This is a genomic window from Pseudomonas sp. R4-39-08, from assembly GCF_003852275.1.
Lineage (GTDB): Bacteria > Pseudomonadota > Gammaproteobacteria > Pseudomonadales > Pseudomonadaceae > Aquipseudomonas.
The window spans coordinates 5827222-5882212 of sequence record NZ_CP027733.1; the positions used below are offsets into that span (position 1 = coordinate 5827222).

General features: G+C 60.3%; 54 protein-coding genes (1 of these 54 cut by a window edge). 19 read left to right on the forward strand and 35 right to left on the reverse strand.

Features of this window, described 5'->3' with window-relative positions; translation table 11 throughout:
* A protein-coding gene (gene zigA, locus C4J88_RS27055) for a zinc metallochaperone GTPase ZigA (RefSeq protein WP_124408544.1) crosses the window boundary here: on the reverse strand, window positions 1-903 show its 5' portion. It extends 306 nt beyond the left edge of the window; only the first 903 of its 1209 coding nucleotides appear in the window; the start codon lies at window positions 901-903; the stop codon falls past the left edge of the window.
* A 62-nt stretch (window positions 904-965) separates the two neighbouring features.
* On the opposite strand from zigA, the gene C4J88_RS27060 reads away from it, so the two are divergent.
* Window positions 966-1355 carry a glutamine synthetase gene (locus tag C4J88_RS27060; RefSeq protein WP_372237998.1) on the forward strand — a complete coding sequence of 130 codons (390 nt, stop codon included), beginning with the start codon at window positions 966-968 and terminating at the stop codon, window positions 1353-1355.
* On the opposite strand, the gene C4J88_RS27065 is transcribed toward C4J88_RS27060, so the two are convergent.
* Window positions 1352-2563, reverse strand: coding sequence for an N-acetylmuramoyl-L-alanine amidase (locus C4J88_RS27065; RefSeq protein ID WP_124408545.1), 1212 nt, complete (start codon window positions 2561-2563; stop codon window positions 1352-1354). The two genes, C4J88_RS27060 and C4J88_RS27065, sit on opposite strands and share 4 nt — an antisense overlap.
* A gap of 128 nt (window positions 2564-2691) precedes the next feature.
* On the opposite strand from C4J88_RS27065, the gene folE2 reads away from it, so the two are divergent.
* Genes folE2 through C4J88_RS27095 form a run of 6 tightly spaced genes read left to right on the forward strand, consistent with a single transcriptional unit; the run spans window position 2692 to window position 7901 of the window.
* Window positions 2692-3582 (forward strand): GTP cyclohydrolase FolE2, encoded by an 891-nt coding sequence (gene folE2, locus C4J88_RS27070; protein ID WP_124408546.1) that lies wholly within the window; start codon window positions 2692-2694, stop codon window positions 3580-3582.
* Window positions 3579-4247: a metal ABC transporter ATP-binding protein gene (locus tag C4J88_RS27075; RefSeq protein WP_124368885.1), complete on the forward strand. Its 669-nt coding sequence runs from the start codon at window positions 3579-3581 to the stop codon at window positions 4245-4247. Before folE2 ends, C4J88_RS27075 begins: the two co-directional genes overlap by 4 nt.
* Window positions 4247-5113 (forward strand): metal ABC transporter permease, encoded by an 867-nt coding sequence (locus tag C4J88_RS27080; RefSeq protein ID WP_124408547.1) that lies wholly within the window; start codon window positions 4247-4249, stop codon window positions 5111-5113. Before C4J88_RS27075 ends, C4J88_RS27080 begins: the two co-directional genes overlap by 1 nt.
* Before the next feature lie 11 nt (window positions 5114-5124).
* Complete coding sequence (locus C4J88_RS27085) at window positions 5125-6003, forward strand: metal ABC transporter substrate-binding protein (protein WP_124408548.1); 879 nt, start codon at window positions 5125-5127, stop codon at window positions 6001-6003.
* On the forward strand, window positions 6000-6560 hold the full coding sequence (locus tag C4J88_RS27090; RefSeq protein ID WP_124408549.1) for a DapH/DapD/GlmU-related protein: 561 nt from the start codon (window positions 6000-6002) through the stop codon (window positions 6558-6560). The genes C4J88_RS27085 and C4J88_RS27090 overlap by 4 nt, the downstream gene beginning before the upstream one ends.
* A gap of 3 nt (window positions 6561-6563) precedes the next feature.
* The gene (locus C4J88_RS27095; protein WP_124408550.1) at window positions 6564-7901 is read left to right on the forward strand and encodes a dihydroorotase; all 1338 of its coding nucleotides are present in this window, start codon (window positions 6564-6566) and stop codon (window positions 7899-7901) included.
* Here C4J88_RS27095 and C4J88_RS27100 read toward each other — a convergent pair.
* A complete protein-coding gene (locus C4J88_RS27100; protein ID WP_124368889.1) occupies window positions 7898-8419 on the reverse strand; it encodes a DUF3617 domain-containing protein in 522 nt (173 codons plus the stop codon). The genes C4J88_RS27095 and C4J88_RS27100 overlap by 4 nt on opposite strands.
* A gap of 130 nt (window positions 8420-8549) precedes the next feature.
* Here C4J88_RS27100 and cls point away from each other — a divergent pair, with 130 nt between their 5' ends.
* Window positions 8550-9989: a cardiolipin synthase gene (gene cls / locus C4J88_RS27105; RefSeq protein ID WP_124408551.1), complete on the forward strand. Its 1440-nt coding sequence runs from the start codon at window positions 8550-8552 to the stop codon at window positions 9987-9989.
* 137 nt (window positions 9990-10126) lie between these two features.
* On the opposite strand, the gene cfaB is transcribed toward cls, so the two are convergent.
* From cfaB to hflK (C4J88_RS27145), 8 genes are all read right to left on the reverse strand, one after another.
* A complete protein-coding gene (cfaB, locus tag C4J88_RS27110) occupies window positions 10127-11311 on the reverse strand; it encodes a C17 cyclopropane fatty acid synthase CfaB (protein WP_124408552.1) in 1185 nt (394 codons plus the stop codon).
* A gap of 89 nt (window positions 11312-11400) precedes the next feature.
* On the reverse strand, window positions 11401-12186 hold the full coding sequence (locus C4J88_RS27115; protein WP_124408553.1) for a DNA-binding domain-containing protein: 786 nt from the start codon (window positions 12184-12186) through the stop codon (window positions 11401-11403).
* Window positions 12177-13022, reverse strand: coding sequence for a DUF692 domain-containing protein (locus tag C4J88_RS27120; protein ID WP_124408554.1), 846 nt, complete (start codon window positions 13020-13022; stop codon window positions 12177-12179). The genes C4J88_RS27115 and C4J88_RS27120 overlap by 10 nt, the downstream gene beginning before the upstream one ends.
* Window positions 13023-13085: 63 nt before the next feature.
* Window positions 13086-13337 carry a hypothetical protein gene (locus C4J88_RS27125; protein WP_124408555.1) on the reverse strand — a complete coding sequence of 84 codons (252 nt, stop codon included), beginning with the start codon at window positions 13335-13337 and terminating at the stop codon, window positions 13086-13088.
* 116 nt (window positions 13338-13453) lie between these two features.
* Window positions 13454-15340 carry a cation-translocating P-type ATPase gene (locus C4J88_RS27130; RefSeq protein ID WP_124408556.1) on the reverse strand — a complete coding sequence of 629 codons (1887 nt, stop codon included), beginning with the start codon at window positions 15338-15340 and terminating at the stop codon, window positions 13454-13456.
* A complete protein-coding gene (hflK, locus tag C4J88_RS27135) occupies window positions 15337-16371 on the reverse strand; it encodes a protease modulator HflK (RefSeq protein ID WP_124408557.1) in 1035 nt (344 codons plus the stop codon). The genes C4J88_RS27130 and hflK (C4J88_RS27135) overlap by 4 nt, the downstream gene beginning before the upstream one ends.
* Entirely contained in the window at window positions 16368-17360 is a 993-nt protein-coding gene (gene hflC, locus C4J88_RS27140; RefSeq protein ID WP_164487755.1) for a protease modulator HflC, read from the reverse strand. Before hflC ends, hflK (C4J88_RS27135) begins: the two co-directional genes overlap by 4 nt.
* A 9-nt stretch (window positions 17361-17369) precedes the next feature.
* The gene (hflK, locus tag C4J88_RS27145; RefSeq protein ID WP_124408559.1) at window positions 17370-19274 is read right to left on the reverse strand and encodes a protease modulator HflK; all 1905 of its coding nucleotides are present in this window, start codon (window positions 19272-19274) and stop codon (window positions 17370-17372) included.
* A 311-nt stretch (window positions 19275-19585) separates the two neighbouring features.
* Here hflK (C4J88_RS27145) and C4J88_RS27150 point away from each other — a divergent pair, with 311 nt between their 5' ends.
* The 8 genes from C4J88_RS27150 to C4J88_RS27185 all read left to right on the forward strand — a co-directional run bounded on the left by C4J88_RS27150 (window position 19586) and on the right by C4J88_RS27185 (window position 27328).
* Window positions 19586-20209 (forward strand): CDP-alcohol phosphatidyltransferase family protein, encoded by a 624-nt coding sequence (locus tag C4J88_RS27150; RefSeq protein WP_124408560.1) that lies wholly within the window; start codon window positions 19586-19588, stop codon window positions 20207-20209.
* Window positions 20210-20220: 11 nt separating this feature from the next.
* Complete coding sequence (locus tag C4J88_RS27155) at window positions 20221-21969, forward strand: bifunctional alpha/beta hydrolase/class I SAM-dependent methyltransferase (RefSeq protein WP_124408561.1); 1749 nt, start codon at window positions 20221-20223, stop codon at window positions 21967-21969.
* Window positions 21970-21971: 2 nt separating this feature from the next.
* Window positions 21972-23270, forward strand: a complete 1299-nt coding sequence (locus tag C4J88_RS27160; protein WP_124408562.1) for a phosphatase PAP2/dual specificity phosphatase family protein — start codon at window positions 21972-21974, stop codon at window positions 23268-23270.
* Window positions 23260-23703: a hypothetical protein gene (locus tag C4J88_RS27165; protein ID WP_124368902.1), complete on the forward strand. Its 444-nt coding sequence runs from the start codon at window positions 23260-23262 to the stop codon at window positions 23701-23703. The genes C4J88_RS27160 and C4J88_RS27165 overlap by 11 nt, the downstream gene beginning before the upstream one ends.
* Window positions 23704-23712: 9 nt before the next feature.
* Window positions 23713-24333 (forward strand): 1-acyl-sn-glycerol-3-phosphate acyltransferase, encoded by a 621-nt coding sequence (locus C4J88_RS27170; protein WP_124368903.1) that lies wholly within the window; start codon window positions 23713-23715, stop codon window positions 24331-24333.
* A 1-nt stretch (window position 24334) separates the two neighbouring features.
* The gene (locus tag C4J88_RS27175) at window positions 24335-25267 is read left to right on the forward strand and encodes a phosphatidate cytidylyltransferase (RefSeq protein WP_124408563.1); all 933 of its coding nucleotides are present in this window, start codon (window positions 24335-24337) and stop codon (window positions 25265-25267) included.
* A 175-nt stretch (window positions 25268-25442) separates the two neighbouring features.
* Window positions 25443-26339 (forward strand): alpha/beta fold hydrolase, encoded by an 897-nt coding sequence (locus C4J88_RS27180; protein ID WP_124408564.1) that lies wholly within the window; start codon window positions 25443-25445, stop codon window positions 26337-26339.
* A 77-nt stretch (window positions 26340-26416) separates the two neighbouring features.
* Window positions 26417-27328 carry a LysR substrate-binding domain-containing protein gene (locus C4J88_RS27185; RefSeq protein ID WP_124408565.1) on the forward strand — a complete coding sequence of 304 codons (912 nt, stop codon included), beginning with the start codon at window positions 26417-26419 and terminating at the stop codon, window positions 27326-27328.
* Between the two features lie 13 nt (window positions 27329-27341).
* On the opposite strand, the gene leuD is transcribed toward C4J88_RS27185, so the two are convergent.
* The 19 genes from leuD to mnmG all read right to left on the reverse strand — a co-directional run bounded on the left by leuD (window position 27342) and on the right by mnmG (window position 45974).
* On the reverse strand, window positions 27342-27956 hold the full coding sequence (gene leuD, locus C4J88_RS27190; protein ID WP_124408566.1) for a 3-isopropylmalate dehydratase small subunit: 615 nt from the start codon (window positions 27954-27956) through the stop codon (window positions 27342-27344).
* Window positions 27953-29374, reverse strand: coding sequence for a 3-isopropylmalate dehydratase large subunit (gene leuC / locus C4J88_RS27195; RefSeq protein WP_124408567.1), 1422 nt, complete (start codon window positions 29372-29374; stop codon window positions 27953-27955). Before leuC ends, leuD begins: the two co-directional genes overlap by 4 nt.
* A 331-nt stretch (window positions 29375-29705) precedes the next feature.
* Complete coding sequence (locus C4J88_RS27200; protein WP_124365068.1) at window positions 29706-30065, reverse strand: hypothetical protein; 360 nt, start codon at window positions 30063-30065, stop codon at window positions 29706-29708.
* A gap of 85 nt (window positions 30066-30150) precedes the next feature.
* Entirely contained in the window at window positions 30151-31983 is a 1833-nt protein-coding gene (glmS, locus tag C4J88_RS27205) for a glutamine--fructose-6-phosphate transaminase (isomerizing) (RefSeq protein WP_124372354.1), read from the reverse strand.
* A 10-nt stretch (window positions 31984-31993) separates the two neighbouring features.
* Window positions 31994-32761, reverse strand: coding sequence for a DeoR/GlpR family DNA-binding transcription regulator (locus tag C4J88_RS27210; protein ID WP_124368911.1), 768 nt, complete (start codon window positions 32759-32761; stop codon window positions 31994-31996).
* 227 nt (window positions 32762-32988) lie between these two features.
* Entirely contained in the window at window positions 32989-34356 is a 1368-nt protein-coding gene (glmU, locus tag C4J88_RS27215; protein ID WP_124408568.1) for a bifunctional UDP-N-acetylglucosamine diphosphorylase/glucosamine-1-phosphate N-acetyltransferase GlmU, read from the reverse strand.
* 123 nt (window positions 34357-34479) lie between these two features.
* Window positions 34480-34896, reverse strand: coding sequence for a F0F1 ATP synthase subunit epsilon (locus tag C4J88_RS27225; RefSeq protein WP_015886644.1), 417 nt, complete (start codon window positions 34894-34896; stop codon window positions 34480-34482).
* Window positions 34897-34940: 44 nt separating this feature from the next.
* Entirely contained in the window at window positions 34941-36317 is a 1377-nt protein-coding gene (atpD, locus tag C4J88_RS27230) for a F0F1 ATP synthase subunit beta (RefSeq protein ID WP_017135118.1), read from the reverse strand.
* A 27-nt stretch (window positions 36318-36344) separates the two neighbouring features.
* Window positions 36345-37205: a F0F1 ATP synthase subunit gamma gene (gene atpG / locus C4J88_RS27235; protein WP_034139931.1), complete on the reverse strand. Its 861-nt coding sequence runs from the start codon at window positions 37203-37205 to the stop codon at window positions 36345-36347.
* Window positions 37206-37255: 50 nt separating this feature from the next.
* On the reverse strand, window positions 37256-38800 hold the full coding sequence (gene atpA, locus C4J88_RS27240; RefSeq protein ID WP_003177064.1) for a F0F1 ATP synthase subunit alpha: 1545 nt from the start codon (window positions 38798-38800) through the stop codon (window positions 37256-37258).
* Window positions 38801-38821: 21 nt separating this feature from the next.
* Window positions 38822-39358 (reverse strand): F0F1 ATP synthase subunit delta, encoded by a 537-nt coding sequence (locus C4J88_RS27245; protein WP_124368914.1) that lies wholly within the window; start codon window positions 39356-39358, stop codon window positions 38822-38824.
* Between the two features lie 12 nt (window positions 39359-39370).
* The gene (locus tag C4J88_RS27250; protein ID WP_010565867.1) at window positions 39371-39841 is read right to left on the reverse strand and encodes a F0F1 ATP synthase subunit B; all 471 of its coding nucleotides are present in this window, start codon (window positions 39839-39841) and stop codon (window positions 39371-39373) included.
* A 56-nt stretch (window positions 39842-39897) separates the two neighbouring features.
* Window positions 39898-40155, reverse strand: coding sequence for a F0F1 ATP synthase subunit C (gene atpE, locus C4J88_RS27255; RefSeq protein ID WP_002555987.1), 258 nt, complete (start codon window positions 40153-40155; stop codon window positions 39898-39900).
* 133 nt (window positions 40156-40288) lie between these two features.
* Entirely contained in the window at window positions 40289-41158 is an 870-nt protein-coding gene (gene atpB / locus C4J88_RS27260) for a F0F1 ATP synthase subunit A (RefSeq protein WP_057725770.1), read from the reverse strand.
* Between the two features lie 16 nt (window positions 41159-41174).
* Window positions 41175-41582, reverse strand: a complete 408-nt coding sequence (locus tag C4J88_RS27265) for a F0F1 ATP synthase subunit I (RefSeq protein ID WP_043048220.1) — start codon at window positions 41580-41582, stop codon at window positions 41175-41177.
* A 160-nt stretch (window positions 41583-41742) separates the two neighbouring features.
* The gene (locus C4J88_RS27270) at window positions 41743-42615 is read right to left on the reverse strand and encodes a ParB/RepB/Spo0J family partition protein (protein WP_124365074.1); all 873 of its coding nucleotides are present in this window, start codon (window positions 42613-42615) and stop codon (window positions 41743-41745) included.
* A 9-nt stretch (window positions 42616-42624) separates the two neighbouring features.
* Window positions 42625-43422 carry a ParA family protein gene (locus C4J88_RS27275; protein WP_057725767.1) on the reverse strand — a complete coding sequence of 266 codons (798 nt, stop codon included), beginning with the start codon at window positions 43420-43422 and terminating at the stop codon, window positions 42625-42627.
* 18 nt (window positions 43423-43440) lie between these two features.
* Window positions 43441-44085: a 16S rRNA (guanine(527)-N(7))-methyltransferase RsmG gene (rsmG, locus tag C4J88_RS27280; RefSeq protein WP_124408569.1), complete on the reverse strand. Its 645-nt coding sequence runs from the start codon at window positions 44083-44085 to the stop codon at window positions 43441-43443.
* Complete coding sequence (gene mnmG / locus C4J88_RS27285) at window positions 44082-45974, reverse strand: tRNA uridine-5-carboxymethylaminomethyl(34) synthesis enzyme MnmG (protein ID WP_124408570.1); 1893 nt, start codon at window positions 45972-45974, stop codon at window positions 44082-44084. The genes rsmG and mnmG overlap by 4 nt, the downstream gene beginning before the upstream one ends.
* A gap of 519 nt (window positions 45975-46493) precedes the next feature.
* On the opposite strand from mnmG, the gene C4J88_RS27290 reads away from it, so the two are divergent.
* The 3 genes from C4J88_RS27290 to C4J88_RS27300 all read left to right on the forward strand — a co-directional run bounded on the left by C4J88_RS27290 (window position 46494) and on the right by C4J88_RS27300 (window position 50469).
* The gene (locus C4J88_RS27290) at window positions 46494-47000 is read left to right on the forward strand and encodes a sigma-70 family RNA polymerase sigma factor (RefSeq protein ID WP_124368918.1); all 507 of its coding nucleotides are present in this window, start codon (window positions 46494-46496) and stop codon (window positions 46998-47000) included.
* Window positions 47000-47944: a FecR domain-containing protein gene (locus C4J88_RS27295; RefSeq protein ID WP_124408571.1), complete on the forward strand. Its 945-nt coding sequence runs from the start codon at window positions 47000-47002 to the stop codon at window positions 47942-47944. Before C4J88_RS27290 ends, C4J88_RS27295 begins: the two co-directional genes overlap by 1 nt.
* 92 nt (window positions 47945-48036) lie before the next feature.
* On the forward strand, window positions 48037-50469 hold the full coding sequence (locus C4J88_RS27300) for a TonB-dependent siderophore receptor (RefSeq protein WP_124408572.1): 2433 nt from the start codon (window positions 48037-48039) through the stop codon (window positions 50467-50469).
* A gap of 8 nt (window positions 50470-50477) precedes the next feature.
* On the opposite strand, the gene mnmE is transcribed toward C4J88_RS27300, so the two are convergent.
* From mnmE to rpmH, 5 genes are all read right to left on the reverse strand, one after another.
* Entirely contained in the window at window positions 50478-51848 is a 1371-nt protein-coding gene (mnmE, locus tag C4J88_RS27305; RefSeq protein WP_124408573.1) for a tRNA uridine-5-carboxymethylaminomethyl(34) synthesis GTPase MnmE, read from the reverse strand.
* Window positions 51849-51927: 79 nt separating this feature from the next.
* Window positions 51928-53610, reverse strand: a complete 1683-nt coding sequence (gene yidC, locus C4J88_RS27310; protein WP_124365081.1) for a membrane protein insertase YidC — start codon at window positions 53608-53610, stop codon at window positions 51928-51930.
* A 2-nt stretch (window positions 53611-53612) separates the two neighbouring features.
* On the reverse strand, window positions 53613-53858 hold the full coding sequence (yidD, locus tag C4J88_RS27315; protein WP_010207715.1) for a membrane protein insertion efficiency factor YidD: 246 nt from the start codon (window positions 53856-53858) through the stop codon (window positions 53613-53615).
* Window positions 53851-54258 carry a ribonuclease P protein component gene (gene rnpA / locus C4J88_RS27320; RefSeq protein ID WP_372238030.1) on the reverse strand — a complete coding sequence of 136 codons (408 nt, stop codon included), beginning with the start codon at window positions 54256-54258 and terminating at the stop codon, window positions 53851-53853. The genes yidD and rnpA overlap by 8 nt, the downstream gene beginning before the upstream one ends.
* Window positions 54259-54271: 13 nt before the next feature.
* On the reverse strand, window positions 54272-54406 hold the full coding sequence (gene rpmH, locus C4J88_RS27325) for a 50S ribosomal protein L34 (RefSeq protein WP_003213577.1): 135 nt from the start codon (window positions 54404-54406) through the stop codon (window positions 54272-54274).
* Window positions 54407-54991: the final 585 nt, after the last annotated feature.

Here is a 54991-nt window from a genome sequence, read left to right on the forward strand (position 1 = left end):
GGCGTCCTGGTGTTTGCTGGCCAGCCAGAAGAAGCCCTTCGAACGCAACAGTTTGCCGTTCTCCCAAGGGCGGTCGATAAAGTCGAAAAACCGCTGTGGATGAAACGGGCGGCGCGCACGGTAAGCGGTGGACGCAATGCCGTATTCGTCGGTTTCCGGCACGTGTTCACCGCGCAATTCCTGTAACCAGCCCGGTGCCAGGGCAGCCCGTTCGAAATCAAAGCGGCCGGTGCTGAGGATCTTGTTCAACGGCACTTGCCCCATGACCATCGCAATGATCTGCGCCTGGGCATTGAGCCGCTCAAGGATGGCCATCAGTTCTTCGCGCTCGCGGCTGCTGATCAGGTCGATCTTGCTGACCAGTATCACGTCGGCGAACTCGATCTGTTCGATCAGCAGGTCGGTGATCGAGCGCTCGTCCTCGTCGCCCAAGGTTTCCCCGCGTGAGGCCAGACTTTCTGCGGCCTGGTAGTCGAGCAGGAAATTCACCCCGTCGACCACTGTGACCATGGTGTCCAGGCGTGCGACATCCGCCAGGCTCTGCTGGTTTTCATCGCGAAACGTGAAGGTTTCGGCCACAGGCATGGGTTCGGAGATGCCGGTGGATTCGATCAGCAAGTAATCGAACCGACCTTCCCTGGCGAGCTTGCCGACTTCTTCGAGCAAGTCCTCGCGCAGGGTGCAGCAGATGCAGCCGTTGCTCATCTCCACCAGCTTTTCTTCAGCGCGATTAAGGGTGACGTCGCGCTGCACCTCACTGCCGTCGATGTTGATTTCGCTCATGTCGTTGACGATCACCGCCACCCGCAGGTTTTCGCGGTTGCGCAGTACATAGTTGAGCAGGGTGCTTTTGCCGGCGCCGAGAAAGCCGGACAACACGGTGACGGGTAGACGGTTGGGCATCGGTTCGCTCTCATCAGGTTGCCCGGTCGAGCCAGGCTTTGTTTTTATGTTATAGTATAACAATGCAAATAAGCCAACCCTCCTTGCTCTTCGCGATTTGCGCCCTGTTATCAGCAGTGGCAGGACCTGCCTGTGCCCAACCCCCAAGCCTGCTGGCCAACTGCACCCGCAGCGCCAACCTGCTGGCCTGTGTCGACCCGCTGGGCAATGCCTACAGTGTGGCGACCGTTGGCAGCACCACCTATCTGCGCGGGTTCGAAGTGATCGGCAAACGCTACTGGGCACAAACCAACAGCCGCTATGGGCAGCTGACGTTCTTTACCGGATTGGCATCGGACGGTGAGGCGTGGGTTGGCTACACGCGGCGCGTGGGCTGGACCACCCTTAACCGGTTCTCCAGTTCGGGCGGCGCCAGCGCCAGGTTCACCTGCAGCCGAATGACCGGCTGTTAGACCTGGCCCTTCTTCTGTTCCTGCACCCATGCCATATAGCTGTTCATCGGCGGGTTCTTTTCGAAATATTTTTTCAGCCCGTCGAACAAACCGTCTGCCACCGCCTGTTGATGGCGCGCGGTCACCAGCCGCTGGGCGTCCTGGGTGTTGGAGATAAACCCGGTCTCGACCAGGATCGACGGCACGTCCGGTGACTTGAGCACCGCGAACCCGGCCTGCTCCACGCGTTTCTGATGCAGGCTGGTGATGTTTTGCAGGCTGCCCAACACCGAGCTGCCCAGTTGCAGGCTGGAGGCGATAGTGGCGTTCATCGACATGTCGAGAATCACGCCCGCGAGCATCGGGTCCTTGTCCTTCAGGTTGAGTAACGTCGTGGCGCCCAGCAGATCCGCGCCGTTTTCGCGCTGCGCCATGAAACGCGCGGTTGCCGAGGTAGCACCGCCCTCGGACAACGCATACACCGAGGCCCCCGAGGCGGTGAGCCTGGGTGCCGCGTCGGCATGCACCGAGATGAACATATCGGCTTTGTGCTGGCGGGCTATGTCCACGCGCTTGCGTAAAGGCACGAAGAAGTCATCGTTGCGCACCAGCTTCACATCGAAACCCTTTTCGCGTTTCAAGCGTTTAGCCAGCAACTGGGCAATCGACAACACCACGTCTTTTTCCCGCTGGCCTTTGGAGCCGATGGCGCCGGGGTCTTTGCCGCCATGGCCAGGGTCGACCACCACGATGATGTCGCGCCTGGGATGAGCTTTATCCACCGGCGCGATCAATGGCGCAGGCTCAGCGGCGATTTGACGAGGCGCCGAGGTGGCGCGAGTCAGGTCGAGTACCAGGCGATGACCCTGACCTTCCTGGGGCGGCAATAAAAAACTGTTGAGCTGCATCGGTGCGGCCAGGTCCAGCACGATGCGGGTGTCGTCCTTGCCGAAATGCCCGGAGCGAATCGAGGTAATTCCACTGTTTTTCAGCACCAATTGCGAAAAGTCACCACTGAGCCCGGCGCCGCTCAGGTCGATGATCACGCGTTCCGGGGCGGCCAGGGAAAACGTCTTGTATTGCACCGGGCCGCTGAGGTCGAACACCAGCCGCAGCTTATCCTCCGAACGCCACAGGCGCGCATTGCGGATTTGCGTGGCGCAGGCCCCCAGCGGCAAGGCGAATAAGGGGCTGACCAGCAGCAGGTTGAGGAGCTGACGTCTGTGCATGACCTATACCGCAAATAAAGGAGCGTCCCTGCTCGACGTGACTGAAGAAAGGCTGGGGCAGAAATTTCATCGTCGAAGCGATTGTTATACTATAACATGTCGGATTATTTCCAACGATGGACCTGCTTATGAATGCGCTGACTCTGCCGGATATCGCTGCGCAGGCTTCACGCCAAGCCTTGCCACTCGACTGGGTCGGCATGTGCGGCATCGCCTTGCCGGTTCTGCTCGAGGACCAACGTCTGCCCGCCACCGCCGATGCAGGGGTGAGCCTGGACGATGGCCTGGCCCGTGGTATTCATATGTCACGCCTGTACTTGGCGCTGCAGGCGTTCGACCAGCAACCGCTTACCCCTGCACTTCTGCGTAATGTACTGCAGCGCTTTCTCGACACACATGAAGATTTATCTAACAACGCCTACCTGCGGATCCACACCCACTTACTGTTGAAACGCCCCGCCCTGGTCAGCCCACTGGACGGTTGGAAGCGCTACCCGGTAAGCATCGAGGCACGTCTGGAAAACCAGATGTTCCACGTGGAACTAAAAATTGACGTTGCTTATTCCTCAACCTGCCCGTGCTCCGCTGCCCTCGCCAGGCAATTGATTCAGCAGCAATTTCTCGAAGATTTCACCAACACCCCATTACGGCATGCAGACGTGTTGACCTGGCTCGGCAGCACCAATGGCATCGTCGCCACGCCCCACAGCCAGCGCAGCAGCGCACAGCTACAGGTGCATGTGCAAGGCGACCAATTGGCCATCGTCGATTTGATCAACGCCGCCGAAGCCGCGCTCGGCACCGCTGTGCAAACCGCAGTCAAGCGTGCCGACGAACAAGCCTTCGCGCTGGCCAACGGGCAGAACCTGATGTTCTGCGAAGACGCTGCCCGCCGCCTGAACCTCGCCTTGAAACGCTCGGATGCGGTCAAAGCCTTCCACCTCAAAGTGATCCACGCCGAAAGCCTGCACGCGCACGATGCCGTGGCTGAAAGCCGCTGGACGAGACCCTCCCCATGATCACCTGCAACGCTTTGCGCTGGGGCGCCCCGGGCCAACCGCTGACGCCCGCCGTGGATTTCACCCTGGAAAAAGGCAGCCTCACCGGCGTCATCGGCCCCAATGGCTGTGGCAAAAGCAGCCTGCTCAAAGTCATCGCCGGCCTGCAAAAGCCGCTGGCGGGGACCGTCAGCGTCGCTGTTCCACGCCGTGGCGGCTTGGCGTTCCTGCCTCAGCAGCAACACCTGGACCGACAGTTCCCCATCAGCCTGCAAGAACTGGTTGCCGCCGGATTCTGGGGCACCCGGCTCACACCACCGCAACGCAGCGAGCGCCTGCAAACCGTGCTGGAAGACTGGTGCCTCAGCGGCCTGGAGCAACGCCCTTTGATGGCGCTGTCTGGCGGCCAGCTGCAACGCGCCCTGCTCGCCCGCATGAGCCTGACCGACGCACCGGTCCTGCTGCTCGACGAACCTCACGCGGCCCTCGACGAAGAAGGCCAGGCGCTGTGCTGGAAACACATTCACGCCTGGCACGAAGCGGGCCGCACGTTGATGGTCGTCTGCCATGACCTGGCCTCGGTGCGCCACCACACCCCGCACGTGCTGCACATCAAAAGCACGGGCTGCGCGCTGGGCCCAAGCAAAGAGCTGATCCGCCCACAACCGCAATTGCAGGTGGCCTGATGCACTTTGCTGCTCACTTGTGGATGCCCTTTGTCGACTTCGTCTTCATGCGCCGCGCGCTGATCGGCGGCCTGGTACTCGCCTGCAGCACGGCGCCGCTGGGCGTGTTTCTGATCCTGCGGCGCATGAGCCTGATCGGTGACGCCGTGGCCCACGGCATCCTGCCCGGTGCCGCCCTGGGCTTCTGGTTCGCCGGGTTGAGCCTGCCGGCACTGACTATCGGTGGCCTCGGTGCGGGCCTGAGCATGGCCGGACTATCCGCCTGGATCACCCGCCGCACCGGCCTGCGTGAAGACGCCAGCCTTGCCGCCATCTACCCCATCTCCCTCGCTGCCGGCGTGCTGATCCTGGGCATCGCCGGCAAGCGCCTGGACCTGCTGCACCTGCTGTTCGGCTCGGCCCTGGCCGTGGATGAAACCACCCTCACCGGCATGCTCTGGGTCTGTGGCTTGAGCCTGATCGCCATGGCACTGATCTACAAACCGCTGCTGCTCGATACGCTCGACCCGCTGTTTCTGCAAACCGTCAGTCGCCTCGGCCCGCTCGCCCATGGGCTGTTCCTGACCCTGGTGGTGCTGAACCTGGTCATCGGTTTCCAGGCCATCGGCGCCTTGATGGTGGTGGGTTTGATGATGTTGCCGGCCATCGCTTCGCGCTTCTGGAGCCGGCGCCTGCCGGTGCTGATCGCAGTATCGGCGGCGCTGGGATGCCTGTCGGTGTGGCTGGGTTTGTTGCTGTCGTTCTACTACTCACTGCCCAGCGGCCCGGCCATCGTGCTGGTGGCGGGCGCCGGGTATGCGTTGTCCGTGGTTTTCGGTCCGGTGCACGGCTTGCTGCGCCGCCCGCCCTTGCTTACATCCCAATGAGGTGTTTTCCGATGCGCGCTCTACTCGTGCTGTTCAGTCTGCTGCTGCCCCTCTCGATGGCCCAGGCCGCCGATAAACTCCAAGTGGTCACCAGCTTCAGTATTCTCGATGACATCACCCACCAGATCGGTGGCGATCATATCCAGATCAGCAACATGGTCGGCCCGGACGCCGACGCCCACACCTACGAACCCACGCCGGACGACGCCAAGGCGTTGCTCAAGGCGAAACTCATCATCAAGAACGGCCTCGGCTTCGAGCCCTGGTTGGACCGACTGGTGCGCAGCACCGAGACCAAGGCCACGGTGGTCACCGCCAGCAAGGGCGTGATCTCCCACACCATGGACGAGGACGGCGAGACCATCCCGGACCCACACGCCTGGCACAACCTGGCCAACGCCGAGATTTACGTCAACAACATCACTAAAGCGCTGGTAACCGCAGACCCGGCCAACCAGGCGGACTACCTGCGCAACAGCCAGGCCTACCTGAAAGAAATCCACCGCGTGTTGGCCGAAGCCAAGGCCAAGTTCGGCGCACTGCCGTCGGGTAACCGCCGTATCGTGACCTCCCATGACGCCTTCGGTTACCTGGGCCAGGCCTATGGCATCCAGTTCCTCGCACCACAAGGTTTGTCCACCGAGCGCGAACCATCAGCCGCCGAAGTGGCCGCGCTGATCACCCAGATTCGCCAGGACAAGGTCAAGGCCGTGTTCATGGAGAACATCAAGGACTCACGCCTGCTCAAGCAAATTGCCGACGAAAGCGGTGCGCAGATCGGCGGCACGCTGTACTCCGACGCCCTCGCCACCGAAGGCCCCGCGAGCACGTTTATCGGGCTGTTCGAATACAACCTCAATACCTTGTGCGCGGCCTTGAGCAAACCATGATCCGCAAAAATCCTTCCGGCGACCTGCCGGTGATTGCCGAATCGGCTTACGTCGATAAAACCGCGATCATTTGCGGCAAGGTGATCATCGGCGAAAACGTATTTGTCGGCCCCTACGCCGTGATCCGCGCCGACGAAGTCAACGCCAGCGGCGCCATGGACCCGATTACCATCGGTGCCAACTCCAATATCCAGGACGGGGTGGTGATCCACTCCAAATCCGGTGCCGCCGTGACCATCGGCAAGTTCACCTCCATTGCGCACCGCTCCATCGTCCATGGCCCCTGCACCGTGGGCGACCGCGTGTTCATCGGCTTCAACAGCGTGCTGTTCAATTGCGTCGTGGGCGACGGCTCGGTGGTGCGTCACAACTCGGTAGTGGACGGGCGCGACCTGCCTGCTGCCTTCTACGTCCCCTCCACCACCCGCATCGGGCCCAACACCGATTTGTCGCAGTTCGCGCCGGTGAGCGTCAGCGCCTCGGAGTTTTCCGAAGACGTGGCCCGCACCAATGTCGACCTGGTGCGCGGTTACAAAGCCCTGCAAAACAAGTTCTGAAGCATGAGCCGCCTGTTGATTCGTAACGCTAGAGTGGTCAATGAAGGCCAGGTATTTGACGCTGATGTGCTGGTGGTCAGTGGCCGTATCGAGAAGATCGCCAGCAGCATTGAACATATGAACGAACCGGTAGAGATCGACGCTCAAGGCCAGTGGTTGTTGCCAGGGATGATCGATGATCAGGTGCACTTTCGTGAACCCGGCGCGCCGGACAAAGGCAGCTTCTACAGCGAGTCCCGTGCCGCGGTGGCCGGTGGCATCACCAGTTTCATGGACATGCCTAACACCCAACCGGCCACGTTGAGCCTGGACGCCCTGGCCGATAAAAAGCGTCGCGCCGCGTTGCACTCGGTGGCCAACTACGGCTTTCACTTTGGCGTGAGCCACGACAACCTCGACACCGTCGCGGCCCTTGACCCTCGCGAAGTGGCGGGGGTCAAGGTGTTCATGGGCGCCTCCACCGGCAATATGCTCGTGGACGACCCGCAAACGCTTGAGCGCCTGTTTGCCGAAGTGCCGACGATACTGCTGGCTCACTGCGAACACACGCCAAGCATCCAGGCCAACGAGCTGCGCCTGCGCGAGCGCTTCGGCGAGTGCATCCCCGCCGTGGCGCACGCGTTGATTCGCGATGCCGAGGCGTGTTATCGCTCCTCATCGTTTGCCGTAGAATTGGCCAAACGCCATGGCACGCGCTTGCACGTGCTGCACCTGACCAGCGCGCGGGAATTGGCCTTGTTCGAAGACAAGCCGCTGTCGGACAAACACATCACCGCCGAAGTCTGCCTGCACCACTTGCTGTTCGATGACCGCGACTACCAGCGCCTCGGCCACCAGATCAAATGCAACCCGGCGATCAAGACCCGCGCCGACCGCGACGCGCTGCGCCTGGCTCTATTGAGTGACCGTCTGGATGTGATTGGCAGTGATCATGCGCCGCATACCTGGGCACAAAAGCAACTGGACTATCGCCAGGCGCCGGCAGGTCTACCTTTGGTACAACATGCGTTGCCGGCGTTGCTGGAACTGGTGGCAGACGGGCTGCTGCCGCTGACCACGCTGGTGGCCAAAACCAGCCATCGCGTTGCCGACCTGTTTGCCATTCCGGATCGAGGTTATCTACGCGAGGGGTATTGGGCTGACCTGGTGCTGATCAAGCCCGAACCCGCAGGCAAACCCGTGAGCAGCCAACCGATCCTTGCCCGTTGCGGCTGGACGCCGTTCGCCGAGCGCAGCTTTCGTCACAGCGTCAGCACTACCCTGGTGTCGGGCCACCTGGCGTGGCACAACGGCCAGGTGGTCGATAGCTGCCAGGGCCTGCCCCTGCACTTCTTGCGTTAAACGCGAGGTTTGACCGTACCGCAATCGTTGCCCAGCCATTGCGCGTGAGTGTCCAGGCTGCCCTTTTGCTGGATGCCGGTGGCATTGAAGGTGCCGTTGACGGTGGTGGTGAATTCTTTCTGGCTCTGGAAAGTCGCCACGCCCACGCCTTGGGCTTTCGGGCAACTGAAGCGGAATTTCCACTGGTTGCCGGTCTTGTCGGTGACTTCCTGTTTACAACCTGATTGCGGGTCCGTCAGGGGGATGGAATCGGACGCGACCTGAGCCGGCGTCAGGCACACCTGCACGCCTTTACCGGCCATGGTGATGCCCTGTTTTTCCAGCATGGCGCGCTGTTCGGGGGTCATCTGTTGCTTGAGCTGACCAAGGATCAGCGACAGGTCCGGCAGGTCCTGGTTATCGACTTTCATATTGCTGGTAGTCAATTCCCACAAGCCCGGCGCCAACATCTGTGCCTGTGCTGCCACCGGCAGCGACAAACCAACAACCATGGATAAACAGAGCAGACGAGCATTCATCGGGTAACTCCTGGGCAATTGTGGGCGTTAGACGTCGCAAAGGTGCCAGTGTTGCACGGCAAATAAAATAGCGACATTCACTGTGGAACATGGTCTGTTACGCATTGGACTGCCCGGAGTAATGTCGTTCATGGATTTTTTTGGCCCGCACCTGCTCGCCTACTTCATTGCCACGCTGCATTTTTTCGGGAGCCTCGCCGCGATCCATGCGGTACTGACCGTCAGGACCGCCCAAGGCTCGATTGCCTGGGCGTTGTCGCTGATGTTCATGCCCTATCTCACGCTGATTCCCTACCTGATTTTCGGCCGCAGCACGTTCGATGCCTACATTCAGGCGCGTCGCCAGGCCAACCAGGAAATGCACACGGCCATCGCCGCATTGAACTGGCGCCCCTGGGTCGAGGAAGCGCTGGCCGCGCGCAATTCCAGTGCCTATGCCTCTCTGCGCGCCATGCCCAAATTGGGCCGCATGCCGTGCCTGGCCAATAACCAGGTGCAGTTGCTGATTAACGGCGATGCCACTTTCAGTGCAATCTTCGAGGCCATCCGCACTGCGAAAACCGCTGTGCTGTTTCAGTTTTTCATCATTCATGACGATGAACTCGGTCGCCAACTACACAGCTTGCTCACCGCAAAAGCGGCCGAAGGCGTGGATATTTACGTGCTCTACGACCGCATCGGCAGCCACGCCCTGCCCCATCGCTATGTGCAGTCGCTGCGCGACGCCGGGGTCAACGTCAAAGCCTTCGCCACCCGCAGCGGCTGGCTGAACCGTTTCCAGGTCAACTTTCGCAACCACCGCAAGATCGTGGTGGTGGACGGCATCACCGGGTTTGTCGGCGGGCACAATGTGGGCGATGAATACCTCGGCAAAAAGCCGCCCTTGTCGCCGTGGCGCGATACCCATGTGCAGGTCACCGGCCCGGTGGTGGCGTGCTTGCAAGAGTCGTTTGCCGAAGACTGGTTCTGGGCCGCACGCCAACTGCCACCCCTGATTCTGCCGGACGCTTACCCCGAGAATGGCGTGCTCTGTCAATTGCTCGCCAGCGGCCCGGCCGACGCGTATGAAACCTGCTCGCTGTTTTTCGTCGAAGCCATTCACGCCGCGACCGATCGCGTGTGGATCACCAGCCCGTATTTCATCCCCGACGAAGCCGTATTCGCCGCCCTGCGCCTGGCGGTCTTGCGCGGTGTCGACGTGCGCCTGTTACTGCCATCGCGCCCTGATCACCGCATCGTCTACGCCGCCTCCAGCCTTTACGCGATCGAAGCGGTACGCGCTGGCGTGCGGGTGTTCCGCTATACGCCGGGCTTTCTGCATCAGAAGGTGGTGCTGGTGGACAGCGAAATCAGCGCCATCGGCAGCGCGAACATGGACAACCGTTCGTTCCGGCTGAATTTCGAAGTGATGTTGCTGACGGTCGACGAAGCCTTCGCCAAAGAGGTGGAGCGGATGCTGCTGGACGACTTCGCCCTGGCCCATGAAGTCAGCCAGGAGGAAAGCCGCGAAACCCGGCGCCTGCAACAACTGGGTATGCGCGTGGCGCGCTTGATCTCGCCGATTCTCTGACAAACACCACTGTAAAAATGTGGGAGGGGGCTTGCTCCCGATGGCGGCGTGTCAGCCAGCTAATGGGTAGCTGATACACCGTCATCGGGGGCAAGCCCCCTCCCACATTTGGCCCTTCAGTGTTCTGAAGAAACGGGTCAGCGGTAGATATCCTCCCGCGTCCACGGCAGTTCATGGCTGCCATCGGCATGGGGTTTCACCGCCAGGATCTGATGCAGGTTGATCCAACCCCGCGCAAAGGCATAGGCGCAACCCGCCAGGTACAGGCGCCATATACGCAAGGCGTGCTCCGGCACCATCTTCGCCGCCGCTTCGAGGTTGTCCTCCAGGCGCTCGCTCCAATGGTCCAGGGTGCGCGCGTAGTGCAGGCGCAGGCTTTCGACGTCGACCACTTCCAGCCCGACTTCGCTGATTTCGGCCGTCATCATCGCCAGGTGCGGCAGCTCGCCGTTGGGAAACACATAGCGCTCGATAAAGTCTCCGGCGCCACGGCCCACGGGGCGGCCGTCGGTGTGTTTGGCGGTAATGCCATGGTTCATCACCAGGCCGCCTTCGCGCACGGCGCCGTGCAGAATCTGACAGTACTGCGCCAGGTTGGCGTGGCCGACATGTTCGAACATGCCCACGCTCACCACTTTGTCGAAACGGCCGTCCTGAGGCAGGTCGCGGTAGTCGAGCAGCTGCAGGTCGACCTGGTCCTCCAGGCCGTCGGCCTTCACCCGCTCCTGGGCCAGGGCCAGTTGTTCCTTGCTCAAGGTGATCCCAAACACCTTGACCCCGAGTTCCCGCGCAGCAAACCGCGCCAGCCCGCCCCATCCACATCCCACATCCAACAGATACTCGCCCGGCTGCAGCCGCAATTTGCGGCACAGATGGCGGAATTTGTCTTGTTGGGCCTGGTCGATGGACTCGCTGCCGGTTTCGAAATAACCGCAGGAATACACCATGTCCTGGTCCAGCCATAGCTGGTAGAACTCGTTGGACAGGTCGTAGTGGTAGGAAATGGCCGCTGCGTCAGTCGCCTTGTCGTGGATCGAGCGCACCGGCCGAGGGCCGTCGTCGTCCTCGATCAAGGCGTGACTCAACTCGTCACATACCCTGATTACCTCGGCAATGGAGCCTTCCAGCTCCAGTTTGCCCTCGACGAAGGCTTCGCCCAGGGCGTCGAGCGTGGGATGGGTCAGTTGTGAGACGACCGTAGGGTCCTTGACCACGATGGTCACACTGGGCTCGGGGCCCAGGTTGAATTCATGGCCGTCCCAGAGTCGAAGACGCAGCGGTAGCTGAAGATTCTGTAAGGCCGGTGGAAGTTGCGCGAGCATGAGTAGTCCCCCCTTGTTTCAGACGTCTGCTGTGAGGGTAGACCATCCAAAATAAAGTAGGAAGCTATCGATTAAATAACTGCCTGCCATTAAGCCCGACGCTCGAGCAACCCGTCCTGGATCCACTGTTTCAACCATGTGGCCGCTTGCAGTGGCGCACCCTCTTCATAAGTGACTGCCAACTTGACGCACAGTTCTGAAAAGTTCCAGCCGCTGGCGGCCATGCCCATCAGGGCGTGGGCTTCGGCGGGCTCGAGACTGCGGTAACGACACAGGTTCTGATGGCGCCACACCAGGCAGGCCTGCGCCGGGTCCAGCGCCTGGCTGCCGGGAAAGTCCGATTCATCCTTATTGGCCCGCCAGATGCTCAGCGTGTTGAAACGGCACGTTAGCTGCTGCACTGAAGGCACCAGCGATACGCGCAATGCCGGCCAGTCTTCAGGCGCCAGTTGCGCCATATGGTCGAGGGTCAGCGCCTCGCCCGCAGGCGCGTCGAATGCCAGGGTGAATGCCCACTCCAGCCGCGCCAGTTCCGCCAGCGGGGCACTTTGTTCTGCCGTCAGGTGCTCAAGGATAAACCCTGCAAAACGTTCACCCAGCCAGCGCAGGCTGTAATGGGCCGAGGGATAACGACGAATATACGCTTGGCTCAGCGCGGCAAATTCATCATCGCCCAGCCAATACCGGATGGCGGCAAAGTCGTGACGTAATACGTCCTGCAATCGGGACAGGTAGGCGTTGTGATAAATCGCCAGGCCCGTGTCTACATCCAGTGTCGGGCCGCCAAGCAAGGTGGCGGCAAAGCCACTGTCGGCGGTGCAGGTTTCAGACAACAGATGTGCCTCGAACGCCCGTTGCCAATCGATCAAGCGCATAGCGACCGCCTGGCCAACGCAGTGGCACCCAGTTCCCGGGCCTTGTTCAATTCAGCCAGCAGCACTTCGAACGGCGGGAAATGATCGTCGCGCTCCAACAGCGTCGAGACCGGCCCCAGATGTTCCAGCGTGCGCTGATACAGCGCCCACACCGGATCGCACACCGGCTGATCGTGGGTATCGACCACGTAGTCGCCGTAGTCCCTATGCCCCGCCAGATGCAGCTGGCGAATGCTGTCAGGCGGCAGGTTGCGAATGAACGTCCAGGCATCGAACCCGTGATTACGCGAGCTGACGTACACATTGTTCACGTCCAGCAGCAATTGGCATCCGGTCAGATGCGCCAGGGCGTTGAGAAATTGCCACTCGGTGAATTCATCGGCCTTGGAGCGCACATAGCTGGAGACGTTTTCCAGCACCAGCGGGCGTTGCAACACGTCCTGCACCTGAAGCACGCGACCGGCCACGTGGTACAGGCTTTCCTCGGTGTACGGCAGGGGCAGCAGGTCATGCAACTGGTGTGCGCTGCCACGGCTCCAGCACAGGTGATCGGAAATCCAGGCTGGCTGGATGCGCTCGGCCAGGGCCTTTACCTGCTTGAGATAATCGGTGTCGATGGCATGGGGCCCGCCGATCGACAACGACACGCCGTGCATCACCAAGGGGTAGCGTTCGGCTATGGCGTCCAGGTAGTACAAGGCTTTGCCGCCCTGCACCAGATAATTCTCGGAGATCACTTCGAACCAATCCACTGCAGGGGATTGGGCAAGGATCTGTTCATAGTATTCGTGACGTAAACCCAGGCCGTAACCCAGGGAGGGGAAAGAACGGGTCATCATGCGCTCCTGGAAAGTGTCCGCAGCGGCGCGAGGTCCGCTGCGGTTGCACTCGCGTGTCGGTTACTCGCCGACTTTGCCACCGGCCTTGTCGCACTCGGCCTGGGTCATGGCCTTGAAGCCGTGGCCCTTGCACACCGCCTGGCCTTTGCAGGCGTTTTCAGCGGTTTTGCAATCGTTCATGCCTTTGCAGGAGGTGACACCGTAGCAATGAACCGGCGCGTCGGCGGCCTGTACCTGGGTGGCGACGCCGGCAAACATGGAAGCTGCAGCGATAGCCAGGGCAGCACCGGAAACGGCGTGTTTGATATTCATTGTGTAGTCCTCATCGGTCAGTGGTGATGCCGGTCTGAGCGGATTGCCCAGTCTCGACACACCACTAGAGTGAGGCGCCCTTTTAGCGTTACAGCCCGGTACGAAGTTTTCTGAAATTATTCGTCAAGCTTCAACAGCGGCTCCTGAAAGCGCAGCAACCGCCCGGCGTTGCCCAGTACCAGCAAGGTGCTGAGGTTATGCAACACCGCTGCGATCATGGCCCCGGCGGCGCCCAGCCAGCCGAAGGCGGCGAATACCACGATGGCCAACGTCCAGCCCAGGCCGATGATCACATTGACCTGCAAGGTGTGTCGGCACTGGCGGCTCAAGCGCACGCAGGTGCCCAGGCGGCGCAGGTCGCTGCCGATCAACACCACGTCCGCCGAGGCCAGCGCGATATCGGCACCGCCCGCGCCCATCGCCACGCCGACCACACCGGCTTTGAGGGCAAGGGAGTCGTTGATGCCATCCCCCACCACCATCGGCCGGAAACCGCTGCCGATCTCCCCCAGCACACGGTTGAGTTTGTCTTCCGGCAGCGCTTGGGCCTGGACCTCACCAATGCCCACATTCACGGCCAGGCTGTCGGCCACGCTCTGGCGGTCGCCGGTGAGCAGCAACTGGCGACCCAGGCCCAGCTCGCGCAGTTCCTGCAGGGCCTGGCGCGCCTCGGGTTTGACGCTATCGGCCAGCAGCAGCCAGGCCAGGAACTGTCCGTTCAGCGCCAGCCCGGCAATCGGGCCGTCGTGGTTGGGCACCGAGGTCGTGGCGATAGCCAGCTGCTCGAACAGTTCGGGACGGCCCAGCGCCGCTTCGCCCTGTTCAGTGTGCGCCACGACACCGAGTCCCTGGCGCTCGCGAATATCGGTCAGCACCACGCGCTGTTGCTGTGTCGCCAACCCCGCCAATGCACGGCTGACCGGATGGCTGCTGGCCGCACCGAGGCTGGCCGCCAGGTTGAGCAAGGCCTGGCGATCGGCAGACGCGGTTTCGATGGACTGCAGGCGCAAGGTGCCGAAGGTCAAGGTACCGGTCTTGTCGATAACCAGTGAAGTGAGGTCCGCCAGCTCTTCCAGAAACGCCGAGCTGCGAATCAGAATGCCGTGCCGTGCAGCGACCGCGATCCCGGCAATTGCGGTAGCCGGCGCCGACAACACCAACGCACACGGGCACGCCGCCACCAGCACGGCCAGCATCGCCTGGGCGTCGTTGGTGACGAACCAGGTGACCGCCGCCAACAACAGCACCAACACCATGTAGCTACCGGCATAACGTTCCAGCAACCGGGTGATCGGTGGCTTGGAACGCTCGGCGTTCTGCATCAACGCAATCACTTTGCCCAGGGTCGACTCATTGCCCGTGCGCGTCACTTCAAGGCGCAGCAGGCCGTCCAGGTTGATCGCCCCGCCAAACACCTGCACGCCCACGCTGGCTTCCAACGGTACCGATTCACCGGTGATCGGCGCCGTGTCCAGGCTGGCCTGGCCCGACAGCACCACGCCATCGGCCGGCACGCGGTCGCCGGCGCGCACTTCGACCACATCGCCGGTGTTCAGCGTGCCGTTATCCACTTCCACAATGCTGCCGTCAGCCTGCACCCGGCGCGCATGGCTGCGCGTGAGTTTACCCAGCGCCTGGATCGCTTCCTGGGAACCGATCACGCTGCGCTCTTCGAGCACATGCCCAAAAATCATGATGATCGGCAGCAGCGCTGCGGTCAGCAGATCGCCGGTGGCCCAGGCGCCGATCATCGCCAGCGCAATCAATTGGTCAGTGATGCCATGCAGGCTGGGATAGCGCAGGCTGTACCAGGCCGAACGCATCACCGGCACGGCCACCAGCAGCGAGGCCACACCGAGCAGCAGTTGGCTGACCCCGCTCTGGTCCGCCGCCAGCCAGCGCCATACCAGGCCCAATACGAGTAAACCCAGGGCCAGCATGGCCAGGGTCAATTGCCGGGCGGCGCTGCGCTGCTCGGCGGAGGTCAGCATGGGTGCGCTCATTGTTCGGCTCCCTGAATGATCAAACGGGAGTCGTCTTTAGGATCGACCGTGGTGACGGAGCCGGCCTGGCCCAGAATCTTCGGCAGGCGCTCGCGGTACAGGCGCAGCAACAGGCCCGGATCTTGGACTTGCGCCAGGCTGGAGACGGCAGCGGTCTGCGCCTGGGCATTGGCCAGGCGTTCACTGGCTTGGGCATGGGCGACTTGCACCTGGCGATCAGCCTCCTGGTTGGCGGTTTGGGTGAGTTTTTCCGCATCGGTACGCGCGTTGGCCACCGCTTTGTCGGCTTGCTGGCTGGCGGTGAGTACCGCATTGAACGCGTTCACCGCCGGGCCCGGCAGGCTCGATTGCACATCGACCCGCGTCACTTCAATGCCCAGGCCCAACCCGCTGGCCGTCAACTGCGCCAAGCGCTTATTGATGCCTTGCACCAGATCACCGCGCAGTTTTTCGCGGCGCTCGGCGGCGCCGTTGTCGGCGCCGATCAGCTCGGGGCGCGCGACCAGGATGGTGTCCAGGTCCCGCGCCGCCGTCAGGGCCACCGCGCTGCGGGTCACCAGGCGGTCCAACGCCGGCAGCACATGCTCGCCCTGCAACACAAAGGCGTAGGGCTCGGTGACCTTGTAGAACACCCGCACATCCAGCTGCACGATCCCGGCATCGCCGGTCAGCAAATAGCCGGAACCGGCCAGCGTATCGCTCAGGGGTGTGGCGAAACTGGCCACGCGGTCAGCCTGCACGGCCGCCTCTGAACGCAACAGGTTCTCCACCCGACGCTCGATCACCCGGTCTGCCGCCGGCAAAAGCACCACCTGTTCGAACGGTTGCGGCCAGGCCAGCAGCAGCCCGGCGTTCTGAATGCGGTCGAGGGCGCCGAAGTGCAGCACCATGGCGCGGTTCTGCGGGTCGACCTGGCGCACATTGGAAAACGCCCAGGCCAGCGCCGCCAACACGGTGACCGCGTACAGCGCCAGGAACGTCAGGCGTCCGGCCTGGATCCAGGGGCTGTCCGGGCTGTCACGCTCACTCATGGCTGGACATCCTTGGGCCCATCCACCAGCGCACGGAACGGCGCAGCATCGGTGCGCAGGATGATTTTGGTGCCCGGCGTCACCACGGTGCCCAAGGTATCCAGCGAGCGCAGCAGGTTGTACAGCTGCGGATTACCCGCGTAGGCGCGTCCATAAATCTGCGCCGCTTCGACCCGCGATTGCGCTTCGATATTAGCGGCTTTCACTGTGGCGTCGGCTTGCATGATCCGTGCGTCACGTTCGGCTGCCGAGCGAATCTGCGCCGCCTCACGCTTGCCCACGGCGGTGCGCTCGGTGGCGATGGTTTCACGTTCGGCGCGCATGCGGTCGACCGTGGCGGTGAGGGTCACCGACGGCAATGTCAGCCGTTCGATACCGACCTGGGCCACGCGTACGCCATAGGTGGCCAGCAATTGCTGATCGATCTGCTGGCGCAGTTGGGCTTCGAAATCGGCGATGCGCACCTGGTTGGCGTCGGTATTGATCAGGCTGGACAGGTCAAAACTGGCCGCCGTGGTTTCCAGCGCCGAACCGACAAAGGTACGGATCTGCCGCGCCGCTTCATCCGGCTGGTTCTGCACCGCGCGCATGAAGCGCTGCACATTGTCGGTATCGCCCTGCACCTGCCACGCCACGTACGCCTGCACGATGATCCGCAGGCCATCGCGGGTGCCCACATCCTGCAACCCGCTGGAGGTGGTGCGCAGGCGCAGGTCAACCGGAATCGCCGCTTCAAACGGCGCCGGCCAGCGCCAGCCCAGGCCCGGTTCCAGCAGCACCCGCACCGGGTTGCCGAAACGGGTAATCACCGTGGCCTCGCCGGAGCGCACCTGTACCAGGCTCGCCGCCGCGATGGCAAACAGCACAAGCACTGCCGCCCAGGCCATACGCCGCCACGGGAAAGGGCTGTTTGCCTGTTCATCGCCATGATGGTGATGGTGGCCGTGATGATGGTGATGACCGTGATCGTGAGAATGAGCGCTCAACAGACAGACTCCTTATTGAACGGCTTTACGCGGCACCGAGGGATCGGCCGGTAAGGTAAAAGATCGCAGATCGATCGTCGGCGCACTGTCGGCGCCCAGGCGATGATCCAGAATAAGCAGTTTGGCGTGGACCAGGCCCTGGCTTAGCTGGCCCAGGTACTGTTCCAGCACGAAAGCCCGGCCCGCTGCGGCGTAGGCTTTTTGCTCGGCAACGAAGCGCAGGTTGGCCGCCTGGGCACCGGCATTCACTTCGCGCGCGGTGGCCTGGGCCTGGTCGCGGGCGGTGCTGGCTTGCAGCAAGGCTTGGTTGGTCTGCTCGCTGGCCGCGCCACGCTCGCGGGCGATCAATGCCTGGGCGCCGATCTGCGCGGCTTGCACGCCGTGGTAGGCGTTGGCGGCGCCGGCCGGTGGGTGGATCGCTTCGACGACCGTGGCGAGGATTTCCACACCGCTGTCGAGCTTTTGCAGGTCTGCTTGTACGCTGCGGCCGATCTCGTCGGCGAGGCGGGTGCGTTGTTCGCCGAGCAATTCATCGAGGGTGCGTGAGGCAAAGTCGTGCACCAGGATGCGGCTGGCAGTGCTGCGGATCAGGGTCGGGACATCGGCGCTGTTGTAGGTGGCAGCCAGCGCGGCCTGGTCCGTCAGGCCGATACGGTAGACGAACCGCACGTCCATGTTGACGATCTGGAAGCTCTGTTTATCGCCACTGCTGCTGGCAATGACCTGGGACTTGTCATTCACATGGCTGGCGTCCCACAGGCGATTGGCGATCAGCGGCGCCGGGCCTTCGGCGGCGGCCAACTCGGGCGCGGCGCTTTCGCTGACGCTGGTCGCCAGCTCGTGAACCACGCCGTTCTCCACGTTCAACACGCGGCCCAGGGGCCAGGGCAACCCGACGTGCAGGCCCGGGCCGAACACGTCGACCGGTTTGCCGAAACGCTCATAAATCCCACGGCCCTGCAGAGGTACTTCATGCACGCCGGTCAGCGCCCAGCCTACCGCCAGCACCACCAGCAGCACCGGCAGGAACGCGCGACGCATGTAGGTAAACGCCCAGATCTGGCGCAGGTCGATGCCGAAACGATTGTGCAATTCATGCTGCAAAGCTTGCAGCGGCTGCGGCGGCCAGCGCAGCAGGCCGGCGACCACACTCTGCGCCATCAGGCGCGGTTCCAGACGCGGCTGGCGTGGGCTGAACAGTGACAGCACGCCGCGCAGCACAAACTCCAGCGCCACCAGCGCAGGCAACAGGCCGATCAGCGTCGCCAGCCGTAGCGGCCACACCGATTGCGCACCGGCAAACAACAGGCACAGCGCACTGACTACCAGGCAGGCGATCGCCACCCGGCTCAATTGCGCCAGTTGCGCGGCTTCCGGCCATTGCGCGGCGGTTTCCTGGGCCATGCGCCGCTCGAACACCAGCAAACCGAACGCCAGCGCCAAGCCCAGCGCCGCGCCGATACTGGCGGATTGACCGACGGCGGCAGCAGGCAGCGCCAGGTTCCAGAATTCAATAACACTGACCAGCGCCAGCAACGACCAACCGCACAGCCACAACACCGGCGCGCCGATCTGCTTGCCCAGGCGCTCCACTAGACGACCGTAGCGGCCCGTATCGGCCACCGCCGCTTCAACCGCAGGTTCTTCCAACGCCTGGGCACGCCAGTCGGCGACCCACCACGCCGACTGCAAGCCGGCTACCAGAACGAGCAAGGCCGACGAGCAATTGATCAACACCACCGGCCAGATCGAGACCGGTGCAAACAGCGCCACAAATAACGCCAGCACCCAACCGGTGACGGCCAAGGCGGTCAGGCTGATACCGGCTTGGCGCAATCGACGGGCATGGAACAGCCCCTGCTGAAAACGCGGCAGGCCTTCAACCGAAGCGCCGTCAGCTTCTAGATCCACTTGCATCCACTCAACGCCCGCTTATACATAATTCGTTACGATATAACACGGAGCGTGAAATTTTTGTTCGCTTTTGGCTACAGCGCCGATCCCTGTGGGAGGGGGCTTGCTCCCGATAGCGGTGGGTCAGCCAGCACCTCTAGCAACTGACCCACCGCCATCGGGAGCAAGCCCCCTCCCACATTTGATCTTTGTTGTTCCAAAGATCGTGACTAAACCCCCATAAACACGCGGCATCGCTGGTGCGCGCCAGAATTAATCGGCAAACTCCAGAACAGTTTTTTCGCGGCTCCACGGACAGGGAAGCGCCCTCCTTCATGATCTCCATCTATCAGCTCAAACCGCGGTTCCAAAACCTGTTGCGGCCCCTCGTGCAGCGCCTTTATGACAACGGCACCACCGCCAACCAGATCACCGTGCTGGCCGGCGTGATTTCGGTATTGGTGGGCCTGCTGATTGCCAGCTTCGCCCAGCACTTGTGGCTGTTCGCGCTGATCCCGCTGTGGATGATTGTGCGCATGGCCTTGAATGCCGTCGACGGCATGCTTGCGCGCGAGTTCGGCCAGCAATCGCGCCTGGGCGCCTACCTCAATGAACTGTGCGATGTGATCGCTGACAGTGCGTTGATCCTGCCGTTTGCGCTGATCCCCGACGTGAGCCTGGCGCCCGTGCTGTTGGTGACGCTGCTTGCGGTGTTCAGCGAATACGCCGGTGTGCTGGGGCCGATGGTGGGCGCATCGCGCCGCTATGACGGGCCAATGGGCAAAAGCGATCGGGCGTTCGTTCTCGGGGTGCTGGCCACTGGCGTGGCGCTGGGCTGGTTCGGCGCCGGCTGGGTCGACACGGTGATGTGGCTGGTCGCCGCGCTGCTGGCCTACACCTTGGTCAACCGGGTGCGTCAGGGCCTCAAGGAACAACCAGAAACTTCACCGATTGCATAAGGATGCTTGCGATGCGCGAACAGCAACCACACAGCTTCAGTACCCATGACGGCGTCGAGCTGTTTTACCGGCACTGGCCGGCCACGGCAGGCGCCGGGCCGCGCAAGGCGATTATGTTGTTCCATCGCGGTCATGAGCACTCAGGGCGTATCGCGCACTTGGTGGACGAACTGAACCTGCCGGACGTTGACTTCTTCGCCTGGGACGCCCGTGGTCACGGCCAATCCCCCGGCGAGCGCGGTGACAGCCCCAGCTTTGCCACCAGCGCCCGCGACGTGCAGACTTTCTGCGACCACATCGGCGCCACCTACGGCGTCGAAGAGGAAAACGTCGCGGTCATCGCCCAAAGCGTCGGCGCGGTGATCGCGGCCACCTGGGTGCATGACTACGCACCGAAGATCCGCGCCCTGGTACTCGCCTCCCCTGCCTTCAAGGTCAAGCTGTACGTGCCCTTCGCACGCCCGGGCCTGGCCCTGATGCGCAGATTTCGCGGCAACTTTTTCGTCAACAGTTACGTCAAGGCCAAGTTCCTCAGCCATGATCCGGAGCGCGTGGCGTCCTACGACAGCGATCCGCTGATCACCAAGGCCATCTCGGTGAATGTGCTGCTGGGCTTGTACGAAGCGGCCGACCGGGTAGTCGCCGATGCCCAGGCCATCCAGGTGCCGACCCAGTTGCTGGTCTCCGGCTCCGACTTCGTGGTGCACCGTAAACCCCAGCAGCAGTTTTTCGACCGCCTCGGCAGCCTGAAAAAAGAGCTGCATATTCTCCCGGGTTTCTTTCACGACACCCTTGGCGAGCGTGACCGCGCCGTGGCCATCAACAGCGCCAAGCGCTTTATCCTGCAAAACTTTGCGCAGCCGCTGGACCGCGCCTCGCTGCTGGACGCCGACAAACTGGGCGCCACCTGCGCCGAATCCGAAGCCCTCGCCGCACCACTGCCGCGCAATTCCCTGCGCGATCTGTACTGGCGCATGACCCGCGCCAGCATGGGCCTGGGCAAGAACCTATCGGAGGGGGTGAAACTGGGCTTCGACACCGGTTTCGATTCCGGCAGCACCCTGGATTACGTATACCGCAACACGCCCACTGGCAAAGGCGCGCTGGGGCGGATGATCGACACCAACTACCTCAATTCCATCGGCTGGCGCGGCATTCGCCAGCGCAAGCTGAACGTCGAAGAACTGCTGCGCCTGGCCATGGCCAGGTTGCGTGCCGATGAGCGCAAAGTGCGCATCGTCGATATCGCTGCTGGCCACGGTCGTTACATTCTGGAAGCTTTGCAGGGTGTGTCGCCGCTGCCGGAATCGATCCTGCTGCGCGACTACAGCGACATCAACGTGCGCGACGGTGGCGCCTTGATCCGTGAAAAGGGCCTGGACGATATCGCCCAGTTCATCAAAGCCGATGCATTCGATCGGGCGAACCTGGCCGCGCTGGAGCCGAAACCGACGCTGGCGGTGGTGTCCGGGCTGTATGAATTGTTCGCCGATAACGCCATGGTCGGCGGTTCGCTGGCAGGCCTCGCCGAAGCGGTGGAGCCGGGCGGTTATCTGGTCTACACCGGCCAGCCGTGGCACCCGCAGCTGGAACTGATCGCCCGCGCCTTGACCAGCCACCGCCAGGGCCAGGCCTGGGTGATGCGTCGGCGCAGCCAGGCGGAAATGGACCAACTGGTGGAGGCTGCGGGCTTTCGCAAGATCACCCAGCGTGTGGATGAGTGGGGCATTTTCACCGTGTCCCTGGCACAGAAGATCTGAGCATGCGCGAACCCGGCTTGTTCAAACCGGCGCTGCTGTGGCTGCTGCTGTTGGCGCCGCTGTTTTTCAGCACCTACGGCTTCGCTACTTGGGTCACCAACCAGCGCAGCGATGTGGGTACGCTGGTGTTCGGCTGGGAAACCCACATGCCGTTCTGGGCCTGGACCATCGTGCCTTATTGGTCCATCGACCTGCTCTACGGGTTCTCGCTGTTGCTGCCAAGCACCCGCCACGAACTCAAGCAGCATGCCCTGCGCCTGCTGACGGCCCAGGTGATTGCCGTCAGTTGCTTCCTGATCTGGCCGCTGCGCTTCACCTTCGAACGGCCGGAGCTGGATGGCGTGTTTGGCTGGTTGTTTGCCGTGCTGGCCGGCTTCGACAAGCCCTTCAACCAGGCGCCCTCACTGCATATCGCGCTGCTGGTGATCCTGTGGGTGATGTACCAGCGGCATACCCAGGGTTTTTGGCGCTGGGTAGTGCACGGCTGGTTTGCACTGATCGGTATTTCCGTACTGACCACTTATCAACATCACTTTGTCGACTTACCCACAGGCGCCCTCGCGGGGTGGTTGTGCGTGTGGTTATGGCCGCTGGAACACGCCAGCCCGCTGCTCAATGCCCGACTTACGCGGGACGTGAAGCGCGGTTGGCTGGGTGCGCGCTACGCCCTTGGCGCGCTGGCGCTGATGCTGCTCGCGCTGGCTTTGGGCGGTTGGGGGTTATGGTTGCTGTGGCCGGCGGTGTCCCTCGCGCTGGTCGCAGCCAATTACTGGCTGCTGGGTGCCGAGGGCTTTCAGAAACGCGACGATGGCCGGCTGACGCCTGCTGCGCGCTGGCTGTATGCACCTTACCTGGCCGCCGCCTGGATTAATTCGCGGCTGTGGACACGCCGGCATCCACAGCCCGAGCTGATTGTGGATAACGTTTGGCTGGGGCGAATTCCTACGTCGAGCGAGCAACAGTCTTTCAAGGCCATCGTCGATCTCTGCGCCGAATTGCCGATTAATCCACAGGGCCGTACCTACCACTGCATTCCTGTTCTGGACTTGATCGCGCCCACGTCCGCCGAATGCCTGCAAGCCGCCAAGGCCATCGAACGCCTGCGCTCGGACGGCCCGTTGCTGGTGTGCTGCGCCCTAGGCTATTCGCGCAGCGCCACGGCCATTGCCGCCTGGCTGTTGCACAGCGGCCGCGCGACGACGGTGGATCAAGCGCTGGCTATTATTCGTACAGCGCGGACCCGTGTGGTCCTGCATCCCGCACATCGTCTCGCCTTGGAGGGCTTGCCCCATGCCTGCTGATATGGAACTGCAAGTCGTCGCCAGCCTGCTGCGCCGTGGCCGTTCGCTGGACCAGTTATCCACAGGCCTCACAGTGGCCGGCGTGTTGTTCGGTGTGGCCCAACTGTTGATGGCGAGTGTTTCAACGGTCTGCCTGCTGCTGGCCTTGTGGATGATTATCCTGGGCCTTGTGCAAAAATACTGGGCCCTGCGCGTTGCGTTCGACGCCGATCTGTTTGCCCTGCTCGCTCGCGACGTCGAGCGCACCGCAGACCTTGACCAAGCCCTGCAGGCCCTTGGCCTGCAATCGGCCAAGCGCGCGGGCCGGCCCTGGGCCGAACGCCGTCGTGGCGCCCTCAAATTGCTGCGCAAACAGGCCTGGTTGCTCGGCGCGCAAGCGCTGCTGACCCTGGGCGTGCTGCTTGCCAGTCCTTGGCTACCTTTCGCCGAATAAGGAATTCCCATGTTCGAACCCGTGGTCGCCACACTGATTACTTCCATGGCCCGCACCGTCACCGGCGCCCGCAGCCTGTGGCTGGGTTGCGCGCCGGTGCCGGTGCAACGCATCTATTTCGCCAATCACAGCAGCCACGGCGACTTCGTGCTGGTGTGGGCGTCGCTGCCGCAGAACCTGCGCAAATTCACCCGCCCTGTGGCCGGCAGCGATTACTGGAATAAAAGTGCGCTGCGCCGCTACATCATCAACCGCGTGTTCAACGGCGTACTGATTGATCGCGAGCGCAAAGAGCCTGTGGATAACCCCTTGAAGCCCATGCTTGCCGCCCTCGAAGGCGGCGACTCGTTGATTATTTTTCCCGAAGGTACGCGCAATCTGGAGGACGGCTTGCTGCCCTTCAAGAGCGGCCTCTACCACTTGGCAAACAGTTACCCACAGGCTGAGCTGATCCCTGTGTGGATAGCCAACCTCAACCGCGTCATGCCCAAGGGCCGTGTCTTGCCATTGCCATTGTTATGCACAACCAGCTTCGGCGCTCCGCTGCAATTGGAAGAAGGCGAAGACAAAGCCGCGTTCCTTGCCCGCACCCGCGACGCCCTGCTTGCCCTCGCCCCGGAGCATTCCTGAGATGGATAGCCAGACCTTGATGTTATTCGGCGGGATCGGCGCGATTCTGGTCACCGCCTCGCTGATCGGCCTGATCCTGAAGCTGCGCACCCGTGGCACCCCCAACGCGGTGATCGACAACCTCAACGCCCGCATCAACGCCTGGTGGGTGATGGTGGTGGTGATCGGTGTCGCCTTCTGGCTCGGCACCGGCGCAGTGATCCTGCTGTTCTATGCGGTGTCCTTCTATGCCTTGCGCGAATTTCTCACCCTGACGCCGACCCGGCGCAGCGACTACCCGGCCCTGGTCGCGGCGTTCTACCTCGCCCTTCCTCTGCAGTACGTGCTGATCTATGCCGACTGGTACGGACTGTTCTCGATCTTCATCCCGGTCTACGTGTTCCTGTTGCTGCCGATACTCGCCTCCCTGGGCGGCGACAGCACCCACTTCCTGGAGCGCGCATCCAAGGTGCAATGGGGCCTGATGATCGCGGTGTTCTGCGTGTCGTTCGTCCCGGCGTTGCTGACCTTGGACATTCCGGGTTATGAAGGCCGCAACCTGCTGCTGATCGCCTACCTGGTGATCGTGGTGCAACTGTCGGACGTGTTGCAGTACGTGTGCGGCAAGCTGTTCGGCAAACGCAAGATCGCGCCCAACCTCTCGCCGTCCAAAACCGTGGAAGGTTTTGTCGGCGGGATCCTGCTGTCCTCCCTGATCGGTGCCGCGCTGTGGTGGACCACGCCGTTCAATCCCTGGCAGTCGTTCTTGATCGCGCTGTTGATCAACCTGCTGGGCTTCGCCGGCGGGATCGTGATGTCGGCGATCAAGCGCGACCGTGGCGTCAAAGACTGGGGGCACATGATCGAAGGGCACGGCGGGATGCTGGACCGGCTGGATTCGGTGTGCTTTGCGGCGCCGATCTTCTTCCACCTGGTGCGGTACTGGTGGACCTGAACCAGACCAGCAAAGCACAAAATGTGGGAGGGGGCTTGCCCCCTCCCACCGTGGTTTTGTGGTGCTTTGCGGGTCACTTGAAACACAGTTCATAAACCGTGCTTCCACGCTTGGCCTATTGCGGCTGGGTTCGGTTGATCCCAGGATTCAGCCAGCACCCTCATGGAGTCGAATCATGTTTGCTGGTTTCCAGAAACAACAGCGCCAGGTCAATGGCCTGAACATCAGCTATCGCATCGGTGGATCCGGCCCCGCGCTGTTGCTGTTGCATGGTCACCCTCAGACCCACGTTATCTGGCACAAGGTTGCCGAACGGTTGGCCAGTGAATTTACCGTGGTCGCCGCTGACTTGCGTGGATATGGCGATAGCGCCAGGCCGGCGGCCGATGCTGAGCATTCACATTATTCAAAGCGTGAAATGGCGCTTGATTGCGCTGAGCTGATGAAGGCGTTGGGCTTTGAGCAGTTCAGCGTGCTTGCCCATGACCGTGGAGCGCGGGTGGCGCATCGCCTGGCGCTCGACCATCCCCACGCGATCAAGCAAATGGCGCTGCTCGACATCGCCCCCACTTTGTCGATGTACACACAAACGGACGAAGCCTTTGCCCGCGCCTACTGGCACTGGTTTTTCCTGATCCGACCGGCGCCGCTGCCGGAGCGCCTTATCGAGGCCGACCCTGAGCTGTATCTGCGCAGTGTGATGGGCAGCCGCAGTGCTGGCCTCAAGCCCTTCACGGCAGAGGCGTTCGGCGAGTACCTGCGGTGCCTGCAGCTTCCCGGCAGCGCACGAGGCATTTGCGAAGACTACCGCGCCTCGGCCGGGATCGACCTGGAACATGATCGCGCCGATATCGCCGCCGGTCATCGGCTGACGCTGCCGCTGTTGGTCCTGTGGGGCGCAGAAGGCACGGTGGGGCGCTGTTTCGATCCGCTCAAGGAATGGCAGCAGGTCGCCACTGATGTACGCGGCAAAGCCTTGCCGTGCGGTCATTACATTGCCGAGGAAGTGCCTGGGTTATTGCTTGAAGCCGTGCTGAGTTTTTTCGCTGGCGAGTACGTCGCTGCCGACTGAGGGCACGAGTGGGCGCACCCAGCCTCCTTCCATGCGATGTTATCCTCGCAGTTCACGCCGCCACGTATGCGCTTTCGATGATCTACAAAGGCTCGATGCCCCTCCCCGAAGACCTGCGGGTGTTCTTGACCGTGATCCGCAAGGCCAGTTTTGCCGCCGCCGCCGATGAGCTTGGCGTGTCGGCGGCTTACGTCAGCAAGCGCATTCAAATCCTCGAAAATACCCTGGCGACACGCTTGCTGCACCGTACCAGTCGACGTATCACCTTGACCGACGACGGCGCGCGTGTGAAGGACTGGGCGGCGCGCATTCTGGAGGACTTCCAGCATCTGTCCGATGAGTTGATCGATGCCCACGACAGCCCCCGTGGCCGCCTGCATATCTGCAGCAGCTTCGGCTTTGGTCGTATTCACGTGGCACCCGCGCTGGCGTTGCTCGCTGATCGTTACCCTGGGTTGGAAATCCGCCTGGACCTGTTCGATCGGGTAGTGGATATCGTCAGCGAAGGCTTCGATCTGGAAATCCGTGTGGGTGACGACATTCCCGGCCAGCACATCGGGCGTCAGCTGGTCAGTAACCGGCGCATCCTGTGCGCGGCTCCCAGCTACCTGGAACGCCACGGAGCACCGGCGCAACTGAGTGACCTCGAACACCATGAATGCCTTGTCTTGAAGGAGCGCGATAACGCCTTCGGGGTCTGGGTGCTGGAGCGCGACGGCACGCAGGAGAGCGTGCGGGTGGGAGGCCCGTTGTCATCCAACAGCGGCGAGATCGTGTTGCAGTGGGCGTTGCACGGGCGGGGTGTGCTGCTGCGTTCGTTGTGGGATGTCAAACCGTTGCTCGAGCAGGGCAAGCTGGTTCAGGTACTGCATGACTATGGGCAAAGCGCCAACGTGTGGGCCGTCTACCCCACGCGGCTTGCTCACTCGGGGAAGCTGCGGGCCTGTGTCGAATTTCTCCAGGCGCACTTCGCGCAGCTGTCGATCTGAGCGACGCCTCCCTTCACGACAACCACGGGTTGGCGGCCAGATGCTCGCGCTCGAAGGCGCGAATCTGCTCGCTGCGTTGCAGGGTGCTGCCAATGGCATCCAACCCCAGCAACAGGGCCGTTTTGCGCAGCGTGTCGATCTGGAAGGGAATCACTTCATGGCCGTGCAACAGGATCGTTTGTTCGCTCAGGTCGACCGAGATCTCAGCCGTTTGCGCCTGCCCGACCACCTCGCCGATGCGTTGCACTGTGGCGGCCTCAAGGCTGATCAGCAGCACACCGTTACGCTGACAGTTGTCGTAGAAAATACCCGCAAAGCTGCTGCCGATCAGTGCGCGAATGCCCTTCTGCTTGAGGCCCCACACGGCATGCTCACGGCTGGAACCGCAGCCAAAGTTCGGGCCTACCACCATGAAGCATGCGTTCTGCCAAGCGGGCTTATTGAGCACAAACGCAGGATCCGGCTGCCCTGACGGTAGAAAGCGCAGGTCATAGAACAACCCTTGGTCCAAATCATTGCGGTCAATTCCCTTGAGGAACTGCTTGGGCATGATCACGTCGGTGTCAATATTGGCCGCCAACATCGGTGCCGCTGTGCCGGTGACCTGGGTAAAAGGATTGCTGCTCATACGTGCTCCCTGAGGTGCCGAACATCCGTCAGCCGCCCGGTTATTGCAGCCGCAGCCACCATGGCCGGGCTCATCAAGTGGGTACGTGCACCGGCGCCCTGGCGGCCTTCGAAATTGCGGTTGGTGCTGGAGGCGCAACGGTCGCCTGGGGCGAGTACGTCGTCGTTCATGGCCAGGCACATGGAGCAGCCCGATTGCCGCCATTCGAATCCGGCGTCGCGAAAAATAGCGGCCAGGCCCTCAGCCTCAGCCTGGTCACGAACTTCGGTGGAGCCCGGCACGACCATCGCGCGCACGTGCGGGGCCACGCGCCGGCCGCCGATCACGCTGGCGGCAGTGCGCAGGTCTTCGATACGCGCATTGGTGCACGAGCCGATGAATGCATGGCTGATGACGACTTCATTCAAAGGCTCGCCCGCCTTGAGCCCCATGTAGGTCAGGGCCCGCTGCATGTCCTGGCGCAGGATGAGATCGCTGACCTGCAGCGGGTCTGGCACCCGCCCGTTGATGGCGACCACCTGATCGGGACTCGTGCCCCAGGTGACCATCGGCAGCAGCGTGCTGACGTCCAGCGTGACTTCGTGGTCGAACACCGCACCCGGATCGCTGTGCAAGTTGCGCCACACGTGCACCGCACGCCGCCATTGCTCGCCTGTCGGCGCGCGCGGCTTACCCTCAAGGTAGTCAAATACCTTCTGGTCCGGCGCCATGAATGCGCCACGAGCGCCGGCTTCAACGGCCATGTTGCAAATGGTCATGCGCGCCTCGACGCTGAGGGCGTCAATGGTCGAACCGGCAAACTCGATAGCGAACCCGGTGGCCCCGGAAGCGCCGATCTGGCCGATCAGGGCCATGATGACGTCCTTGGATGTCAGCCCCGGCGACAAGGCACCCACGATGTTGACTCGCATGGTTCTCAGGCGTTTGTAGACGAGTGTCTGGGACGCCAGCAAGTGCTCGATTTCTGAGGTGCCAATGCCAAACCCGAAGGCACCGAGGGCGCCATACGTGGTGGTGTGGCTGTCACCGGCAGCTATCACCATCCCCGGAAGAATGAACCCCTGTTCGGGGGCGACGACGTGCTCGATACCTTGGCGCTTATCCAGGATATCCAACAGTTCGATACCGAAATCCTGGCAGTTCTGCGCCAGATAGGACACCTGCCGCGCGCCCCCCGCATCGGGCATTACTGCGGTACGTTCGGGCGCGGTGGGGTTTACATGATCGACGACCGCCAACGCCGTACCAGGGCGCCACACGTTGCGCCCGGCGTCACGCAGACCGCTGAACGCCTGCGGACTGGTGTATTCGTTGATGACCTGGCGATCGATGTACAACAGGACATGGCCCTGCTCGTCCAGCGCACACACCGTGTGCGCATCGATGTGCTTTTGATAGAGGGTTCTGGGGCTGCTCATTAAGCGCTCTCACGGGGACACCTTCGACAGGATAGGGACCGGGGAGTGGTCATCAAGAGCAGCTCTGGAATACATGGCTCTACAGTTCGTGGATCACCGATGGGCCGATGACGCGAACGGCTACCGGAGAAATGCCTCAGCGCTCCCATCGAACAGGTTGAATAGGGAGTCGCTGAAGACCCAATCATGGCGCATAGCGTCGTAGGAGCGCGCTTGCTGGCGAGGGACGTAACGCGCAGAGATTGGTGCCAGGTGGCGTTCTCAGGTTTTTCGCGAGCAAGCTCGCTCCTACAGTAAATTCGGTGCAGCCTGGCCGTGAACTACGGGCTCTTTAAGCAGTGATCTCGACATAGCTAGACTCTCCGCCTCCCGTCGCACCCGATAGCCAGCCCCAAACAAAACTCAGCGTCGTGCGCCCGGCGTGATCCACGCCTACCGTGCCACGTGACCAGCCAGCAAGCAGTTCCCCTTCCAGGGTCAGGCACTGATACAGCAGCTCAATGGTATCTGGACCGGTCACCCGTCCGACTTGAGTGCCCAGGCGAATCCGGCCCCCCTGGTAAGTGCTCGAAATCGCGTCATCTTCGACTTGGTAATGAAATACGGTGCCGGTGCCGGACAGTCCCTGAGCGTTGTCGGCGACTACAAACCGGCGATTATGCAGACGTGCGTAGACAGTAGGATTTTGCATCAGTCGACATCCTTGAATTGAGCGAATTCAAAACGTAAAAAAGGGGCTGTTGAAAACAGCCCCTTTTTGGGTACGTCAGTGAGGCTTACTCCACCGTCACCGACTTCGCCAGGTTGCGCGGCTGGTCGACGTCGGTGCCCTTGAGCACGGCAACGTAGTACGACAGCAACTGCAGCGGGATAGTGTAGAGGATCGGCGACAGGGTGTCGTGGATGTGCGGCATGTTGATCACGTGAGTGCCTTCACCGTTGGTCATGCCTGCCTTTTCGTCGGCAAACACGATCAGTTGGCCGCCACGGGCGCGCACTTCCTGCAGGTTGGACTTGAGCTTTTCCAGCAGTTCGTTGTTCGGGGCGACGGTGACCACCGGCATGTCGTCATCCACCAGGGCCAACGGGCCGTGTTTCAGCTCGCCGGCCGGGTAGGCTTCAGCGTGGATGTACGAGATTTCCTTGAGCTTGAGCGAACCTTCCATCGCTACCGGGTACTGCGCGCCACGGCCGAGGAACAGGGTGTGGTTCTTGTCGGCAAACAGCTCGGCGACTTTTTCCACGGTGCTGTCCATGGCCAGGGCTTCACCCAGGCGGGTCGGCAGGCGGCGCAGTTCTTCCACCAGGGTGGCTTCAATGCCTTCGGCCAGGGTGCCGCGCACTTGACCGAGGGACAAGGTCAGCAGCAACAGGCCGACCAGCTGGGTGGTGAAGGCTTTGGTCGACGCTACGCCGATTTCGCGACCGGCCTGGGTCAGCAGGGTCAGGTCGGATTCACGCACCAGGGAGCTGATGCTGACGTTGCAGATTGCCAGGCTGGCGAGGAAGCCCAGCTCTTTGGCATTGCGCAGGGCGGCCAGGGTGTCGGCGGTTTCGCCGGACTGGGAGATGGTCACGAACAGGGTGTCTGGCTGCACCACCACCTTGCGGTAGCGGAATTCGCTGGCGACTTCGACCTGGCACGGGATACCGGCCAGTTCTTCCAGCCAGTAACGCGCAACCATGCCGGCGTGGTAGCTGGTGCCGCAGGCGACGATCTGCACGTTGCGCACTTTGGCGAACAGCTCGGCGGCTTGTGGGCCGAAGGCGTTGACCAGCACTTGGTTCTGGCTCAGGCGGCCTTCCAGGGTGCGCTGCACCACAGACGGCTGCTCGTGGATTTCCTTGAGCATGAAGTGGCGGAACTCGCCCTTGTCGGCGGCTTCGGCACCGTCGCGGTATTGCACGGCTTCGCGCTCGACGGACTGACCGTTCACGTCCCAGATTTGCACGCTTTCACGGCGGATGTCGGCGATGTCACCTTCTTCCAGGTACATGAAGCGGTCGGTGACTTGGCGCAGGGCGAGTTGGTCGGAGGCCAGGAAGTTTTCCCCCAGGCCCAGGCCGATCACCAATGGGCTGCCGCTGCGTGCGGCAACCAGGCGGTCAGGCTGGCTGGCGCTGATCACGGCCAGGCCGTAGGCGCCGTGCAGTTCCTTGACCGTGGCCTTGAGGGCGGTGGTCAGGTCGCTGTGGTCCTTGAGCTTGTGGTTGAGCAGGTGGGCGATGACTTCGGTGTCGGTGTCCGAAGTGAACACATAGCCCAGGCCCTTGAGTTGGTCGCGCAGTGCTTCGTGGTTTTCGATGATGCCGTTGTGCACCACCGCCAGGTCACCCGAGAAGTGTGGGTGAGCGTTACGCTCGCACGGCGCACCGTGGGTGGCCCAACGGGTGTGGGCGATACCCAGGCGCCCAACCAGCGGCTCGCCGGCCAGGGCCTGGTCCAACTCGCTGACTTTGCCTGGGCGGCGCATACGCTCGAGCTTGCCGGCGTTGGTGAAGACGGCCACACCGGCGCTGTCATAGCCGCGGTATTCCAGGCGCTTGAGGCCTTCGAGCAGGATGGCAGTTACGTTACGTTCGGCGACTGCGCCAACAATTCCACACATGGTATTTCTCCTAGATGACTGCCGCGCATATCAGCGTAATGCCGCGGGCTTGGATCTGGTCGCGGGCCTCAAGCGGCAGGCGATCATCGGTGATAAGGGTATGGACGCTGCTCCAGGGCAGTTCCAGGTTGGGAATCTTGCGGCCTATCTTGTCGGATTCGACCATCACCACCACTTCGCGAGCGACCTCAGCCATGACGCGGCTCAGGCCCAACAACTCGTTGAACGTGGTGGTACCGCGCTGCAGATCGATGCCGTCGGCGCCGATGAACAGTTGATCGAAATCGTAGGAGCGCAGCACCTGCTCGGCGACCTGGCCCTGGAACGAATCCGAATGCGGGTCCCAGGTGCCGCCGGTCATCAGCAGCACCGGTTCATGCTCCAACTCGCTCAAGGCGCGAGCCACGTTCAGGGAATTGGTCATGACCACCAGGCCGGGTTGATGGCCCAGTTCAGGGATCATCGCGGCGGTGGTGCTGCCGCTGTCGATGATGATGCGCGCGTGCTCACGCAACCGCGCCACGGCCGCACGGGCGATGGCGCGCTTGTAGGCCGAGACCGGTTGAGCCGCGTCGCCCACCAACTCCTGAGGCATGGTAATCGCGCCACCGTAGCGGCGCAGGAGCAGGCCATTGCTTTCGAGGGCGGCCAGGTCCTTGCGGATGGTCACCTCCGAAGTTTCGAAACGCTTGGCCAGTTCGTCCACGCTGACTTCGCCCTGTTCATTGAGCAAGGTCAGGATGTTGTGGCGACGTTGGGGGGTATTTCGTTTCGACATGGTGATGATAAGTTTCGGTTCGAAAGATAACGAAGGCAATCAAAACCTATTCGGAACTCATCGTCAAGCGTTTGGAACAGATTCTTCAGACGACACGGGCAAATGTGGGAGGGGGCTTGCTCCCGATGGCGGTGGTTCAGCCTGAAAAATCATCGACTGAAAGTTCGCTATCGGGGGCAAGCCCCCTCCCACATTTGGATATCACTGCTGAGGGTGCTGTGGATAACTCAGGTCTTGTTGATTTTGACCGGGCGTTTCCAGCCGTCGATGTTGCGCTGGCGGGCGCGGGCGACTGCCAGTTGGGACTTATCCACATCCTGGTTGATGGTTGAGCCCGCAGCGGTGTTGGAACCATCGCCGATAGTGACGGGTGCGACCAGCGAGTTGTTGGAGCCGATGAACACGTCCTCGCCAATGGTGGTCTGGTGCTTATTGGCGCCGTCGTAGTTACAGGTGATCGTGCCAGCGCCAACGTTGGTGCGTGCACCGATCACCGCATCGCCCAAGTAGGTGAGATGCCCGGCCTTGGCGCCTTCGCCCAGGTGAGCATTTTTCAGTTCGACAAAGTTACCCACATGGGCCTTGGCTTCCAGCACGCTGCCAGGACGCAGCCGCGCAAACGGACCGGCATCGCTGCCCTCGCCCATTACCGCGCCGTCGATATGGCTGTTGGCCTTGACCACGACACCTTTGCGCAGCGTGCTGTCCTTGATCACGCAGTTCGGGCCGATCACTACGCCGTCTTCGATGATCACACGGCCTTCGAGGATCACGTTGATGTCGATCAGCACGTCGCGGCCCACGGTCACTTCACCGCGTACGTCGAAACGCGCCGGGTCACGCAGGGTCACGCCCTGGGCCATCAGGCGGCGCCCTTCACGCAGCTGATAGTGGCGCTCCAACTCGGCCAGTTGCTTACGGTCGTTGGCGCCCTGCACTTCCATCGGGTCGTGGGGCTGCTCGGTGGCGACCACCAGGCCGTCACTGACCGCCATCTCGATGACGTCGGTGAGGTAGTACTCGCCTTGGGCGTTGTTGTTGGACAAGCGGCTCATCCAGTCGGCGAGGCGATTGGCCGGCACCGCGAGAATCCCGGTGTTGCCTTCGGTGATGGCCCGCTGGGCTTCACTGGCGTCCTTGTGCTCGACGATGGCCGCGACCTTGCCCTCGGCGTCACGCACGATGCGCCCGTAGCCGGTGGGGTCGTCCAGCTCGACGGTGAGCAGGCCCATCTGGCCGGGCACTACGTGCTTGAGCAAGCGTTGCAGAGTTTCCACTTCGATCAGCGGCACATCACCGTACAGGATCAACACGGTGTCAGCGGTGATGAACGGCACCGCTTGCGCGGTGGCATGACCGGTGCCCAGTTGCTTGTCCTGCAAGACGAAATTCAAGTCGTCTGCGGCCAGACGCTCACGTACCACATCTGCACCGTGCCCGATGACCACGTGAATGCGCTGCGGGTCCAACTGCCGGGCACTGTGGATAACATGGCCAAGCATGGAATTGCCTGCGACCGGGTGCAGCACCTTGGGCAGGGCCGAGCGCATGCGGGTGCCCTGGCCAGCGGCGAGAATTACGATTTCAAGAGACATGAATGGCTACCAATCCTGGGCGGTCCGGCTTCAGACCAAAGAAGTGTTTTGCAAAAAAAGAAAAAGGGTAGCCGAGGCTACCCTTTTTAATCAATCACGCGTGAAGCGTAACGGCAACGCCGCTTACTTCTTGCGGATCTGCTGGAGCGTCCGCAGCTGGGCTGCGGCCTCGGCCAGACGGACTGCAGCAGCGCTGTAGTCGAAGTCTGCGCCTTTTTCGTTCAGCGCCTTCTCGGCAGCCTTTACGGCTTCCTGAGCGGAGGCTTCATCCAGGTCGCCAGCACGTTGCACGGTGTCGGCAAGTACCTTGACCATGTTCGGCTGAACCTCGAGGAAACCGCCAGAGATGTAGAACACCTCCTTTTCCCCGCCTTGCTTGGTCAGAGTGATCGGACCTGGCTTCAAGCTGGTGATCAACGGCGCGTGGCCCATGGCAATACCCAGGTCACCCAGGTCGCCGTGTGCAATCACCATTTCTACCAGACCGGAGAAGATTTCCCCTTCCGCGCTGACGATATCGCAATGGACTGTCATAGCCATCTGATTGCCTCAACCTGATGAGCGCCCGTTTCCGGGCGCCAGGATTACAGTTTCTTGGCTTTCTCGATCGCTTCTTCGATGCCGCCGACCATGTAGAACGCTTGTTCTGGCAGGTGGTCGTAGTCACCGTTGAGGATGCCTTTGAAGCCAGCAATGGTGTCTTTCAGGGAAACGTATTTACCCGAGGCACCGGTGAAGACTTCAGCCACGAAGAACGGCTGCGACAAGAAACGCTGGATCTTACGAGCACGGTTTACCAACTGCTTGTCGGCTTCCGACAGCTCGTCCATACCCAGGATCGCAATGATGTCCTTCAGTTCTTTGTAGCGCTGCAGCACGTACTGAACGCCGCGAGCGGTGTCGTAGTGCTCCTGGCCGATCACGTTCGGGTCCAGCTGGCGCGAAGTCGAGTCGAGTGGATCGACCGCTGGGTAGATACCCAGGGAAGCGATGTCACGGGACAGAACGACGGTGGCGTCCAAGTGGGCGAAGGTGGTGGCTGGCGACGGGTCGGTCAAGTCATCCGCAGGTACGTATACCGCTTGGATCGAAGTGATCGAACCTTCCTTGGTCGAAGTGATACGTTCTTGCAGAACGCCCATCTCTTCAGCCAGGGTCGGCTGGTAACCTACTGCCGACGGCATACGGCCGAGCAGTGCGGATACTTCAGTACCGGCCAGGGTGTAACGGTAGATGTTGTCGACGAACAGCAGAACGTCGTTACCTTCGTCACGGAACTTCTCGGCCATGGTCAGGCCGGTCAGGGCTACGCGCAGACGGTTACCCGGCGGCTCGTTCATCTGACCGTAAACCAGTGCCACTTTGTCCAGAACGTTGGAGTCCTTCATCTCGTGGTAGAAGTCGTTACCCTCACGGGTACGCTCACCCACACCGGCGAACACGGAGTAACCGCTGTGCTCGATGGCGATGTTACGGATCAGTTCCATCATGTTTACGGTCTTGCCTACACCGGCACCACCGAACAGACCGACTTTACCGCCCTTGGCGAACGGGCAAACCAGGTCGATAACCTTGATGCCGGTTTCCAGCAGGTCGTTGCCGCCCGCTTGCTCGGCGAACGAAGGTGCTGGACGGTGAATGCCCCAGCGCTCTTCGGTGTCGATCGGGCCAGCTTCGTCGATCGGGTTGCCCAGTACGTCCATGATCCGGCCCAGGGTCGCTTTACCGACCGGTACGGAGATGGCTGCGCCAGTGTCGACAACGTCCAGACCGCGCTTCAAGCCTTCGGTGGAACCCATCGCAATGGTACGAACTACGCCGTCGCCCAGCTGCTGCTGAACTTCCAGAGTAGTTTCCGCGCCTTGTACTTTCAGCGCGTTGTAGATGCTCGGTACGCTGTCGCGTGGGAATTCCACGTCGATAACGGCGCCGATGATTTGAACGATACGTCCGCTACTCATAGCTGGATCCTCTGAATATTTGAACCGTTAAACCGCGGCAGCGCCGCCGACGATTTCCGAGATCTCTTGGGTGATCGCAGCCTGACGCGCCTTGTTGTAGATCAGCTGCAAATCGCTGATCAGATCACCGGCGTTATCGGTAGCGTTTTTCATCGCGATCATCCGCGCCGCTTGTTCAGCTGCGTTGTTCTCGACCACCGCCTGGTACACCTGCGACTCCACGTAGCGCACCATCAAGCCGTCAAGCAGCTCTTTGGCGTCTGGTTCGTAGAGGTAGTCCCAGTGGTGCTTGAGTTCCTGATCCGGAGTCGCCACCAGTGGAATCAATTGCTCCACGGTTGGCTGCTGGGTCATGGTGTTGATGAACTTGTTGGATACCACGGACAGGCGGTCAATCCGGCCTTCCAGGTACGCATCCAGCATCACCTTCACACTGCCGATCAAATCATTGATCGACGGCTCTTCACCCAGGTGGCTGATAGCTGCAACGACGTTACCGCCGAAGTTGCGGAAAAAGGCCGCACCCTTGCTACCAACAACACACAGATCGATCTCGACGCCTTTTTCGCGGTTTACCGCCATGTCCTTGACCAGGGCCTTGAACAGGTTGGTATTCAGGCCACCGCACAGACCACGGTCACTGCTCACTACCACATAACCCACGCGCTTGACTTCGCGCTCGATCATGAACGGGTGGCGGTATTCCGGGTTGGCGTTGGCCAGATGCCCAATTACCTGGCGGATACGTTCCGCATAAGGACGGCTGGCTGCCATGCGCATTTGTGCCTTGCGCATTTTGCTGACCGCCACTTTTTCCATGGCGCTGGTAATCTTTTGCGTGCTTTTGATGCTCGCAATCTTACTGCGAATCTCTTTTGCGCCTGCCATGTAACACCTATCAGGTTAGCAAGCGGGAGCCTTGCGGCTCCCGCTGCGGCTTACCAGGTTTGGGTGGCCTTGAACTTCTCGATACCGGCTTTCATGCCAGCGTCGATATCGTCATTGAAGTCACCCTTCACGTTGATCTTCGCCATCAATTCGGCGTGATCGCGGTTGAAGTAAGCAATCAGCGCTTGTTCAAAGCTGCCGACCTTGGCGATTTCAACGTCGGTCAGGAACCCACGCTCAGCGGCATACAGCGACAACGCCATGTCAGCGATCGACATCGGGGCGTATTGCTTCTGCTTCATCAGCTCGGTAACGCGCTGACCATGCTCAAGTTGCTTACGGGTCGCTTCGTCCAGGTCAGACGCGAACTGGGCGAATGCCGCCAGTTCACGGTACTGAGCCAGAGCGGTACGGATACCACCGGAGAGCTTCTTGATGATCTTGGTCTGAGCGGCACCACCCACACGGGATACCGAAACACCGGCGTTCACTGCAGGACGGATGCCTGAGTTGAACATGGCCGATTCCAGGAAGATCTGACCGTCGGTGATGGAAATCACGTTGGTCGGAACGAACGCGGAAACGTCGCCAGCCTGGGTTTCGATGATCGGCAGTGCGGTCAGGGAACCGGTTTTGCCGGTCACTGCGCCGTTGGTGAACTTCTCTACGTACTCTTCGGAAACGCGGGATGCGCGCTCCAGCAGACGGGAGTGGAGATAGAACACGTCGCCTGGGTAGGCTTCACGGCCTGGTGGACGGCGCAGCAGCAGGGAAATCTGGCGGTAAGCCACTGCTTGCTTGGACAGATCGTCATAAACGATCAGCGCGTCTTCACCGCGGTCGCGGAAGAATTCACCCATGGTGCAACCGGAGTACGGTGCCAGGAATTGCAGCGCAGGAGATTCCGAAGCACTGGCAGCCACGATGATCGTGTTGGCCAGGGCGCCGTTTTCTTCCAGCTTGCGAACCACGTTGGCGATGGTCGATTGCTTCTGACCGATCGCTACGTAGACGCAGAAAATGCCGCTGTTCTTCTGGTTGATGATCGCGTCGATCGCCAGAGCGGTTTTACCGATCTGACGGTCACCGATGATCAGCTCACGCTGGCCACGGCCGACCGGGATCATGGCGTCGACAGCCTTGTAGCCAGTCTGTACAGGCTGGTCTACCGACTTACGCCAGATCACGCCTGGAGCAACTTTCTCGACCGCGTCGGTCTCGGTGTTGCCCAGTGGACCTTTACCGTCAACAGGGTTACCCAGTGCGTCGACGACGCGGCCCAGCAGTTCCTTACCTACCGGAACTTCCAGGATGCGGCCTGTGCACTTGGCGCTCATGCCTTCGGCCAGACTGGTGTACGCGCCCAATACAACGGCACCTACGGAGTCTTGCTCCAGGTTGAGGGCCATACCGTAGACGCCGCCCGGAAACTCGATCATCTCGCCGTACATAACGTCGGCCAGACCGTGAATCCGCACGATGCCGTCAGATACGCTGACGACAGTGCCTTCGTTACGGGCTTGGGAGGTCACATCGAGCTTGTCGATGCGGCCCTTGATAATTTCACTTATTTCGGAAGGATTGAGTTGCTGCATTGCTCTGCTGCCCCTTCAAACTCAAGATTTCAATGCTTCGGCAAGTTTCGCGATTTTGCCGCGAATCGAGCCATCGATAACCAGGTCGCCGGCACGGATAACGACACCACCAATCAGGGATGCGTCCTCCGAAGCTTGCAGGCGCACTTCCCGATTGAGTCGTGCACTGAGAACCTTGGCGAGTTTGTCTTGCTGTTCTTGGTTCAATGCGAAAGCACTGGTCACTTCAACGTCTACCGATTTCTCTGCATCGGCCTTGTACAGGTCGAACAGAGCGGCGATCTCCGGCAATAGCGGGAGACGGTCGTTTTCGGCAACGACGTGGATGAAGTTCTGCACCTTCACATCAAACTTGTCGCCGCACACTTCAATAAAAGTGGCGGCCTTGTCTGCGCTCGTCAGGCGCGGGGCCTTGAGCACGCGCTGCATGGTGTCATCTTGCGACACTGCTGCAGCCAGGCCGAGCATGGCTGACCAAGAGGCCAGCTGCTGGTGGGCCTGGGCGTGCTCGAAGGCTGCCTTAGCGTAAGGTCGGGCCAACGTGGTCAGTTCTGCCATGATCGCCCTCGCTTAAATTTCAGCAGCCAGTTTATTAACCAGCTCCGCGTGCGCGTTTTGATCGATTGTGGCACCAAGGATCTTCTCGGCACCGCCGACCGCCAGAGCACCCAGTTGGGCACGCAGCGCGTCTTTGACGCCGTTCAGTTCCTGTTCGATCTCGGCATGAGCCGAAGCCTTGACACGGTCAGCTTCGACGCGGGCTTTTTCAACAGCCTCTTCGACGATCTGGTTACCGCGCTTCTTGGCTTGCTCAATGATCTCGGCTGCCTGTGCTTTAGCTTCGCGCAGTTGAAGACCCACTTTCTCTTGGGCCAACTCCAGGTCGCGAGCTGCACGGCTGGCAGCGTCCAAACCATCCGCGATCTTCTTCTGACGTTCGTGCAAAGCCGCGATGACCGGAGGCCACACGAACTTCATGCAAAACACTACAAAAATGAAGAACGCAACGGATTGGCCAATCAGGGTTGCATTAATGTTCACGCCAACACCTCGCTCATTCGTTGTCCATCACCCTAATCACTCGAAACGTCGAGTGATTAGCCAGCGAGTTGACCAACGAAGGGGTTCGCGAAGGTGAAGAACAGGGCGATACCAACGCCGATCATGGTTACGGCGTCGAGCAGGCCGGCAACGATGAACATTTTAACTTGCAGCATTGGAACCATTTCTGGCTGACGCGCTGCGCCTTCCAGGAATTTGCCGCCCAGCAGGCCGAAACCAATGGCAGTACCCAGGGCGCCCAGGCCGATCAACAGTGCAACAGCGATAGCGGTTAGACCAACTACAGTTTCCATCTTTCCTCCCGACTTTTACGTCGTATGGTTTAGGTTTTTTAGATTTTAAAGCGGTAAAACAAATCGTTTCATAGCCCTGGAGGGCCACCTTCCCGTTTCACCGGGAAGGACATCAGACTAGTCGAGACTGGCCTTAATGGTTCTCTTCGTGCGCCATCGACAGGTAGACGATGGTCAGCATCATGAAGATGAAGGCCTGCAGGGTGATGATCAGGATGTGGAACACAGCCCACGCCCACTGCAGAACGATGCCCAGGCCGCTAAGCCAGAGCAGACCGCTGCCGAACATCACAGCGATCAGAATGAACACCAGCTCGCCGGCATACATGTTGCCGAACAGTCGCAAGGCCAGGGAAATCGGCTTGGCGACCAGGGTCACGAACTCCAGCAGGAAGTTCACCGGGATCAGCAGGGCTTGAACGAAGATGTTCTTGCTGCCGAACGGGTGCAGGGTCAGCTCGCCGATGAAACCGCCGATGCCCTTGACCTTGATACTGTAGAAAATGATCAACGCGAATACCGACAGGGCCATGCCCAGGGTAGCGTTCGGGTCTGTGGTCGATACGGCACGGAATGGAATGTGCGCGTCGCCGGAGATCAGGATGGCCAGTTGAGGAATCCAGTCCACCGGGATCAGGTCGACAGCGTTCATCAGGAACACCCAGACGAAGATGGTCAGTGCCAACGGTGCAATCACCGGGCTACGGCCATGGAAGCTGTCTTTCACGCTGCCATCGACGAATTCGACCAATACTTCAACGAAGTTCTGCAAAGCACCTGGCTGACCGGAAGTCGCCTTTTTTGCCGCCATGCGGAAAATCAGGACGAAGATCAGGCCCAATGCGACCGACCAGCCCAGAGTATCCAGGTGGAAAGCCCAGAAGCCCATTTCCTTGGCCTCTGCTGCGGTGTGAGCAAAGCCCCAGCCGCCGTTGGGAAGCTGACCGAAGGTCAGGTTCTGCAAGTGGTGCTGGATATAGCCCGAAGCGGTTGTTTCTGCCATGGTTGCCTCAAACGCCCTAAGGTTTCGAAAGTCTTGTTTTCATTAGCAGGGGAGCGAACCAGCTGACCAATTGGGTCAACACGAAGACGCCAAATACAGCCAGCGGCGCCAATGGCTTCACACCTGCAAAGGTCAGTGCAAACAGCACTGCCGTCAAAATCAGTTTCCCCGCCTCACCGGCATAAAAAGACCGGACGATAGCCTGGGCTGCTCGGGCGCCGGAAAACCGAAAGGCCCTATGAGCAAAATACATATTGGGCAGCAAGGCTATCAGGCCTCCGCAGAGTCCTGAATATCCGGCTACGACTCCATGCCAGTACCAAAGCGCCAATGCGGCGATCAGCAAAATGACAAGTTGAGCCAATAGAACCGGAAAAACGGCCAAGCGATGGAACGGCAACGTGTTTGGCGTGCGGGTTTCCATCACTCTTGCTCCTCAATGGTCGGCTGCCGGAAATCAATAACTTGGCATACTTTGTGCCGACAAAATGCGCGCAGAGTATAGGGGCGGTTCTGCCCCTATTCAACTGCCGGGTAGTGATTTCCGATCACGCGCTACATGAGCAATTGTTTCAGCGAATGTTTCAACGGATGTGGGCAAGGACACCTTGAAGCTCGTCGAGGGAGTTATATCCGATAACCAATTGCCCTTTACCTTTCTTGCCGTGGCGAATTTGCACCGCAGAGCCTAGCCGTTCGGCCAGGCGCTGCTCGAGGCGCGCGATATCCGGATCAGGTTTGGCGGTTTCGACCGGTGCAGGTTTGCCGCTCAACCATTGGCGAACCAACGCTTCGGTCTGACGAACGGTAAGCCCGCGTGCGACAACGTGACGCGCCCCTTCAACCTGTTGATTTTCCGGCAAACCGAGCAAAGCACGGGCGTGACCCATTTCCAGGTCGCCGTGGGACAACATGGTCTTGATGACTTCCGGCAGCGCGATCAAACGCAGCAGGTTGGACACAGTCACGCGGGATTTACCCACCGCATCGGCAACTTGTTGCTGGGTCAGCTGGAATTCGTGCTGCAAACGCTGCAACGCGATGGCTTCCTCGATCGGGTTGAGGTCTTCACGCTGGATGTTTTCGATCAATGCCATGGCGATGGCCGTTTCATCCGGTACGTCGCGCACCATCGCCGGGATGGTTTCCTTGCCTGCCTGCTGGCTGGCGCGCCAGCGACGTTCGCCGGCGATGATTTCAAAGCGGCCACTGCCAATGGGGCGCACCACGATCGGCTGCATCACGCCCTGGGCCTTGATCGAGTTGGCCAGCTCTTCCAGCGCCTGCGGGTCCATGTCCCGGCGCGGCTGGTATTTGCCGCGCTGGATCAGGTCCAGGGGCAAGTGCTGCAGCTCACGTTCGTCGGCCTGCACCGCTTGCTCTTCCAGCGAAGTGACAGTCGGACCACTCAGGAGTGCATCCAGTCCACGTCCGAGACCTCGTTTTTTGACGGCCATGGGGATTCCTTAAGTTGGCTGGGCTGCAGCGGTGCGTGAATTGCGACGTTGGCGACGCACCATCTCGCCGGCCAGCGCCAGGTAGGCAATGGCACCACGGGATGATTTGTCGTAGGCCAGCGCCGGCATGCCGTAGCTTGGCGCTTCGGCCAGGCGAATGTTGCGTGGAATCACCGTGTCGTAGAGCTGGTCGCCGAAATGTTCCTTGAGCTGCGCCGACACATCGTTCATCAGGCTCAGGCGCGGGTCGTACATGGTCCGCAGCAGGCCTTCGACTTTCAGGTTCGGGTTGAGCAATTCGGCGATACGCTTGATGTTATCCACAAGGTCACTTAGGCCTTCAAGCGCGAAGTACTCGCACTGCATGGGGATAATCACCCCATCCGCAGCCACCAGGGCGTTGAGCGTGAGCATCGACAGTGACGGCGGGCAGTCGATCAGGATGTAGTCGTAGTTCTCCCGGATCGGCGCGAGGGCGCTGCGCAGACGGCTTTCTTTCATCTGCATTTCCAGCAGCACCACTTCCGCCGCAGTCAGGTCGCGGTTGGCCGGCAGCAGTTGATAACCGCCATGCTCGGAATAGTGCATGGCCTGGCCCAGGTCGCACTCGCCGATCAGCAAGTCGTAGACCGAGTTTTCCAGGCCGTGTTTATCCACACCGCTACCCATGGTGGCGTTGCCCTGTGGATCGAGATCGATCAACAGCACCCGGCGCTTGGTCGCGACCAGGGATGCTGCGAGGTTGATGCAGGTGGTGGTTTTGCCCACGCCACCTTTCTGGTTCGCTATCGCGAATACCTTAGCCATTCTTGCTTGTGTTCCCAATCATGCCGTGCGGCGCAGTATCAGCAGATGGCGTTGGCCTTGGCAACCGGGTACGGCCAAGGCGTGTTCGCTATCGAGGTGGAAGTCTGCCGGCAATGCTAACAGCTCGTCGCTTGGATGGACGCCCTTCATTGCCAGCCAGCGGGTATCGCGGTCGCCAAGGTGGCGAGTCCAGTTGCTGAAGTTCTCCATGCTGCTGAACGCCCGGGAAACAATTCCGTTGAAGGGCTGTTCAGGCGTAAAGGCTTCGACGCGACTGTGGATAACTTGCAGGTTGTCCAGCTGGAGTTCGAGTTTGACCTGGGTCAGGAAGCGGGTTTTCTTGCCGTTGCTGTCCAGGCAGGTGACCTGTGACTCTGGAAACAGGATGGCCAGCGGTATGCCAGGCATCCCGCCGCCGCTGCCGACGTCCAACCAGCGACCGTTTTCGATAAACGGCATCACGCTCAAGCTGTCGAGCAAATGCCGCGAAACCATTTCGTCCGGATTACGCACGGCAGTCAGGTTGTAGGCCTTGTTCCATTTGATCAACAGGGCCAGATAGCCCATCAGCAACGCGTGCTGGGCTTCGGTCAGGTCGACGCCTAATTGGCGCGCTCCTGTGGATAACTCTTCGGCGTGTTGCGAGGTGACCAACGAACTCAAGCGCTTTGCTCCAACTGACGGCCCGCGCCGCGTTTTTTCAAATGAATCATCAACAGTGAAATCGCTGCCGGCGTCACGCCAGGTATGCGCGAGGCCTGGCCGAGCGTTTCCGGCCGAGTTATCCCCAGCTTGCTTTGAATTTCCTTCGACAGTCCGGAAATCCCGGTGTAGTCGATATCCCCAGGCAACTTGGTGTTTTCACTGGCGCGCAGGCGAGCGATCTCGTCCTGCTGGCGGTCAATGTAACCGGCATACTTGGTTTTGATTTCCACCTGCTCGGCAACCTGCGGATCGTCTGCGCCGCCACCGGTCACTTCGACCAGGCCAGCGTAATCGATTTCCGGACGCGACAGCAGGTTCAGCAAGTTGTATTCGTGAGTCAGCGGCGTGCCGAATTTTTCGGCGATCGCATCGCCCTGTTCAGTGCCGGGGCGGACCCAGGTGCTTTTCAGGCGCTGCTCTTCGAGGGTGATGCTCTCGCGTTTTTTGCAAAAGGCCGCCCACCGCGCGTCATCGACCAAACCCAGTTCGCGACCTTTTTCGGTCAGGCGCAGATCGGCATTGTCTTCGCGCAGGATCAGGCGATATTCCGCCCTGGACGTGAACATCCGGTACGGTTCCTGGGTACCCAGGGTGATCAGGTCGTCGACCAATACGCCGATGTACGCTTCATCGCGACGCGGGCACCAGCTGTCTTTGCCCTGGGCACGCAATGCCGCGTTGGTGCCGGCCAGCAAACCCTGGGCGCCGGCCTCTTCGTAACCGGTGGTGCCGTTGATTTGCCCGGCGAAGAACAAACCGCCGATCACTTTGGTTTCCAGGCTGTACTTCAGGTCACGCGGATCGAAGTAGTCGTACTCGATGGCGTAGCCAGGGCGAACGATGTGGGCGTTTTCCATGCCGCGAATCGATTGCACGATCTGGATTTGCACGTCGAACGGCAGGGAAGTGGAAATTCCGTTCGGGTACAGCTCGTGGGTGGTCAGGCCTTCGGGCTCAATGAAGACCTGGTGGCTTTCCTTGTCGGCAAAGCGGTGGATCTTGTCTTCGATCGACGGGCAATAACGCGGGCCGATCCCTTCGATCACCCCGGAATACATCGGCGAACGGTCGAGGTTCGCGGCAATGATTTCGTGGGTACGGGCATTGGTGTGGGTAATCCAGCAACTGACTTGTTTCGGGTGCTGTTCCTTGGAACCCATGAACGACATGACCGGTATCGGTGTATCGCCGGCTTGTTCGGTCATCACCGAAAAATCCACAGAACGCCCGTCGATTCGCGGCGGGGTCCCGGTTTTCAAGCGACCGACACGCAGCGGCAATTCACGCAGACGGTTTGCCAGGGCAATCGACGGCGGATCGCCGGCGCGCCCACCGGAATAGTTCTGCATGCCAATGTGGATAAGCCCGCCGAGGAAGGTACCGGTGGTCAACACCACGGATTCTGCGAAGAAACGCAGGCCCATTTGGGTGACAACGCCGCGTACTTGGTCCTGCTCGACGATCAGGTCGTCTGCAGCCTGTTGAAATATCCACAGGTTAGGCTGGTTTTCCAGGGTTTCACGTACCGCTGCTTTGTACAGAATGCGGTCGGCTTGTGCCCGGGTAGCACGCACGGCCGGGCCTTTGCGGCTGTTCAGCACGCGAAATTGAATACCACCTTTGTCGGTAGCCGTCGCCATCACGCCGCCAAGGGCATCGATTTCCTTGACCAGATGGCTTTTGCCGATGCCTCCGATGGCAGGGTTGCAACTCATGGCGCCGAGGGTTTCCACGTTATGCGTCAGCAACAGGGTTTTTACGCCCATTCGCGCTGACGCCAGTGCTGCCTCGGTACCGGCATGACCGCCGCCGATGACGATCACTTCAAAACGGGAAGGGAAATCCACCACGCACCTCGTGCCTGCTTATGTAGGTAATCAGGAATTGTTTGTTGAAAGAGTTTTAGAGCTTTGGCGGCAAGTATAGGGACTTAGCCCTGCCTAAAGAACCCTTTGCACAAAATTTAACCAGCTGTGGATGAATCACGGACAATAGAAATTAAAAGAGAGAAATATATTAAATCTTTGTTTTTATGTTTATTTCTACTGAGCACCCTTTCTGTGGATAGATCTCTGCAGGCCTTGACTTACGTTGTGTACAGCGATTCAAAAGGTTGTGGTCATGTGCCAATGAGGGGGTTGGATAAGTGACTTAAGCCTGTGGATTAAAGTGATGGTTATCCACAGAGGGGTTTTTGCGCAGGTTTCAGGCGTGGTTATCAACTGGGCCCAAGGGCGGTTATTCACAGGGCTTAATTCACAGAAACCGCCGGCTCCAACCGAAGTTTTGGCCTCAAGACATCTATTGTGGGAAAACGCGAGGACGGTTAATAATAGCGATTATCATTAACCTACCTTGTCGCGCCTATGTCTCCTCCTTCACACACGACAGCTGTGCAGCACATCTATGAGCAACACCATTCGTGGTTGCATGGGTGGCTCAAAGGCAAGCTGCATAACGCCTGCGATGCGGCCGATGTGGCCCACGATACGTTCGTGCGTATTCTGGGTGGGCGCGACGCTGTGCAGATCCTCGAACCACGGGATTACCTGGCGACCATCGCCAGAGGGCTGGTGATTGATCGCTATCGCCGGCACGCCATCGAGCAGGCCTATAAACAAACCCTGGCCGATCGCCCTGAAGCCACCGCCATCAGTGAAGAAGACAGGGCAATCATCATCGAAACCCTGGTGGCTGTGGACAAAGCGCTGTCAGGTTTGGGCGACCGTGCACGGCGAATCTTCATGCTGTCGCAGATTGAAGGGCTGACTTATCAACAGATCGCCGATGATCTGCAGGTGTCATTGACCACGGTGAAGAAACACATGATCCGCGCGCTGACCGAGTGTTCACTGATCATGGCCAGTCTGTAATGCCCGCGCCTGATCGCAAGACATTCGAGGCTGCAGCCAGTTGGTACGTGCAGTTTCAAGCGCAACCGCCGACGCCCGCCGAACGGCAGGCCTGGCAGCAATGGCTCAACGGGGACCCTTCCCATCAGGCGGCGTGGAGCCAGCTGGAGCAGTTGCAGCGCAGCCTCGGCGCCCTGCCCCAGGACTTCACGCGGCGCGCCTTGACCACCACGCAACAACGCCGCCAAGTGCTCAAGTGGATGCTGGTACTCGGCGGTACCGGGTATCTGGGCTGGAATGTTCAACGTCATACATCCCTGGGTAACGTATGGGCCGACTACCGAACGCCTGTGGGTAAACATCGGCGGATCGAACTGGCCGATGGCACTCAAGTTGATCTCAACACCAACACGGCCATCGATGTGATGTTCGACACGCGCCAGCGCTTGATCCGCCTGCGCGAGGGTGAGGTACTTATCCACAGCGGGAAGCGGGCCGGGTATCCGCCGTTATACGTGGAGACACGCCACGGCCGCGTGCAGGCGCTGGGCACTCGGTTTACCGTGCGTCAGTTTCCTGATTCCACTCGGGTTGGCGTTCTGGAAGATCGGGTCAACCTGTCCCCCGGCGACCAGCCCGACCACAGCCGAACCCTCGGTGCGGGTGAATGCGCGGAATTTGATCGACACGCCATAAGGCTCACCCAGCACTATGGCCGCACACAAGCAGCTTGGACTGACGGTCAATTGATCGTGCTCGACGCCAGACTTGGCGATGTCATTGCTGAACTGGCGCGCTATCGGCCGGGCCTGCTGCAGTGTGACCAGGCCTGCGCTGACCTGCGTGTTTCCGGAGCGTTTCGTCTGGACTCGACAGACGCGGTACTGGCCAACCTGCAAGCCACCCTGCCGATCCAGGTGAAGTACTTCACGCGCTATTGGGTGTCAGTCAACCGAATCGGTTGATTGAAAAAATAATCCAAAAGGGGGGTTATCTTTTTTTTATCTGGCGCGGCCCTTCAGGTAATCACGACGCTACCTTCAGGGTTTACCCATTTATGTGCCTTCCTACCCCGCTACGCCAGCGAGTCTCCCGCCGCGCCATTGCCTACAGCCTGCTGCTCACTACCGTCGCCGGTACGTTGTTATCCACAGGGGTCATGGCCGCCAGCGCGACGCAACACTACGTCATCGCTGCCGGCCCACTGGACAGTGCCCTGAGCCAGTTTGCCGCCAGGGCCAATGTGATTCTGTCGTTCTCGCCTCAACAGACTTCGCGTCTGACCACTTCCGGTCTGGATGGCGATTATTCGGTGGATCAAGGTTTCGCGCTACTGTTGCAAAACTCGGGGTTGCAGGCCGTCGCCCAGGCACCTGGCAGCTATGGCTTGCAAGCAATACCAACAGGCCAGCTCACCCTCGCACCGACGACCGTAAGCGCGTATCAAACGGATGGGTTCGGCCAGGAACTGGCGGCGGATGTTGGCTACAAGGCGCAAAACAGCCGTATCGGCACCAAGACCAGTACGCCTCTGTCGCAGACGCCTCGTTCGGTATCGGTGGTGACCGAGCAACGTATCAAGGATCAGAAGTCGCAAACACTGACCGAAGTGCTCGGTTACGTACCCGGTATCTTCGCGCCGCCTTTTGCCGCAGGCGACGGGCTGGCGGGCGATCTGTTTTTCATTCGAGGCTTCAACGCTACGGACTACGGCTACGGCCTGCTCAGGGATGGACTACGTGTGCAAGGCAATCGGTACGACACCACCAGTGAGCCTTATGGCCTGGAGCGGGTCGAGGTTTTCCGCGGCCCTTCTTCGCTGCTCTACGGTGAAAACGCGCCGGGCGGCTTGGTCAACCTGGTCAGCAAACATCCGACCGCCAACCCCCAGGGCGAAGTGCAATTGGGGTACGGCTCGAACAACCGGCGCCAGGTGGGTGTGGATATCTCCGGGCCGCTCAATGACAGTGACAATGTCCTCGGTCGCCTGGTGATGCTTGGCCGAAAATCCGATACCCAGACCGACCACGTACCGGACGATCGTATCTACATCGCCCCGTCCCTGACTCTGAATTTTGACGACTACAACACCCTGACCCTGTTGGCCAACTACCAGAAAGACCACACCAATCTGGAACTTGGCCTACCCGCTGCGGGCACCTTACTCACTAATCCCAACGGTAAGCTGTCCAAGCACACTATGCTCGGCGACCCGGATTGGAACACCTTTGAGCGTGAAGCCTGGAGCACTGGCTACGAGTTCAGCCACAGCTTCAATGACGATTGGCAGTTCCGCCAGAACTCGCGGTACATGCAGTCACGTATAGACCGCCATGAAACCTGGCCGAGCGCGCTGAATAACCGTGGCTTCGGCACCCAACTGAACATGACCGCCTACGACCGCTACAACAAATCCATGGTCTATTCCCTGGATAACCAGCTCGAAGGCAAATTTCAGGTTGGCGGGCTGGAAAACACTGTGTTGTTCGGTGCCAGCTATGATCGCACCTCGTTCAACCAGGATTGGGATGCCGGTTTCGCCGGTACCATCAATGTGTATAACCCCGTGTACCTGAGGGACCCGCTCACTCCGATCGCTGTGCAGAACACCTTGCTCGAGCAGCAGATGAAAGGCGTGTACGCCCAGATCCAGAGCAAGTACGACCACTGGCTTTTCCTGCTCGGTGGGCGGCAGGACTGGGTCGACAGCGATTTCCGCGACAAAGTGAACAAGGCCAGCAACATCAGCACCCAAGACCGCAAGTTCACCTACCAGGGTGGCCTGATGTACCAGTTCGAAAACGGCCTGACGCCGTATGTCAGCTATTCCACCGCGTTCGTTCCGGTGCAGCAGATTTCCAACGCCGGCGCACCGTTGAAGCCGATCACCAGCAGCCAATATGAAGTGGGCGTGAAGTACGAGCCGATCGGCTGGGATACGGCGATGACCCTGTCGGTGTACGACTTGCGCAAACAGGACGACACCTACCTCGATGCCACCACCAACAGCTATCGCCAGGTAGGTGAGAGCCGCGCCAAAGGTGTGGAAGTTGAAATCAACAGCGACCTTACGCCAAACCTGAATGTGACTGCGGCCTACACCTACACTGACGCACGGATTACCAAGGATTCCGCCACTTCCTTGGTAGAAGGGCATCAGATGACCGGCGTTCCGCGCAACCAGGCTTCGGTGTGGAGCAAATACCGCTTCCTCGACGGTCACCTTAAAGGCCTGTCTGTGGGCGGCGGCGTGCGGTATTTCGACAGCACCTTTTCCTACACGGCGCCTACGCTGTACGGCAAGCTGGATGCTGGAAGTGTCACGCTGGTGGACGCAGCGGTGGGGTATCAGATCGATTCGCACTGGTCGGTGGATGTGAACGCCAAGAACCTGTTCGACAAGGAGTACGTAGCCGGTTGCAACGACGCGGGGCGCTGTTATTGGGGCGACAGCCGTACCTTGCTGGGTACGGTGTCCTACAACTGGTAAGCGCGTGGCTATTTGCCGATACAGAAGCTGGAAAAGATTCGCCCGAGCAAATCATCGGAACTGAACGCGCCGGTAATCTCCCCCAACAGCTGCTGCGCCTGACGCAAATCCTCAGCCAGCAGCTCCCCTGCCCCTGCCAGGGTCAGCTGTGCTCGCCCGTGCTCCAACGACGCGCTGGCGTGGCGAAGCGCCTCCAGATGCCTGCGGCGTGCACTGAAGCTGCTCTCCGAGGTCTGCTCATAGCCCATGCACGCCTTGAGATGGTCACGGAGCAACTCCAGGCCATCCCCTGCCGATTTGGCACTGAGGCTGATAGTCACATGGCCATCGTCGCTGGTTTGCATCGCAATGGCCTCACCGGTCAAGTCGGCCTTGTTACGGATCAAGGTGACTTTGGCCGGGTCTGGCCGTTGCTCGAGGAATTCCGGCCACAACGCAAAAGGATCCACAGCCTCGGGGGCCGTCGCATCCACCACCAATAAAACTCGATCTGCTTCGCCGATGGCTTTGAGCGCGCGTTCTACGCCGATTTTTTCCACTTGGTCGTCGGTATCGCGCAATCCGGCCGTATCGACCACGTGCAACGGCATGCCATCTATGTGGATATGTTCGCGCAGGATATCCCGAGTGGTCCCGGCAATTTCGGTGACGATGGCCGCCTCGCGCCCCGCCAAAGCATTAAGCAGGCTGGATTTGCCGGCGTTGGGACGACCCGCGATCACTACGGTCATACCGTCACGCAGCAATGCGCCCTGCCCGGCTTCGCGCAACACTGTGGATAACTCCTCGCGGACTTTATCCAACATCGCCAGGACGTGGCCATCGGCCAGGAAGTCAATTTCCTCTTCAGGGAAATCAATGGCCGCTTCGACATAGATGCGCAAGCTGATCAACTGCTCAGTCAAGTTATGTACACGTAACGAGAAAGCACCCTGCAGCGAACGCAATGCGTTGCGCGCAGCCTGTGCAGAACTGGCCTCGATCAGGTCGGCAATGGCTTCGGCCTGGGCCAGGTCGAGTTTGTCGTTAAGGAACGCACGCTCGCTGAACTCCCCCGGACGGGCCAGACGGCAGCCCAATTGCAGGCAACGCTGCAGCAACATATCCAATACGACCGGGCCGCCGTGCCCCTGCAGTTCCAGCACATCTTCGCCGGTGAAGGAGTTGGGTCCCGGGAAATACAGCGCCAGGCCCTCATCCAGCACGCTTTCGTCCACATCCAGAAACGGGCCGTAATGGGCATACCGCGGCTTTAGCTCCCGCCCACTGATCGCCTTGGCGGCCACGCCCGCAAGCGGCCCGGAAATTCGAACGATACCGACGCCGCCGCGACCTTGAGCGGTTGCGACAGCAGCGATGGTTTCACGAGGAGCGCTCATCAGCAGGTTCCAGAATTAAAGTGTCGGAAAGCAAAACGCCCCACTAGGGGGCGTCTTGAGTGGTTATCCACAGAGTAAATTACGCCTCGGCTTTTTTGGTGGCCGCTTCGATTTTACGTGTGATGTACCACTGTTGGGAGATCGACAACACGTTGTTGACTACCCAGTACAGCACCAGACCTGCCGGGAACCACAGGAAGAAGAAGGTGAAGATGATTGGCATCATTTTCATCACCTTGGCCTGCATCGGATCCGGCGGAGTCGGGTTCAGGCGCTGCTGGATAAACATGGTCGCGCCCATGATGATCGGCAGGATAAAGAACGGGTCTTTGATCGACAGGTCAGTTATCCACAGCATGAACGGCGCCTGGCGCATTTCCACGCTTTCCAGGAGTACCCAGTAAAGCGACAGGAATACCGGCATCTGCACCAGAATCGGCAAGCAACCACCCAACGGGTTGATCTTCTCTTTCTTGTACAGCTCCATCATGGCCTGCGACATTTTCTGCCGGTCGTCACCATGCTGCTCTTTCAGCGCGGCCAGCTTCGGCGCCACGGCACGCATGCGCGCCATCGACTTGTAGCTGGCGGCTGACAGCGGGAAGAAGATCCCCTTGATCAGCATGGTCAGGAAAATGATCGAGAAGCCCCAGTTACCCACAATGCTGTGGATATGTTGCAACAACCAGAAAATCGGCTGGGCAATGAACCAGAGGAAGCCGTAGTCCACAGTCAGTTCCAGACCTGGGGACAACTCTTTCAGCACGGCCTGGCTTTTCGGGCCGGCGTAGAGGGTAGCGCTGGTTTCAGCCTTGGCGCCGGGTGCGACGGTCAACGCTGGGCCAGTAAAACCAATGATGTAGTTGCCCTGGCTGTCCTTGCGGGTTTGAACCAGGTTTGCATCACCCTTGTTCGGGATCCATGCGGTCACGAAGTAGTGCTGCAGCCAGGCTACCCAGCCACCTTGAACGGTTTCCTTCAGCGCGCCCTTGTCGATGTCTTTCATCGACACTTTTTTGTACGGCTCGTTACTTGTCCACAGGGCAGCGCCCAGGTAAGTCGCGGTGCCGGTGGCGGTGCTGGAAGAAGGATCGGAGCTGGCGTCACGCTTGAGCTGGGCAAACAGGTTGCCGCTCCAGGCTTTGTCGCTGGTGTTGTCGATCAGGTAAGTGACCTTCAGATCGTACAAACCACGCGTGAAGCTGAAACGCTTGATGTAATTGACGCCGTCGAGGCTGAATTTCAGGTCGACGTTCAGCTGGTTCTGGCCATCAGCCAGTTGATAGCTTTTCTGCTCGGTCGAATAAATCGGACGACCGGTAGCACGCGCATCCGGACCATTGGTGCCGGTCAGGCCGCTTTGCGCCAGATAAGTACGTTCGCCGCCGTTATCGAACAGCTGAAACGGAACATCCGGGTGGTCCTGGCGACGTGGATAAAGCGGCAGCTTCAGCTGTGCGATATCACCGCCCTGCGGGTCGATAGCCAGGTCGAGCACATCCGTTTTCACGTGGATGAGGTCTTTGTTGGTGACCACTGGCGTTTCTAACGGGGCACTTGTCTCGCCATTCGCGCTGGGAACATCGGCACTCGCGGACGCATTGTTACCCAGCGGGGTGTCCGGAATAGCCGGCGCAGCCTGATTGGTAGCAACATTCTGAGTCGGCAGGGCAGCCTGGCCATAGTCTTGGTTCCATTTCAGGACCATGACGTAGGACACGATTGCCAGGGCGACGATCAGGATCGTGCGTTTAATATCCATGATTACTCGGCCATCGAAGAGGAACGGGAGGTAGGGATAGGCGGAACCGGGTCATAACCACCGGGATTCCACGGATGACAGCGACCTAAACGACGAAAGGTCAGCCAGCCACCGCGCAGAAGGCCATGATTTTCTATGGCCTCTAACGCGTAGCAGGAACAACTGGGGTAGAAACGACAGTGGCTGGCCATCAGAGGACTAATGGCATAGCGATAAAACTGGATCGGAACGAGGGCCAGTTTACGCATCGGTACTGTCTACCCCTACAGTTTCGGTGCTGACTGCTGGTGCTGGTTTGTGGGTACGCGCCAGACGTTTCCAGAGCTTGCCGAAATGCTGAATCAATTCGGGGTTTTCTACATCCCCCAAGCCTTTGCGCGCGACGATAACAATATCCCAACCAACCAGAGTGTCCTGGTGGAGGCGAAACGATTCGCGCATCAGACGCTTGAGGCGATTGCGCTCAACGGAGAGCTTTACGCTCTTCTTGCCGATCACCAACCCGAGACGGGGGTGATCAAGATCGTTGTTACGCGCAAGGAGCAGGAGATTTTTCCCCGGAACCTTGCCGGTGGGGGAGTCAAAGACTGCCTTGAAATGCCGGGGGGTTAGCAGACGCTTTTCCCGACTGAAGTCCTGACTCACCACCAGTACCGGATTATCAAACTGCCAGACGCGCACGACCTTTGGCGCGGCGACGCGACAGGACAGCACGGCCGTTCTTGGTAGCCATGCGAGCACGGAAGCCGTGAGTACGGGCGCGTTTGATGGTGCTTGGTTGGAAAGTACGTTTCATGGCGTTGTTACCTGGTTCGTCCACAACGGGCCGGAATGGCCCCCGTTTTAAGAGACCGGCGATTCTAGAGAAAGCAAGCCTCTAGGTCAATTTCCAACCAGCTTTTCCTTTAATTAGTTCTATGACGGCCACGTCAGCCTTTCTGTCCGCTTCTCTTCCATGAGCGATGGCATAGATATAAAAATAAAGAAGGAAGTTATTTAAAGCTTTTCTGTAAAGCTTATAAAAGCTAGGGAAGCGATCTGCTGTGGATAACTGCCTTTAGGCCTTATTCCACCTGATGTACAGAGAATGACAACACGGGGGAGAAACGGTGCTCTGCCTGTGCTGCGCTGTCGGATAAGCTGTGTGTGGAATGGCTTGTTATCCACAGGCCAGTTACCCACAGACTTTCGACCCCACTTGTGCAACGAGCTCAGGGGCGGTTATCCACAGAGCTTATTCACAGACCGCCGGTCGCCTTTTTCAAGGATAAGACGTTGATTTTGGATGGCCTGTGCGCAACCTTCATGTGGATAAGTGGGCGGCTGGTCGCTACAATGGCGGCTGTTTTTGCCTCACCGGCTTTCAACTTAGGGGATATCC

Coding starts and splice junctions, on each gene's coding strand:
- C4J88_RS27100 (WP_124368889.1), bottom strand. CDS start 8,419: ATGAATGCTCGTCTGCTCTGTTTATCCATGGTTGTTGGTTTGTCGCTG.
- C4J88_RS27290 (WP_124368918.1), top strand. CDS start 46,494: ATGTCTCCTCCTTCACACACGACAGCTGTGCAGCACATCTATGAGCAA.
- C4J88_RS27095 (WP_124408550.1), top strand. CDS start 6,564: ATGAGCCGCCTGTTGATTCGTAACGCTAGAGTGGTCAATGAAGGCCAG.
- C4J88_RS27275 (WP_057725767.1), bottom strand. CDS start 43,422: ATGGCTAAGGTATTCGCGATAGCGAACCAGAAAGGTGGCGTGGGCAAA.
- C4J88_RS27060 (WP_372237998.1), top strand. CDS start 966: ATGCAAATAAGCCAACCCTCCTTGCTCTTCGCGATTTGCGCCCTGTTA.
- atpE (WP_002555987.1), bottom strand. CDS start 40,155: ATGGAAACTGTAGTTGGTCTAACCGCTATCGCTGTTGCACTGTTGATC.
- cls (WP_124408551.1), top strand. CDS start 8,550: ATGGATTTTTTTGGCCCGCACCTGCTCGCCTACTTCATTGCCACGCTG.
- atpD (WP_017135118.1), bottom strand. CDS start 36,317: ATGAGTAGCGGACGTATCGTTCAAATCATCGGCGCCGTTATCGACGTG.
- hflK (WP_124408557.1), bottom strand. CDS start 16,371: ATGAGTGAGCGTGACAGCCCGGACAGCCCCTGGATCCAGGCCGGACGC.
- C4J88_RS27185 (WP_124408565.1), top strand. CDS start 26,417: ATGATCTACAAAGGCTCGATGCCCCTCCCCGAAGACCTGCGGGTGTTC.
- C4J88_RS27130 (WP_124408556.1), bottom strand. CDS start 15,340: ATGAGCGCACCCATGCTGACCTCCGCCGAGCAGCGCAGCGCCGCCCGG.
- C4J88_RS27245 (WP_124368914.1), bottom strand. CDS start 39,358: ATGGCAGAACTGACCACGTTGGCCCGACCTTACGCTAAGGCAGCCTTC.
- hflK (WP_124408559.1), bottom strand. CDS start 19,274: ATGCAAGTGGATCTAGAAGCTGACGGCGCTTCGGTTGAAGGCCTGCCG.
- C4J88_RS27090 (WP_124408549.1), top strand. CDS start 6,000: ATGATCCGCAAAAATCCTTCCGGCGACCTGCCGGTGATTGCCGAATCG.
- C4J88_RS27270 (WP_124365074.1), bottom strand. CDS start 42,615: ATGGCCGTCAAAAAACGAGGTCTCGGACGTGGACTGGATGCACTCCTG.
- cfaB (WP_124408552.1), bottom strand. CDS start 11,311: ATGCTCGCGCAACTTCCACCGGCCTTACAGAATCTTCAGCTACCGCTG.
- C4J88_RS27295 (WP_124408571.1), top strand. CDS start 47,000: ATGCCCGCGCCTGATCGCAAGACATTCGAGGCTGCAGCCAGTTGGTAC.
- C4J88_RS27150 (WP_124408560.1), top strand. CDS start 19,586: ATGATCTCCATCTATCAGCTCAAACCGCGGTTCCAAAACCTGTTGCGG.
- C4J88_RS27225 (WP_015886644.1), bottom strand. CDS start 34,896: ATGGCTATGACAGTCCATTGCGATATCGTCAGCGCGGAAGGGGAAATC.
- C4J88_RS27160 (WP_124408562.1), top strand. CDS start 21,972: ATGCGCGAACCCGGCTTGTTCAAACCGGCGCTGCTGTGGCTGCTGCTG.
- atpG (WP_034139931.1), bottom strand. CDS start 37,205: ATGGCAGGCGCAAAAGAGATTCGCAGTAAGATTGCGAGCATCAAAAGC.
- atpB (WP_057725770.1), bottom strand. CDS start 41,158: ATGGCAGAAACAACCGCTTCGGGCTATATCCAGCACCACTTGCAGAAC.
- C4J88_RS27065 (WP_124408545.1), bottom strand. CDS start 2,563: ATGCACAGACGTCAGCTCCTCAACCTGCTGCTGGTCAGCCCCTTATTC.
- atpA (WP_003177064.1), bottom strand. CDS start 38,800: ATGCAGCAACTCAATCCTTCCGAAATAAGTGAAATTATCAAGGGCCGC.
- yidD (WP_010207715.1), bottom strand. CDS start 53,858: ATGCGTAAACTGGCCCTCGTTCCGATCCAGTTTTATCGCTATGCCATT.
- mnmE (WP_124408573.1), bottom strand. CDS start 51,848: ATGAGCGCTCCTCGTGAAACCATCGCTGCTGTCGCAACCGCTCAAGGT.
- C4J88_RS27085 (WP_124408548.1), top strand. CDS start 5,125: ATGCGCGCTCTACTCGTGCTGTTCAGTCTGCTGCTGCCCCTCTCGATG.
- leuD (WP_124408566.1), bottom strand. CDS start 27,956: ATGAGCAGCAATCCTTTTACCCAGGTCACCGGCACAGCGGCACCGATG.
- C4J88_RS27075 (WP_124368885.1), top strand. CDS start 3,579: ATGATCACCTGCAACGCTTTGCGCTGGGGCGCCCCGGGCCAACCGCTG.
- leuC (WP_124408567.1), bottom strand. CDS start 29,374: ATGAGCAGCCCCAGAACCCTCTATCAAAAGCACATCGATGCGCACACG.
- C4J88_RS27180 (WP_124408564.1), top strand. CDS start 25,443: ATGTTTGCTGGTTTCCAGAAACAACAGCGCCAGGTCAATGGCCTGAAC.
- C4J88_RS27170 (WP_124368903.1), top strand. CDS start 23,713: ATGTTCGAACCCGTGGTCGCCACACTGATTACTTCCATGGCCCGCACC.
- glmS (WP_124372354.1), bottom strand. CDS start 31,983: ATGTGTGGAATTGTTGGCGCAGTCGCCGAACGTAACGTAACTGCCATC.
- folE2 (WP_124408546.1), top strand. CDS start 2,692: ATGAATGCGCTGACTCTGCCGGATATCGCTGCGCAGGCTTCACGCCAA.
- C4J88_RS27120 (WP_124408554.1), bottom strand. CDS start 13,022: ATGACCCGTTCTTTCCCCTCCCTGGGTTACGGCCTGGGTTTACGTCAC.
- glmU (WP_124408568.1), bottom strand. CDS start 34,356: ATGTCTCTTGAAATCGTAATTCTCGCCGCTGGCCAGGGCACCCGCATG.
- C4J88_RS27165 (WP_124368902.1), top strand. CDS start 23,260: ATGCCTGCTGATATGGAACTGCAAGTCGTCGCCAGCCTGCTGCGCCGT.
- yidC (WP_124365081.1), bottom strand. CDS start 53,610: ATGGATATTAAACGCACGATCCTGATCGTCGCCCTGGCAATCGTGTCC.
- C4J88_RS27175 (WP_124408563.1), top strand. CDS start 24,335: ATGGATAGCCAGACCTTGATGTTATTCGGCGGGATCGGCGCGATTCTG.
- C4J88_RS27265 (WP_043048220.1), bottom strand. CDS start 41,582: ATGGAAACCCGCACGCCAAACACGTTGCCGTTCCATCGCTTGGCCGTT.
- C4J88_RS27200 (WP_124365068.1), bottom strand. CDS start 30,065: ATGCAAAATCCTACTGTCTACGCACGTCTGCATAATCGCCGGTTTGTA.
- C4J88_RS27125 (WP_124408555.1), bottom strand. CDS start 13,337: ATGAATATCAAACACGCCGTTTCCGGTGCTGCCCTGGCTATCGCTGCA.
- C4J88_RS27155 (WP_124408561.1), top strand. CDS start 20,221: ATGCGCGAACAGCAACCACACAGCTTCAGTACCCATGACGGCGTCGAG.
- C4J88_RS27115 (WP_124408553.1), bottom strand. CDS start 12,186: ATGCGCTTGATCGATTGGCAACGGGCGTTCGAGGCACATCTGTTGTCT.
- C4J88_RS27080 (WP_124408547.1), top strand. CDS start 4,247: ATGCACTTTGCTGCTCACTTGTGGATGCCCTTTGTCGACTTCGTCTTC.
- C4J88_RS27210 (WP_124368911.1), bottom strand. CDS start 32,761: ATGTCGAAACGAAATACCCCCCAACGTCGCCACAACATCCTGACCTTG.
- rpmH (WP_003213577.1), bottom strand. CDS start 54,406: ATGAAACGTACTTTCCAACCAAGCACCATCAAACGCGCCCGTACTCAC.
- C4J88_RS27300 (WP_124408572.1), top strand. CDS start 48,037: ATGTGCCTTCCTACCCCGCTACGCCAGCGAGTCTCCCGCCGCGCCATT.